Genomic DNA, 57671 nt, shown 5'->3' with positions numbered 1-57671 from the left:
TAAAGTACCATTAACCTCTCCCACTGGAAAGAAGTGTTTAACATTGCTTTCCCACCATATATTTCCTACCAAACCTCCATTTTGATGTTGAGCACAGACATCAATTTCTAAAGGTTCACTTTCTAAATCAATATTATGGTCTTTATATAGCTTAATAGCTAATGGATTCATTTTCTTTAATCTTTCAATAGGAGTACCAAATAGAGCATTGGAGTTTGACAAATACTCATAAGCCTCTTCTCCCAGTAAATTAAATTGGAATTCTCCACCTACACAATTTGGATTCTTCATAAAGTTCATAAAAACTCTTCTTCCTTTTACTTGAGTTTCTATATACACGAGAAGGTCTATTATAGAAGATCCATTATTGTAAAGTTTTCGTGAATCAAAAGGCCATTGATATCCTTTTAAAAATACTGCATTTAATAAATCAGATGGATTTTCAAAGTAATCTTCTAAAAACTCTCTCTCATCCTCCATATTCTCATCAGTTGATATATAACTAGGTATTACCTGCTGATATGTTCCTGATAAATTCCATCTAAACTTAGTAGATGCAATTCCATATTGCCATTCAGTCAAGTTATGTCCCTTTACACCTGCTTCTAACGCTATTCCTGTAGCACCAGACTGACTCTTAGGATATACAGATCTATGATAAATGGAAGCTGGTCCACCAGTACCATAAATAATGTTTGTACAATTAAAAAGAGTTAATCCATAATCTGAGTTATCAATATTCTTTGTATCTATTGTAAGTACTCCTACAGATTCGTTTTTATCTATATCCTTTAAAATTCCAATAACTAAAAACCTATCAAATATATCAGTACCATTTTTTCTAACTTGTTCTTCAAGTTTCTCAGTCATATACTTAGATGTTAATGGCCCTACAGAACTAGCACGACTATTTTCATCATGATCTGTTTTATATCCCACATATTGCCCATATTTATCATGAGGGAATGGTACCCCTATATTAATCAAATTATAAAAACTCTTTAATGATAATGCTCCTTCTACAAGAGCTATATCACCATGCATTGCTCCACCATCATAAAGAGTCTTTGCTATTTTAAGGGGACTATCCTCATCTATAATAGTTGTAGACTGCTTATAATAGGTTTGCTTATCAGAACCAGTATTTCTAGATGTTCCTTTATTCATCCCCTCAGTTATTATAGCAATATCTGTTTGTCCTAGTTTATATAGTGAATCAGCAGCATTTAAACTAGCTGCACCAGATCCTATGACTAAAGTGTTGTATTTATATACATTTATTTTTATATCTCTTATTTGAATTTGTGTACTCATTTGCTTCGCTATAACCTCCTTATATGGTAACCGCCATCAACATTAATCACTTCTCCTGTTGAATATCTCATTTTGGGAGAACTTAATAGGCTAACCACATTAGCAATATCTTCTGGATACCCCCACCTCTTGATTGGAAGTATGCCTTCTTCAATCTGTTTATCATACTTAGCAGTAACCTTTGATGTCATATCTGTTTTGATAATACCCGGACGAATTTCATACACAAGTATTCCATATTCTGCTAATCTATCAGCAAATAAAGTTGTTACCATACTAATTCCTGCTTTTGATATACAATATTCACCCCTATTTGTAGATGATGCATATGCAGATAGAGAAGAAATATTAATTATTTTTGGTATAAAATCATTATTATCTTGGTTAATCATTACATTCGCAACACTTTGTGTCATGAAATAAGTTCCTTTAAGATTAATATCCATTACAAAATTAAAACTTTCAGGTGTAGAATTTAATATATCATTTCTCTCTTTAGGTGCAACACCAGCACAGTTCACTAATAAATCAATTCTTCCGAATTCGTCTTCTACCTTTTTTATACCTCTTTTTATCTGTTCAACAGAACTTATATCAACTGCAATGAATTTAACTCTATCATTTGATTCTTCTATAAACTTAGATAAGTTGTCATTTAATTTTCTTCCTAAACAGGCTATTAAAAAACCTTCAGAATATAACTCCTTAACAACTCCAAAACCTATACCTCTTGTTCCTCCACTTACTACAGCAATTTTACTCATTTGTTGACACCTCACTACTTTTCATCTCTTTATACATTGGTAAATAAATCTTTGAATCTCTTACTACACATCCGCAAGTACCAATTTTCGCCTTCATTTCACTACATTTACTACAAGCAATACAAACTTTATTTAATTTCATTTCTCCATTTTGTAAAATATCCCTTGCAAAGTCAGAATAAGCAATACTTTCTCTTCCAAAACCAACTATACTACATAAGCCTTCTTTTAAACTACCTGCACCTACATAATGAGCAAATTGTCTAAACCAACTATATCCTACTCCAACTATACTAACTTCAGGAATGCTTTTTTGAATCTCTCCTACTTCTTTAATCAATCTATTGCAACTAAAAATTACTTTTTCATCTGGAATATAATTTCCCATATCATATGGCTTATTTATATGGGGAATAAAGTAAGGATTTCCCATTGTGATACTAATTAATTTAACTCCATCATTAGCAAGCAATCTGATTAACTTTTTAGGTTCTTCCAAATCTATTTCTATATCTTCAGTTTTGGAAACTCCCCAACCATCAGGATAAGGTACTGCATCATATATATTTAATCTTGATGATAATAAAAGTCCCTTACATTCTTTATCAGTTTTTATCTTATGAACAATATCTCTAATTAACTTAGTTCTATTTTCAAAACTTCCACCATATTTGCCTTTTCTATCATAAGCAGATAATATCTCTGATAATAAATAACCATGACAAGCTTTTATATCTACACCATCAAAACCTGCTTTCTTACTCAATCTTGCAGCTTCAATATACTTTGCAATAAGATTGTCTAGGTATTCATCTGTTACAAGAGGATAGTCTTCTGAAATCCCTATTGCCTCATCCAACACTCTTTTATGAGTAGCAATAATAGGATTTCTTTTTCCATTAACCTTACAGTATCTACCAGAGTGATTAAGTTGAATTATTGTTTTAGGTTCAAAACCTTCTCCAAACTCTTCTTTGGCAGATTTCTTAATAAGATCATTTAATTTTTTAAAATCTCTCCAATTATCCTCTGTTATCCATAATTGCTTATCATTTGATCTACCTTCTTTACAAATACTAACTGCCTCCAACCATATAAGTCCTGATCCACCTCTAGCTATTTTTTTATACTTTCTATAAGTTAATTCTGTAGGACTTCCCTTTTCATCAGAATCTCCCCCCTCCATTGGATGCGTAGCTAAACTATTAGGGATTATATGACCATCTATTGTAATCGTTTTCTTGAACACATCTAAATCATCAGATAACTTTATACCTAAATCTAATTTATTAATCTCTTGTTTTAATTTTTGAATATTTTTATAATTAAAGTTCCCATTACTTCTAAATGTATCTTTTGACAATATAATGCCTCCTTGACTTTAACAATAATGGCCATTATGCTTTATTTATTAGTTTGTTTATTCATTATCATTATAATATAATAATGATAGCAGAGATATAAATTACTTGCTGAAAAATTGATAAAAGTTGCTATTATAAAGGAGGAGGGTTATGGATTATCAAAATATTGATATGAACTATCTAACACTTAGTTCTATTAAAGATGGTTTAAAAGAACATTATCATAATGGTTATGAATTAATATTTATTACTGAAGGAAGTTCCAAATTTATCATCAATAATTCTAATTATGATTTTCCCAAAAACCATCTACTATTTATAAACAATGTGGAAAAACATAAAATGTTTCCAAAGTCGATTCCCTACTCAAGATACATGGTGATTATTGACTCTGATTATTTAGATGATATTATCAAAGAAAATGAACTTCTTTCTATATTTAAAATTAGACCTAGTAATTTTAAGCATGGATTTAGAATTATAGATGAAGATGTTCCATTTGTAAAATCCATATTAAATAATTTAAATAATATTTATTCTAAAAAAGAATCATTATGGTATATTGAATTCACCTCAACTCTAGCATCTTTTTTAGTTTATATATATAGAAATTATAATAACCAATTTCCAATAATGAACGTTAAAAAATCAGAGCAAAAAGTCTTTGAAATTCAACAATATATAGATAAAAATTTCAAAAAAAATATTACATTAAATTTTTTATCATCAAAATTCTTTATTAGTAAATATTATCTATCTCATACATTTAAACATGTCACTGGGTTTACTATAAAACAATATATATTATTAAAAAGAATTGCCCATGCAAAAGACCGACTTTATCATACTGATGATGATATTACTACTATTGCATTAAGCTCTGGATTTAATAGTCAGAGTAATTTCATCCGTCTTTTTAAAAAGAAAGAATCAATAACTCCATTAAAATTTAGAAAATATCACAAAGAGAATACTGTTTAAATTAAATCTTAAAGACGTATATAATAAAATAAAGACTACTTAATAAATTAAAATTAATTTATTAAGTAGTCTTTATTTTATTTAAATTTTATCCCCTCTAAAGTATCTGTTAAAATTTCATTTTTATCTTTATAATCTAAATTTAAGAAATGAGCATATAATACATCCGTAATTACTAACATTGGAAATTGAGGAGAAATTGTATTTCCTATCTCTAAATTTTTCTTGACTGCTATTAACATTACTTCATCACAAAACTCATAAAGTTTATAATCATTACTAGAAGTTATAATTATAGTTTTTGCTCCCTTTTCCTTTGCAACTTTAAGAGATTCTTTTATTATGTTATTTCCACTTATAGAAAATCCTATTACAAGTGTTTTTTCATCAATTAATGCTCTATTCATTTTCATTATATGTTCATCAATAATATGCTCTACATGAAGACCTAGCCTCATAAATCTTATTCTAAATTCTTGAGCTACTGTACCAGAACTTCCAATACCATAGGTATATACCTTATCATATTTTAACAGTAACTTCGCTACTTTTATCATTTGTTTATCATCAATCAAAGAATATGATTTATTTAGTAATTCACCATATGTTTCAAGTACACCTTTAGTTAGATTGTCTATATTAATATCATCTTGTTTCATTGTATTTTTATATTGATATATAAATTCTCTATATCCTTTGAAACTCATTTTTTTAGAAAATCTTGATAATGAAGCTTCAGAAACATATAATTTTGAAGATATGTTTTTAGCAGAAAAATCAATAATCTCTTTGTTAGATATAAAAAAATCAGCTATTTTCTTTTCTGTATTTGTAAAATTTTCATAAGTAGCCTCAATTCTTGATATAACATTACTTTTAAATTTATTCAATAAACTCAGCTCCTATTTTAAAATAGTCTATATGTAATTATAATTACATATAGACTATTTATCAAGATTTACTCAATATTAAATTTTAAACCAACCTCAAACATTCGCCTCCATGGTAAATATGCTTTAAAATTATTTAACTTATATTCATTTGATAAATTATATTTATTGTATTCATTTAATAATAACTTTCCTACCTCTTCCTCTACATATTCTTCTTTACCTTTTAGGTCAGTATAAGACAGATTATGTTTTGGAAGAAAATTATTAGTGATATTCTGTCTTACATTAGCTTGATAAATAACATCTTCAACTAATCTATATATTAAATGTTTTAATATTTTACTTTTATCTTTTGAGTCAAAAGCATATATACCAGAGGATAAAACTGTGCCTAAAGTATTACAATTAGTATTCCATCCACCATATGCAATTAACTTATCAAATATATCTAATCTATCAAGATATTTAATTAATGTTAGATCTCCACCATTTGAAAATGCAGAATCGCTTATTATAACCTTTTTTCCTTTTTCAATGAATTCCTCTATTTTAAATACAAAATCTTGTAAATTTCTAAAAGATTTATAAGTTAAGTCAAGCTTATCTTTTTGATCAAAAGATTCTTGCATATGTTTCCCTGGAGAATTAATGGCTAAAATAATATCTGCTTTCTCTGGATTCTCAACTAAAACTCCATTACATACTCTTACATGATATTTTAAACTTTCATTCATAGGTCTATCTTCATATAGCGGAATTATAGTAGGTCCAAATGTTGATGAATAGAAAGGATATATTTTAATTTGTCTGTCTAAAAAATCATTTAAAGCTCTAGCAATTAGAGAAGACCCTACTTCATCAGCTCCAGGATATATATTTATCTTTAATTCTAATTCATGTTTTTTAATATAATCTAAAACTCTTTGTTGTGCTATAGCTGTATAACCATATGGACTAGAATCATCTTGAGGTATAGTAAGAAAGTCTATTACCTTTTCTTTTACTAAATTTACAGCCTCAATATTTATATCAACATTAAAATTTCTTCTTTCTTCATAATCTCTCAATATTTCCTCAGGGATATCTATACCAAAAAGTTCTTCGGATTCCTTTGATGTTAAATCAACTCTATTTTTTTTATCATTTAAATATGCTTTTCTAAATAAATTGTATCCATGCTCAGCATAGTATTCAGGTTCTTCTTCTGAAGAATTATATTGAGGTGATCTCATTATACAATTAAAAGCATAAACTTTAATTTCTTTATTATATTTTTTTAATTCTTTTATATTATTTATTCTTCTTTTAGCTTCCTCTTTTTTCAAATAATGAAGTCTAGATGGTATTAAACCTCCATATACTAGCATATCTATAGATAATACTGCATAATCGCAATACTTAATATTAGAAAATATATATTCCCATAGTTTATTTACATCTGCTGGTTTTTTCTTATTTCCTAATAATTCTATAGGAGGAGATACTAATTCTATATCTTCTCTTGTTTCTGTAATAAATTGAGGAAATAACCTATTACAGGGTCTTTCATCTAAAGGGATATATAAAATTTTCATTTTTTTATCATTCCCATAGCTTTTTCAAGAGCCAATTTACCATCTATAGTTCCATAAATTTTCATATCTATTACATCTACAGGCGTATTTTCAAACATATTCTTAATATCATTTAATGCAAATTTTAACTGAGGAGCTACTAAAACTGCATTTACATCTTCTTCTAAGCTTCTTGCTTCACTACTAGAAAGAGCCCATATTTTTGATTCTATATCTTTTGATTCTGCTTCTTTTTTCATTTTTTCAACTAATATTGAAGTAGACATTCCCGCATTACATACTAATAGTATTTTTATCATTTTAATTCCTCCTTATAAATATGAACAAATTTCTTAGAAATTATTTTAATAGTTTCTGCATTCATCAATTGATCTTCTGCATGTATTAATAACAATGTTAAATTTACATCTTCTCCCTTTGCTTCTTTTTGAATTAAATTAAAATGTGCCTTATGAGCTATTTTTAAATACTCTTCTGCTTCTTCATACATTTTTTCTATATCATGAAATTCTCTTTTTTCACATTTATCGATAATTTCAATATACAAAGATTTCGCTGTACCTACATTAGCAATGATATTAAATGCGATTTCTTGATTAGTCATTATTCTTTTCCTCCTCATATATATGAACTAATGCTTCATGTATATCTAATACATTATATTTAGCTTTCATTGCACCTTTAGGATCAGGTCCAACATAATAAGAAGCTACAGACTTTTCAAACATAGAATAATCATTGTCAGAATCTCCAATAGATATTATTTTAGAATCTGGAAAAAGCTTTCTCAAAGTATTTCCTTTAGATATACCTGTTTTTAATATTTCTAATGAAGTTTCTGATGTTTTAATTGCATCAAATTTTTCATAATTCTCATTTATATATTTTTGAACGCTATCTATTCTACAATTATCGCCTATTAATAAAAACAACACAATTGGTTGAAATTTTATAATAGAAGAAAAATCTTTTTTTATAGCTGATGAGTCATAATATTCCTTTGGAAAGTCAGGATCACGTTCGCTATGCCAATACCTATTACTTACAGTATTTAATTCTATTCTAATATCATTAAATTTTTCTATAAGATTTTTGTACAGCCTTATAGCTTCCTTCTTATCTAATAACATTGCTTTAGAACTTGTTTTATCTTGAATAACTGCTCCATTTTGCGAAATTCTATATTTAATATCTAATCCATATTTTTCATTTATATAATATATATCGTGATCTAATCTTCCTGTAGTAATTACAAGTTCAAAGCCTAACTTCTTTATTTTATCAAGTAATTTAAGAGTTTTCTCACCTCCAATAACTTCATTTTTATTATTTATTAATGTTCCATCTAAATCAAATGCCAAAACTTTAGTCATTATATTCAATCCTTTGTTTATTTGTTATAGCCACAAATGGCATGTATATTAAAACTGACACTACTAGAACAACAAGTGCCACTATAGCAGCAAAGAAGTCTCCTCCTGTAGCTAAAAAAGCACTAATGATAGGTGGTGTAGTCCACGGTATTAATATATAAGTATTTGATATAATACCGATAGTAGTAGCAATCATACCTATTCCAAGTCCTGCTAATGTAGAAACTATCATTGGAATTATAAGTATAGGATTCATTACTACTGGTAATCCAAACATTATTGGTTCTGAAATATTAAAAAGTGCAGGAGCTAGTCCTATTTTTCCTATTTTACGATACTCTTCTTTTCTTGATACAATAAATATAGCTATTATTAAAGCAAGCATATTACCTGCACCCCCCATAAACATAAAAGAATCTATAAAAGGCTTAGTAATTATTTCAGTCATTGCACTTCCAGCTTCTACATTAGCTACATTTTCACTTAAAGAAGTTAAAAATATAGGTTCTAAAATAGGGTTAAATATAAAAGCACTATGAACTCCCATACCCCATAACAACATGTATAAGAAATAAATAATTATTACTCCTGCAGTTGAACTTACAATGTTAGTAAAAGGAGTTTGTATTAACTCAAATATTAAATTATTTAAAGGTGAACCTATTAGATTTGTTATAATTCTAATCACACCAAATATTAACATGGTAATTAATACAGGGACTAATTTATTAAAGGATCTTGCTATGGATGGTGGTACACTTTCAGGCATCTTTATTATTAACTTTTTTACTTTAGAAAGTCTATGCAATATTTCTACAGTAAAAATAGATGATATAAATGCCATAAATAATGCTGCTGAACCTGTATAAAATGTATTGATATATTCTATACCAAGGTCTCCATCAAAAGTTATTGGCATTAATATAAATAATGAAACTACTGAAATTGTAGGTAGTATAGTTGTATCATCCTTATAATACTCAGTTAATGCCTTAGCGGTTGTAAAGGTTAATAATATTGACATGACTGACAATGTTGCAGGTGCTATACTTGCTCCTAATTGTTTCAAGTTTTCAAAAGGCATACCAAATAACTTATCTGTAAATCCATCCTCTCCTATGAAAACGTTATTAATCAGTATGAAAAAAGATCCCGCTATCATTATTGGTAATATTGCCACAAAACCATCTCTTATAGCTGCTAAATATCTATTTGTAGATAATTTGTTAGCTAAAGGTAAAAATATTTTTTCGATTCTTTCCATCATTATTATCACTCCTGATTTTTAATTGTTTTTACAAATTTTTCAGTTATAACTTGTGGTCTTGTTATCATAGATCCTACTACAACACTATGACAACCTAATTCAATAACACGCTTTGCTTTTTCAGGTGTATCTATGTTTCCTTCTGCAATTAATGGTACATCAATATATTTAAGTATTTTTCTTATTAGTTCAAAATCATTATATTCAATTCTTTTGTTTTTAGTATAATCAGTATAGCCTACTAAAGTAGTTCCTATATAATCAAAACCAAGTTTATTTGCATATATTGCTTCTTCATAATTAGAACAATCAGCCATCAATTTAACATTAGGATATTTATTTCTTATATTATTAAAAAAGTCTTCTAAATTTAAATTATTAGGTCGCATTCTATTTGTAGCATCTATTGCTATAATATCAACTTCACATCTTACTAGCATATCCACTTCTTTAATAGTTGGCGTTATATAAACATTACTGTCATCATATTCTTTTTTTATTATTCCAATTATAGGTAAGTCCACTTTCTCTTTTATTTCTAAAATATCTTCTACAGAATTTGCTCTTATTCCTTTAGCACCTCCCTGCTTAGCTGCAATAGCCATTCTTCCCATTATAAATGAAGAATGAAGTGGTTCATCTTCTAATGCCTGACATGACACTATCAAATTATTCTTTATATCCATTAATTCACCCCCTTCTCTCATATCTTATGTATTATTATATAACTTCCGAAACTATTTTCAATATATATAGACTATTTTGGTTTTACTTTCATTTTTCTTGTTATTTCTTCTGTTTTATTCATTTAATAAAGTAATTTTGAAAGTTCTTTCATTATTTATATATAAAAAAACGATTACTAATAAATTTATTAGTAATCGTTTTTTTATATATAATATTTATTAAAATTTAAATTTTCTAGAATATTTCATAATAAAACTATATATAGGCTCTATATATCCTCTAATGGGAAATATATGTGTACATAGTAGATAGGTGTTTCATCTACAGATTGTGACAAATAATAGACCTCATAATAATCCCCTTTGAGCTTATATCTGTTTTTATTACAATATGAATTTACCTTTTCCATTACTTCATCTAGATATGTATTATCTGAAAATACATCACCTATATAATTAAATCTAAGTGTATTACCAAAATCTATTCTTTTTATTATATCACAATCACTGGAAACTATATTTGCACAATATACTTTTCCTTTATCTTGTAACTGATTCATATAACCTAAAAAAGAAGTTCTAGTCCAAAACTCGTCTAACACACCACTTATATCAATAGGTTTATCCATATGAATATTTTCATTATCAGTGGTAAAGTTTAAGTCATTACATATATAAATAAAATCATCTTTTTTGTATTCAATAGTATTTGGGTTTAACTTAAAACTTTCCATTCTTTTATTAAACTCTTTAATATATGCTATCTTCTTATCAATTAGTAATTTTTGCAATTCTAGGTTTTCAACATGTTTTATGTTAAAAGATGTGAGATCATTTAAATTATCATATTCTAACCAGTCTTTAATGCTATCAATAGAGACATCCATCTCCCTTAACCTTGTCACACAGCTGAATTTTAATGTATCGTTTATATCATAATACCTATATTTATTATTTTTTACAACTGTGGGGGTTACTAACCCTTCTTTGTCATAATATCTTACTGTATCAGAAGAAACATTATGAAATCTTGCCATATCTCCTGTCTTAAAATATTTGCCAAACATCTCATTACACCTTTCTAATCATATATTTCTTTTAATTATATCATAGAAACATGTGCTATTAGGTTAAAAAGTTCTATTTTCTATTATCATATGCATCATTGCTCATAGTTAATAATATCTCACTATAACTAGGATAAGGATGAATTACTTCTTGTAATTTATAAAATGGTATATTGAAAGACTTTACAATTTGAAGCTCCCCTAGCATCTCACATGCCCTTTCACCTAAAATACTCGCTCCTAAAATATATCCTTGTTCATCACATATCACTTTAGCCATTCCTTGAGTTTTTTGGTCTACAACTGCCCTATCTACATCCCTATATTTATGTGTAAATACTTGTATATTATTTCCGAATTGAGCTCTTGCTTCTTCTTCTGTCATACCTGTTCTTGCAAGTTCAGGATGGGTAAAAGTACACCAAGAAGTATTACTATAGTCTACTGTTTCTTTAGTCTGTGTAAATGCATTTTTTACTGCTTGTTTCGCTTGAACAGCACCCATATGTGAAAATAAATAAGGTCCTACAACATCTCCAACAGCATATATATTAGGGATATTTGTTTCAAAATAATCATCTACTTGGATTCCTTTTTTATTATATTTCACACCTACTTTTTCTAAATTAAAACCTTCCAAATTAGGTTTTCTACCTAATGCAAGCAGGATCTTTTCTGCCTTTATCACACTCGTATTTCCATCTTTATCTATTATTAAGTTAACACCACTTTCTTCCTCTTTTACTTCAACACCCTTAGCAGATGTAAATACTTCTATACCTTCTTTGTCTAAAGTTTTTTGTATATTTAATGCCATTTCTTTTTCTTCTCTAACCAATAAAGTTTCAGCCATTTCAACTATCTTAACACTTACTCCCAACCTATTAAAAGCTTGTGCTAACTCAACCCCAATAGGCCCACCACCTAATACAATCATACTCTTTGGAAGATCCTTTAAAAGGAAAATATTTTCATTGGTTAAATAATTAACTCGGTCCAATCCCTTAATTGGAGGAACTAAAGCAGATGTTCCTGTACTGATAAATATTTTATCTCCTTTGACCTCTTTTCCTTCTACATCCAGCGTATTAGTATCTTTAAATTTAGCATATCCTTTTATATAGTCAATACCTACTTCTTGTAATACTTCAACAGCTTCAGCTTGATGGGCAGTATGAACTAATTCTCTAACTTTATTTAATATCTCTTTACCATCTATATTTACTGTGCCATATTTTTGAGCAGTGTGGATTTCGTCTGCAATATTAATCAATGCCTTACTAGGTATACATCCTGACCAAGTACATTCTCCACCAGGTGCATTTTTTTCAATAAGCGCTACCTTTTTTCCTAGTCCAATTGCCTCAAATGCAGTATTTAACCCTCCAGCACCAGCTCCTATAACAACAACATCATATTTATTCATCTAAATCCTCCTCATCACTTCATTGTTTATACTCTATTTTAAATTATAAACTATGAAGTAACTCAAGGGTCAACACAATATCTAATAAAAACTATAAGGTACATCTTTTCATTTTATCCACACACAAGGAAATATTACAAAGCACTTTTCCACACTATTCATACTAATCTGTGTATATAAACTAATTACACTATAACATGATATCGTAAATTAGCATCCACATATATTTCTCTTTTACTATTTCTATACTCTAAAAAGGAAATTCTGATTGCTATTTATGTATTCTTATTTGTAACCTTATTATAATTAATTATAAAATAAATTTATTAATTTTTACTAATTTCGTTCATTCTTTCCATTATATCTTCAAAGTATTCTTGAAATTTTTTATTGAACCTATTTCTTGGATAAGGTAGATTAATATCATATTCTTTGTCGATTTGTCCAGGTCTTGGACTCATTAATATTATTTTTGTACCAAGAAATATTGACTCTTCAATACTATGAGTTACAAATACAACAGTTCTTTTTTCTTCAAGCCAGAAATCTATAAGATCCTTTTGCATTTGAAGTCTAGTATATGCATCTAAAGCACCAAATGGTTCATCCATAAATAATATATCAGGAGAAGCTGCTATTGCCCTTGCTATTGCTGCTCTCTGTTGCATACCACCAGATAATTCGTAAGGGTAACTTTGTAAGAACTCTGACAAACCAAATTTCTCTAAAAGTTCTTCTGCTCTAGCATATCTTCTTATTTTAGGTATGTTTCTTATTTCTAAACCAAAAGATACATTGTCAATTATATTTCTCCAAGGCATAAGAGAGTATTCCTGAAATACCATACCAGCTTCAGGTAAGGGACCTGTGACAATCTTATTCTTAACTTTTACAATTCCTTCTGTTGGGAAAATAAGACCCTCCATAAGTCTAAGTAAAGTTGATTTACCTGAACCACTAGGTCCAATCAAACACACAAATTCTTGTTCACCTATATCTAAATTTATTTCTTTTAAAGCCTCTATTCTATTCTGTTTTTCTGTAATAAAAGTTTTCTTCAAGTTATTTACTTCAATAATTTTATTCTTAATTTCCACTTATCTTTCCATCCTTTGCCATTTGAAAAATTTATTTTCTATTTTTTGAAAAGTAAACTCCAAAAATCCACCTACTAAACTTATAGATATCATTCCAGCTATTACAACATCAGTCCTTGCTACTGTATATGCATGGGTGATTAAATAACCTATCCCTGAAAGACTCCCAGGAAGCATCTCAGCAGACACCAAACACATCCAAGCAACTCCTAGTCCTATTCTAAGACCTGTTACAATAGAAGGTAGAGAAGCTGGAAGTAATACTTTAGTAAAAATTTGTTTTCTATTAGCACCTAAAGTTAAAGCAGAATCTATTAATGTTTTCTTTACACTTTTTACTCCATAAATAGTATTTGTAAGAATAGGGAAAAAAGCTCCAATAAATATTATAAATAGCATAGATAGTTTAATATTATTAAGTTGTATATATAAGGAACCTTGTTCTACTCCTGTAATTGTAGCTAAACTAGATACACCAAACCAAGCTAATACCAAGGGTACCCAGGCTAATGGAGCTATGGGCCTAAATATACTTAGAAAAGGTAATAAAAATTCATCTAATTTATGTGAATATCCTATAATCATTCCAAGTGTTATAGCTACAATAGAAGCTATAATATAACCTATTATTACTCTTATTACTGATATTATTGTATTATCTATGAGAGAACCTATACTTAATAAGTCTTGTGTTGGACGTATCAATAATTCCGTGATTGAATCAACTCTAGGAAGTATTATAGCGTTATCAATGCTTATAGAGAGCATTTGCCAAATAATTATAAATAATACAGGTAATATCATAGATTTTATATATCTTTTAGGTATCATTAATTTTTCACCTCAATTATTTCTAGACATAATTAATAGCAGAACAAATATCCTGCTATTAATTATTTTAATGTGATTCTTATAAAATTAAAATCAATTATTTTAATGTATTTCTTATAAAGCTAAAATCAAATATTTCATCTGAAGCTTCTTCAAATGACTTTTCAACTAGTTTATCAGTTAAACTATTAGTATTTTTTAATGTTTGATATGTTAAATCCATATTATCTATCCATACATCTGATGGATTAGTAGTATATTTTATTGTTGATAACTTAGCAGCCTCATATGATACTCCAGTAAAGTCTGAAGTTATCTTTGCAGCTTCATCTCTATTATTTTGAGCATATTCTGCTCCTGCTGTTATAAGCTCTAATAGTTTTTCTATCTCTTGAGGATTACTTTCTACTAAATCTTCTGTAGTACCCATTACACAACATGGAAAATCATGCCAATTACCTTCTGGAGGAAGATGTTTCATGTCTAATATTATCTTTCCTACATCTTCAACAGTTGCTAGTTCTGGGTAAGGTGCAGGCCCAACCCAAGCATCTACTTGATTAGATGTGGTTGCAGGTATAAAATTACTAGTACCCTTTAAATCAACTAATAAAATATCGGCATCTACATCTGATGGATCTTTAGTATAATTTACATCTTCATTTTTTAAAGCTGCTTCAAGTAGTATTAATGGTGCACTTGTAGGAGAATGATATCCTATTGACATAGGTTTTTCATTTTCTTTTGACTTAGCTAAAAACTCTTCCCAGTCATTAATTTCAGAATCTTTATTTACTACAAGACCTATTCCTTCTGTATGTACAGGAGCTAAAATTTTAACTGGATTACCTTGATCTCTTGCAGTTATAAATGCAGTATTTGATGCAAGACCAATATCTATATGATTTTGAGCTAATAATGTCATAGTTTCAGACCCACTCTTAGAAACTACTAAATCAACATTAGCTATATGTTCTTCACCTTCCATCAATTTATACTTTTCCTTTTCTATTACCTCTTCTAAATGAATTCCATTATCTGTTAATTTTTCTTGCTTACTTGCAGCTACCATTATCGGTGTTTGATGATTAGTAAATATATATCCTAATTTTAACGTAGGTACCTCACTTGAAATTTCTTTAGAATTTGTGTCTGTATTAGAATTTACCTCATCATTTTCTTCATCACTACATCCTGATACTATTATTGTTAAAAATAAAATTAACAATAATAGAACTAGCACTTTTTTCTTTTTCATAACTATCATCCTTTCAATGCTATTAATATAAGCTTTGTACAAATCTTATACTACAGTATTAATTTAGGAGTGTCTAATTATAAATCTCTATATCTTATATATGAATTATAGATAACCCTTTAATTTATATAATAATTCTAAAAATAAATATTTAAATTTAATACCCTACTATAGTAAATATATAGGATTATAAGTAATTTACAATATAAAGGTATCTTGAATCTAATCCAGATGAAAAAATAGGAGTGAGATTTTTATTTATTGATTCAGAGTATGCATAAGAAGAATTTAGTGATGTGAGAAATGAAGTTATTGCTCATTGGGATAAATTTATTTTAAAAGTTTTTATTGGTGGGGATTTAGAGTATATAAAATCAAATCCAAGATAGCATTATAAATACATGTCTTTAAATACATTATGGTATTTTTTATATTTGTATTTTTACTTATATTTTTAATTTTATTAATTGCATGTTCTATTACAAATTGATTTATTTTTTTCTATATCTAAATTAAATATAGTATTTGGTATTAAATTACCTGCTATATTTATTTATACCATCAAGTATAAGTAATCTTATAGCGTGTTTCACTGGTTCTCTATATGGTTCATCTATATAATCAATATATGAATTATCTAATATTCTCTTATACTTTAAACTAAAATCATTATAATTAAATCTATTTTTAGTTTGTCTTTCTTCTTTATTACTATTAACTATATTATTAGACTGACTGATAGACTTATTATTTATATTTTTGTTAATCTCTGTAGAAATCTCTGGTATTGGTTGAGTCTTTTTGCTATTTTCCATTATTTTTTCTAATTCAGAATAATTTATTGTATACCAAAGTGTTCTACCTATTTTTAGTTTGTTAAAATTACCTATTAATAATAGATTTTTATCTCTTACTTTTTTTAAAGTTCTCTTTACTGTTTCTATACTCCAAAAAGGAAATTCTTCTTGCCACTGAATCATTGTATTATATGTCCAGTACTTGTCCTCATAAAAATTAATATTCTTAGATTTATTTATCTCTATCCAATAATGTATTTGTTGAATTACTATAGACTCATTAAGTCCTATAATTTTTGCTAAATCTTCATCTAATACAAGTGGTTTTCGTCCAAATAATTTACTCATAAAAATACCTCCAATTTTCTTTTGATACTTATATAGAAAATTGGAGGTAAAATTACTATTAAGTTTTAATATCTCTAATACAACTTTTGCTTTAAATTCTGGTTTATATCTTTTACTATTTTTCATGTTAAAAATTGTAACATAATAATTATTCTATTGTCTAGTTTAGTTTTTAAATTTATTTTAATATATCAAAATTTATTATTAGATAATAATCTAGTTAAAAACTCTAAACTTTTCTGATATTTAGTGGTTTTAAAGGAACAAATTTAAATGATTTTGGAATAGAAATTAATACTAAATTAATTATAAAACTGTCTAATTTTCGGGGAAGACTATCACGCGATAGAAACTTATATACGAACTTATACTAAAAGTGACAATGCCCAGCACACCTGACAGCCAGAATAAATTCATTTGATCATTAGTGTAATGTAGAACTGCAGATATAATGTAAGCTGCTATACTTATTTTGGCTAACATATCATCACCTACTTTGTTCGAATCTCTAATATTCACGCTCTCCTGTAGCCACTTCTCTCTTCATGCCCATTCCTCTCCATCACCCTAATCAACTAATGTCACCTCTAAGTCCTATTCCCCTATGTGATGAATGGTATCTTGGTGACTTTGGGGCTCACTGGATAGGTGGGAAGGGGAGTGACTACTAATCTCTGCTGAATAAATCTCTTGTATAGACCTTGTCTACTACATCTTTAATCTCATCAGATAATCTATTTGCTACGATAACATCCGAGATTTTCTTAAACTCATCAAAGTCCTTAATTACTCTTGAGTTGTAGAATTCATCTTCATGAAGTGCCGGCTCAAATACTACGACCTGAATACCTTTAGCTTTAATACGTTTCATGACACCTTGAATCGCAGATTGTCTGAAATTATCAGAATTCATTTTCATTGTAAGCCTGTATATACCAACAATCTTCGGCTGTCTCTTAATGATCATGTCGGCGATATGACCTTTTCTTGTGCGGTTCGCATCAACTATTGCAGACATCAAGTTCTGAGGGACGTCCTGATAGTTAGCCAATAATTGCTTTGTATCCTTTGGTAAGCAGTAACCACCATAACCAAATGAAGGATTATTGTAGTGAGTACCTATACGTGGATCTAGCCCTACACCTCCGATGATTTGCTTAGTATCTAAACCTCTCACTTCAGCATAAAAATCAAGCTCATTGAAATATGCTACTCTAAGTGCAAGGTAAGTATTGGCGAACAAGTTAATTGCTTCTGCTTCTGTTGCATCTGTATAAAGAATTGGAATGTCTTTCTTGATAGATCCTTGGGCAAGCAGTTCAGCAAATACTTTTGCTCTTTCAGATTGCTCGCCAACTACAATTCTAGATGGATAGAGGTTATCATATAAAGCCTTTCCTTCTCTCAAAAACTCTGGTGAGAAGATAACATTCTCTGTGTCAAATGTTTCTTTAATTGACTCTGTGTATCCAACAGGTACTGTAGACTTAATAATCATTACAGCATCTGGATTTATCGATAATACATTTGCTATGACTGCCTCAACCGTTCTTGTGTTGAAGTAGTTCTTCTCTGGATCATAATTTGTTGGTGTTGAAATAATAACATAGTCAGCATCTTTATATGCCTCAAAATTATGTGTAGTCGCAGTTAAGTTGAGATCTTTTGTTGCTAGATACTCCTCAATCTACGGATCGATTATTGGAGACTTCTTGTTGTTAATCATATCAACTTTCTCTTTAATTATATCCAGCGCTGTGACCTCATTGTGCTGCGCTAAATGTATTGCATTAGACAGACCAACGTAGCCTGTTCCAGCGATAGTAATTTTCATTGATTTTTACCCCTTATATTATAATAATCTTGAAAAACAAACCATTAATTCAACAATGTTTACAATCCTAATTTAAAATTTTCTCTTTTGGTAAAGTTATCATTTCACCCAACATCTCTAAAATATCATCTTTATAATATGTTGCAAGCCCTCCTGTAGGAGTAAATGTCATTTCACCAAACAAAGTTTTTCCATTCAAGTCATAAAAATCAACTCTTACAAAAGGAAATGGTTTTGATAGTATCTTAGCATATTTAATCATATCATTTAGTGAATCTGGTTTTTTATGATGATAAGACTTGTATCCAGCTTTTAAGAAGTCTTGCTTTTCCCAATTCAAATTATAAAAAGTTTTATGCGTATATCCAGTTTCATCAATAACGCCTACATATAAGTATTTAGGTTCTCCATTAAAACAGAACAATTTATAGTCATTAGGAAGTAACCCTTCATCAGTCTCAATGTATTTTTCACAAATGATTCTTGGTTTCATTTTCGAATAATGAATTTCGCCATATAAAAGTCCAAAATCAATTTTTAACCACTTGTCTAATAATTTCAACGACTTTTCTTTGCTAAGTTTACTTTTATCGTTTGTAACAATGTAAGTGTCACAGCCATTAGTGGTTTTCATAGCGAATTTGTTTGGCAAAGAGTCCCATTTTATCTCTGATGTGTCATTGTAGACACCATAAAGATCATTAAGTATTTCCTTGCATCCACTCTCTTCAATATATTTCCTCACTTCATACTTATCTGCACACTTTGCCACTAAAGGATGTTGCCAGTATAATTTTAGCCATTGAATTTTTTCGTTAAAATTTCTTGGATTTTTTAAGTTAAGTTTTCTTCCAGTGCTTCGTTTGTATAAAAACTTACTTGCTAATACGGGAGAAAATTTGATGAAGAATTCAATTTTTTTCTTAGCAAAACTTTTATAAGTCTTGAAAATGAAATCATTTTTCTTTAATATGTTTTTAACTGTATTCATTTTGATCTCCTTTTATATTTAACATAAGTTCACTAAATTTATTATCCACAATTCATTTAGCTGATGTTATCTATAGACCTATTTATTTAATTAGGCCCTTCAATTTAAAAGCCCTTAAGATCATCAAAGAGGAAGTCCTTGTCTTTTTAAATAATGCCGGTGCTATAATCGCGACTAATATTTGAGAAATCAAAGTTGCAATCGCAGCACCATAAAAACCTATTTGCGGTATTAATATTAAGTTCATAAAAATGTTAGCGATTGCTCCTAAACTTATATAGATAACCGAGTATTTTTGTAAACCTTCACAAATTAGCCATACTCCTCTTGCTGATCCAAGTACAGCAAATGTTCCTGCCCATACACTAATGGATAATATTTTTGAAGCCTCTATAAATTCTTGACCGTAGAGTATCCCTACAATCATATCAGAAAAGAGGAAGATAATTATACCAAAGGCCAAACTAATTAAAACAATTATAGAATATAACATCTGAACTGATTTTTCATAGGTGATATTTGATAATCCTTTATTTTTCATTATTACAGGTTTAAAAGATGTAATTATAGCCATTGGGACAAAGTACCACAACTGAGCTATTTGAGTAGCAGCAGAATATACGCCGACCTCTGTTTTTGTATTCATTAATGTCCCTAACATAATTTTATCTATTTGCATGTACAAAGTTACCATTAATCCTGATAAAATAAGATACCAACTCTGTGATAAAATATATTTTGCGAAAGCAAAATCAAAATTCCAATTCAATTCAGAACTCTTATTTTTTACGTATGCAATTATTAAAGCCACTCCTACAATTATTGTATTTAAAGTATATACTAGAGAGTAATGGATTAAATCCCCACCCAATATAACTATTAAAATTTTTAAAGCCGCAATTAAAATGTAACTAGTCATTCTTATTATTGAAGATATTTTTGCTTTCTGATATGCCTGGATCCAAAATTCGATAACTTCAAATGCTTTGAAAACCATTGTTGTGGACATTACTAGAACTAATATATGTAATGTTTTATCGTTCGGTTCAATGATTCTAATTATTACCGCAGACAAAAATGTTAGTAATACTCCACCTACCACCCGCATAAGAAAACTAGTAAATAGAACAGTCCCTTCATCATAATCTTTATCAACTATTGATTTTACTGCTAATGTCTCTAATCCCAATGTTGAAAATGCAGTAAATAAAGTTACAAATGAAAGAGCATAATTATATACTCCATATTTTTCAGGGCCAAAGTATCTTGCAACCATAGCTGTTACAAATACTCCAAGCATCATTGTAAATACTTTATCTCCAATGAGCCAGCTAGAATTACCAATAATCTTTACTGCAAGCTCATTATTTAATATTTTTCTAAATTTTTTAAGAAACTCATCTTTCATTATATAAGACCTTCTTTATTAGCAACATTATTACCTCATTTTATTAGATTTTTCTTTAAATTTAAGCTGGTGATGAGATGAACTACAATCTTCATCTACATTTATTTCCTTTAATGAGATTGCAAGTAAGCTCAAGAATAATGCGAGAAGTTTCTGTTCATCAATTAAAGTATTAATAGAGAATGCGAAAAAAGCTGGCAAAACAAATATGAAGTTCTTGTTTAATAAATGTCTAAAAAAATAATATAAAGTACTTAAATAAGCAACTAGACCATAACTGTAGATCATACGAAAATGATCGCTGTGTGGCTTAAAAATAGCATTTTCAATTTTCAAAGTATATCCTTGCCCCCATAAAAAAGGAATTAAATTGTCTATTGCTTTTAGATAGATACCTATTCTTGGATTTTCCGTTGCTAGTGAAACTTCATATCTATATTTATATCTATTTAATATCTCTGTCATTTCTAACCATATGTTAGGATAAATATTCTTAATAATGATAAGTACCAATATGATTAACAGGATAAATACAAAAATATTTTTAACAGTTTTTGCTCTGAGCAATTTCTTATTAAGTATTACATGTAATATTAAACCACTTAAAAAAGCTAAGATAGCCCCATTACTTTGGAATGCTAAGAGTAAGATAATTGTGGAACAAATTACAAAAAATTTTGCAAATGGTTTTAGGTCATATTTATGGTACAAAAAAAATGTTATTATTAAGTAGAAATATGCAGCAGTATTTGGATCAACGAACATATAACTATATCTGATATAGATTAAAACATTATCCGCTGCATGAGCACTTGCAGTATAGAAATTTTTCTTTAATGAAATTATCATAGATGGATCAGCAAAAAAAATAATTGCTAAAATCAACTGATATACTATAAATGCCATTAAAATTTTTTTAATGTTTAGATCCTTTCTTTTAGTAAAATAACTAAAATAAAAGAAATAAAAGAAAGATGTTATAAGTTGGAATGCTCTCTTAAAATTTTCGAGAATTATATCAGTAGATCTTCCAATAATTATTGATGTAAAAACGCTTATCAATATAAATATTGATATAGCAATAAATATGTTGAAGTAACTATTTTTTTCAAATTTACCATGAAAAAAAAGCATTAAAATAACAACAGGTAGACTTAAAGGCATGATGAAATAAGGGAAATAAGGGAAAAAAATCAAATCTATAAGTATAAAATAAGAAATACACTTAATAATATCAATTTTAAATTTTTGTTTTTTTTCATTGACTCTGTTATCCGTAGTCGATATATACATTTTAGTCCACCCTTACGATAATTAATTTAATTAGCTACTAGTTTTTCAAATTAAATATTTTATTAATAATGGTATTTATAAAGTGTTTCACAATTCTTCTTTTTCCTGGATTGACTTTTAGAAAATAATATATAAAATTTCTATATTCGATATTCCATTTTTTATCTTCTGAGAATTTTTGCTTGTCTTTAGTATAATACAAGAATAAATCGTCACCTTTTATATCGTTTAGCACATTTAATTCGTGTGGCACCATTCTAAGTCCATACTTTCTAAGAATTTTAAAGTTAAGTGCTTTAGATGTTAATACATATTCTGCACCTTCAATATTTTTTGTTCCATACAAATCCGCCTGAATATTTTTCAAATTCTCTATAGAAATAATTTGACTTAAATTAATATTTTCATGAAATGCATCATACTTTATAACTGAAGATTCAAAATCTGCAAAGCTGAATTTCTTATCAATAGCGAAGTACATGGGTACTTGTAATAAATTATCAGATATTTTAGCATGAACACCTTTAGCTCTCATGTTTGTAGTTAATGATATATACGGATATACAAAAAACTTTTCTTTCTCAATAAGATATTTAATAAAATATTTTTTCCATGATGTACTCGGCCATTTTTTTATATTTGATGGTATCCAATTTTCTTCTAATATATTTGATTCATTATCTTTATACCACTCAAAAAAATCTCCCCATTGTTCTTTAGTCCATGCTTGACCCCAAGATGATGCTAATTGCATAAAGTATGTATCGCTTTCAGAATAAAGAGGATAAAATGGTTTTCCGCTGGTCTCATTATATTGTTGAGCATATAATGATATCCCAGCAATTGAATTCTCATCTCTATAATAATCTAAAGCTTGCTTAGAATATGAATAATAAAGTTTTGATACATACAGATCATCTTCTAGCATGATGATATCTCCGTACTTTTGAGTTAAGTTTCCAGCCTTCAAAATATGATTTCTTAACCCTAAATTCTCCTCATGCATTATGATAATTTTTTCGCCATTTGGCCACTGATAGTTTCTCGCAATATTCTTTACAGTATCATTTAATTCTCCACCTCCACCATCAATGCTAATTATTAATCTAACTTGATTCTCATAATGTGCACTTTCCAAAGATTCTAGTAATGAAATTAAGGAACTTGGTCTATTAAATGCTACTACTAAAATAGATGGTTCATTATTTTTGTTCAATTTATCCATTATTATTCTCCAATTCAATTAAATTGATATTTATGACGCATGAAAATTTATGCTCAAATAATAGAATTTACTTTGTACTGAGAAGTAATTCTAAATTTCTTAAAAACTCTTTATCCAAGTTGTTAATTATATCTTGACTGCTCATACTTTTACTTGTATCAATACTAAGAATAGCTTTAGCTATTGACTCAGGTTTATCATCTACTGAAAATGTAATGTACTTACTAATTTTGGATTTTTTTATACTAGTTATGCTTGTACTAACAACCATCAAACCGTGGCTTAAGTATGAAAGAATTTTAGAAGGAAATGCAGTGTTCATATATTCTCCTTCAAACTGAGGATTTAAACCAATATCACAACTTAACAAAAACTCCTCATAATTCTTTCCAACTAAAGTGCCGTGAAACTCACAAGACTTATATCCTTTAATAGTATTCATTCGATTGATGCTATCAATTAAATTTTGAACCTCTGATTCTTCTCCAAACCCTAAAATATGTAGTCGATAATTTTGAGGAAGATATTCCATACATGTTACAGCGTTTTTCGCTCCACCTTTTGTCGTATCAATTGATCCCGCATAAACAATATTTATTTCATTATTGGTTTTCTTCTTCGTTATTTCTGTATCGATACTTTGATATGAACCATAAACTACAACGTTATTAATATCGCTTATTTTTTCTTTTAAATAGTCTGAAGCGAAAATGAATTTGTCAAAACTTTTGATGTATTTTAATTCAGACCCATTGTCCGTATTTCCTACCCAAACATCTGAGTAAATCTCTTCAACTTCAAGTACAATATTTAGATTTTTTATTAATTTTGCAATCTTTATTGGTAGATTTAAAGCTAACGAATGGTACACGATTAGCTTCTCATTTTTTTTTGTTTTGAACAGTAAATGAACTAATAACTGAAGCGCCGAAAAATAATGCTTCATTTTTTTTGTGAATTTATTATTAGTTCCAAATGTACTAAAATTTCTAAAATTTATTTTCTCGGATACTTTATAAAGATGGCCTTTATAATAGCCACTTTTATTATTAGACCAACAAGGAGACACTATTTCAACATTGTATCCAATTCTATTGAGAGCATTACAGATATAGTTGATCTTGTTTGTAATAGCTAAGGAAGTATTTCTATTATCCTTCGCACCAAACTTATTATCATTATAAAACGCAATATATTTAATGGTTCTTTCTTCTAATGGCATGAAATCACTCCTAGACTCTATGGAAGAAATAATAAATTCGTATTTAGTAAATCTTCTTTTGAATTTGAACTATTCAATCCAAACTTAAACGATGCTCTTGAAAAGCTATCATACTCTGCTTGATTTAGGTTAACACATTCTTGAATAACTTTAATAAATTTTTCTTCATCATCCAAATCTATATCCCATCCTATGGCTTCATGTTCTAGGTTTCTCCATGGAGTTTGATCACTAGTAATTACTGGACAACCTCCAATTAATGCTTCGGAAATAACATGGCCAAAATTCTCTCCCAATGTTGGGAATAAAAAAATATGATGATTTTTGAATACGTCAATAATATCTTCGTGATTCACAATCCCCTGATAATTCACTTTAATATTTGCTGGAAGTAATGATATTTCTCGCTTACATTCATACCAATATTGATTATCTTCAATTGGACCGAATACGTTAAAAACTATATTCCCATTTACTTTACTTAACAACTGAATTGCTTGTTTTAGGTTCTTTTTAGGATGTATTCTAGATACAAAAACTACTCTCAATTCCCCAGCAGTCTTTTTTATTTTCTTTTCATATACTAAACTACTATAATTACCAGTTAAATTATTTGCCACTCTTATATTAATTTTATCTCCAAATATTTTCTGAATATGTTCTTTTTCAGATTCAGCTGTTGCATGCCACCATAACTTATCATATAACCTAAGTATTTTTGAAATCCATATAAATATTGTCTTTTTTATCCCCTTTAATCCAAGTGCACCTGGAGAAAATTGTCCTCTTGGAGCAACAATAATTTTATTAACCTGAATCTTCTTTAGCTTATTCAAAATAAGGGGTACTATAGTAAATTTATAATCAAAAAAACTATTTAAATACATTATTTGACAATCAGAACTGTTAATAATTAATTTTGTTTTTTCCCAGCTTAAGGTTGAAATATCTGTATAATAAACATTTGCTTTCTCCACTTGTACCCATTGATCGGCGTGAATTTTTCCAAACTGTTTGCTATCACCCAGATCCCTATCAGCTGCTACAATATAAAAATCAAATCTATCAGATAAATTATCTACAATATTTTTAATGGATTGTATCGGACCTCCACCTTTTACGCTGGGTAGATAGTACCTCGTCATTATTAGGACTTTTTTTTTCATCCTATTCCCCCCAAACAACCCTGTTTACATAATCAGTATAAGATAATATGATTCTCAGCACCTTATCAGACACATTTGGCATGCTATAATCAGCTACTAATCTTAATGTACCTTTTTCTTGTGTCTCCAATACTTCTAACCCTTGAAGAATTCTTTCTTTCTTAAGTCCAACCATCATAACGGATGCTTCTTCCATTGCCTCAGGTCTTTCGTGTGCCTGTCTAATGTTAAGTGCTCTAAATCCAAGAATTGATGACTCTTCACTGATAGTTCCACTATCACTTAAAACAGCTTTGGCATACTTTTGAAGCTTGACATAATCATTGAATCCAAGGGGCTTCATTGTCTTAACTAACGGATTGAACTCAATTCCTTTAGATTCAATCATTTTTCTAGTTCTAGGATGTGTACTTACAATCAATGGCATTTGATATTTTTCAGCTATCGTATTTAAGCTTTCTACTAAATCCATAAAGTTCTGCTCATAACTGATATTCTCTTCTCGGTGAGCAGATATAACAAAATACTTATCAACTTCGAGTCCTAATCTTTCAAGTACATCAGAGTTTTCAATATCGTCTTTTCTAGAATTAAGAACTTCAAACATCGGGCTACCCATTTTAACGACTCTATCTGCAGGAAGTCCTTCTTTTAAAAGGTACTCTCTTGCTATATCACTATATGTTAGGTTGACATCAGCCGTATGATCCACAATTTTTCTGTTTGTCTCCTCAGGAACTCTCTGATCAAAGCACCTATTCCCTGCTTCCATATGGAAGATAGGGATATGTCTTCTCTTTGCTGCTATTGCACATAAACAGCTATTTGTATCTCCAAGTACTAAAAATGCTTCAGGCTTTACTTCTTCAAGAATCGGATCAATCTTTACTAGAATATTCCCTATAGTTTCTACTGCTGTTCCAGTAGCAGCATTTAAAAAATAATCCGGCTTCTTTAAATTGAAGTCATTAAAAAACACTTCATTAAGTTCATAGTCATAATTTTGTCCAGTGTGAACAAGAACATGGTCAATCGCTTCAGATTTATCTAATTTATTAATAACGGCTGACAGTCTGATTATTTCTGGTCTAGTCCCAACGACCGTCATAACTTTTAATTTTTTCATCAGTTATACCTCCAAATAATAAGTATCAGGCATTTCAGGGTCAAATAGCTCATTGGCCCACATTATCGTAACCATATCTGTATCACCAAGATTTTCTATATTATGTGTGTAGCCTGTTGGTATATCAACAACTTCCATTTTTTCACCACTTACGAAATACTCTATCACTTCATCTGAATCTATTTTTCTAAACCTGATAACACCCGTACCACTTACAACTAAGAACTTCTCATTCTTCGTGTGATGCCAGTGATTACCTTTCGTAATTCCAGGTTTTGAGACATTAACTGAAACCTGGCCGCGATCAGGCGTTTTTATAAATTCAGTAAATGAGCCTCTCTGATCCACATTCATCTTTAAGTCATAACTAAACTGGTCTTCTGGCAAGTAGCTTAGATATGTACTGTAGAGCTTCTTTGTAAATGCATCCCACATATTCGGCACTGACCTATCTTCTCGACTCTTCTTGAATGTATCAATCAAATCTACTATTTCACCAAGTGTTATAGTATGTACTACAGGAACTTCACAAAATGAACCTATTTTGTTTTCTTTTCCCTCTAGCGAATTAATCAGCTCATTAACGACATCATCTATATAAACAAGATTCATTACTACGCTTGGATCATTCACTTGAATAGGCAAATCATGAGCAACATTATGACAGAAAGTAGCTACTGCACTGTTATAATTAGGCCTACACCATTTACCAAACACATTTGGAAATCTGTAAACAAGAACGTTGGCTCCTATTTCTTCTCCATAAGAAAACAGAAGATCTTCTCCTGCCTTCTTACTTTCACCATAAGGATTGTCTAGCTCAGCTTGAATGGAAGATGAAATCATCACCGGGCAGGTGTTATTATGTTTCTTGAGCGAATTTAATAGATCTGAGGTAAACCCAAAGTTACCCTCCATAAATTCAGATTGTTCTTTTGGTCGATTTACTCCTGCAAGATGAAATACAAAGTCAGATTCTTTACAGAACCCATCAAGTAAAGAAGAATCTGTATCTCTGTCATACTCTAAAATATCATCGTACTTTCTATTTCTCAGTTCCGCTATTAAGTTTTTTCCTATGAAGCCCTTTGCCCCAGTGACTAAAATCTTCATTATCTATCCCAACTTTCCAATTGTTCTCTTACATAATCAAGCTGAAGTAGCTTTTCTTTAATCTGTTCTATGTTAAGCCTTTCTGTATTATGAGAGTTATACTCATCTTCTGATGAAAGCTTTTGATCTCCTTCAACAAAGTACTTATCGTAGTTTAAATCTCTCTTATCAGCAGGCACTCTATAGAATCCACCCATATCTTTTGCTACAACATGCTCTTCTTTTGTTAGGAGTGTCTCATAGAGTTTTTCTCCATGACGAGTACCTATTACTTTGATTTCGTTATCTGCTTTAAAAAGTTCTTTAACTGCTTGAGCTAAGTCTCCAATGGTTGATGCAGGAGATTTCTGAACCATAATATCGCCAGCTTCAGCATTCTGAAATGCAAACACAACAAGCTCAACTGCTTCTTCAAGACTCATTAGAAATCTTGTCATATTGGGATCAGTTACTGTCAGTGGTTGTCCATTCTTAATCTGATCTATAAACAATGGAATTACTGAGCCTCTTGAAGCCATAACATTACCATATCTTGTACCACAAATAAGTGTTCTATCAGAATCAACAATCTTTGCTTTAGCTACAAACACCTTCTCCATCATTGCTTTTGAAATTCCCATTGCGTTAATCGGATAGGCTGCCTTATCTGTAGAAAGACATATAACCTTTTTAACTCCCATTTCAATAGCACCAGATAGTACATTGTCAGTTCCTATCACATTAGTTTTTACCGCCTCAAGTGGAAAGAACTCACAAGAAGGCACCTGCTTAAGAGCAGCTGCATGGAAAATATAATCTACTCCATGCATAGCATTTTTAATGCTTGAAAGATCTCTAACATCTCCTATATAAAATTTCAATTTGTCATTTTTATAAAGTTTTCTCATGTCATCTTGCTTTTTTTCATCACGTGAAAAAATTCGGACTTCTTTGATATCTGTATCAAGGAATCTTTTCATTACAGCATTCCCAAAAGATCCTGTTCCACCTGTTATTAGTAAAGTCTTTCCTTTAAACATTTGATTACCTCTCTTCTAATTTTTAAAATGTTTTATGATTATTTCATATGAGTGCTTTGCTGAGTAATGTTTTTCCAAATATTCTCTTGCATTTCTACCTAAACCGACTCTTAAATCTTTATCACATAGTTTATTAACTAGTTGATTAAATTTATCAACATCAACACTTTCACACCAATATCCAAAACTGCCACTCTCTATCAATTTTCCAATATCCGTATTTGTATCAGTCGCTGCTAAAACGGGCATGGATGCCTGCATATATGAAAGAAGCCTAGACGGAAAGTTTGGTATTGTAAATCTTCTATCTAGAAATATCAGACCTACGTCACATGAATTAACTAATACTCCATAATCTATTTTGGGCAATTGACTGAGTAGCTTAGCATTCTTAGGTTTCTCTCTTTCAAAGAAGTTCTCTAACTTTACAAACTCGGTTCCCCAACCAACAATGAAAAAGTATGAATTCTCATTATCTTCATTAGCTCTTATACAATCAATCAAGAAATCTATCCCTTGTGGCTTCCCTAAGTTTCCACCATAAATAAAAATAGTCTTATTAACAGGTATATTGTACTTCTCTCTAATTTGCTTTTTTTCTTGTTCTGAAATATCCACTTTTATTGGTTCAATACTATTTGGGCATACTTCTACAGTTTCATTAGATATAGATGGATTATGTTTTAATAGGAACTCAACATTTGCATTCGACATACATCCTATATAATCAGAAATTTTGTATAATCTCTCTTCTTTATTCCTAAAAGACTTATATATTAAGCTCTCAATACCTGAAGTCTTAAGCATACCCAAATCCACTGCATTCTGTGGAAATATATCTTTCAGAAGTAAATACGTCTTAGCTTGGTCTCTATATTTTATAAATTCAACTGCCTTTTGTAGTGTAATAGGTGGTGTTGAGTATAAAACTAAATCAAACTTCACATCATCAAAGTACTTTTTAATTCCATTCTTAAACTTTGATTCAATCGTTAAAGTCGAGATTCCCTTTTCAATTAAATTTGTTTTTTGTGTATTTCCAATTTGAAGTTTTAAAATTTTCACTTTGCCATTATCAATTAATCTCGTTGGCTCATTCCTTCTTTTTTCTGTTGGAGAAATAATATATAAATCGTGACCATCTTTGACAAATTCACGCATTAAATCTGTATAAATACCATTTTCGTCAACTGAAGAAAAATCCAATAATGTTAGAAATAATACCTTCATCTATCAACTCTCCTCACCGGAACCCCTACATATGTCCCAGGTTCAGTAATATCCTTAACTACCACAGCCCCTGCACCTACTTTGCAACCACTACAGATCTTTACGTTATTGCTTAAAATACTTCCTATCCCTAACCATGTACCTTTGCCTATGCTTAAACTTCCCGCAGTCCTAACTCCAGGGGATATGTGCACATAATCTTCAATTGCATTGTCATGGTCCAAACTGGCACTTGTATTGACGATACAACCCTTACCAATTTTAGTAGAATTATTGATCACAGTTCCCCCCATAATAGCAGTTCCAATATCAATTTCTACATCAGTACCGATGACAGCTTCAGGATGAATTAAACTAACTACATTTAATCCTCTCTCAATAAATTTCTCTTGAATATTCTCTCTTATCTCATTATTACCTATAGCAACAAAAAAATCAGCTTCATACTTATAGGTAAAAGCATCCTCAGTCTTGCCAATGATTTCCAATCCCAAAGATGTTTTAATAGACTCGTCATCATCGAGGAATACGATACTTTGCCATTTATTCATTTTTATTGCGATGTCAGCGACAACCTTACCATGTCCACTGGCACCAATAATAATCAATTTGTCTTTCATGAACAGTACATTCCTCTCTGAAGTAATAAATTTATAATTGCAGTAAGTCTAATATCTCAATATTTTAACTGTCTACCTTACTTCCTCTAAACGGCTCCATCGTAACCGATGTATCTGAACTGATACCTTCCTTAACAAATACTTTTTTTATAGTAAGAAATATAATTTTCCAATCGCCTTTAAAACTCACGCTGTCAACATACTCAACATCAAGATTAAACTTATCTTCCCAGCTAATGGCATTACGTCCATTGACTTGAGCATGTCCTGAAAGACCAGGTCTCACTTCATGTCTTATCTTCTGATAATCATTGTAGAGTTCCAAGTATTGAATGAGTAAAGGCCTTGGTCCTACTATACTCATATCCCCTTTAAGAATATTGAACAACTCCGGAAGTTCATCTAAAGAAGTAGACCTTAACATCCTACCAAACTTTGTTAATCTAACACTATCTGGAAGCAGCTCACCATTCTCATCCTTCTCATCCGTCATTGTTCTAAACTTATACATAGTAAAGATCTTCTCATTAAGTCCAGGTCTTTTCTGCTTAAACAGCACAGGACTACCGAGCTTAAGCCTAACAAGAATTGCAACAATTATAAGAACAGGACTTAAAAAGATAATTGCCATCAAAGACAATATCAAGTCCATTGGTCTTTTGACTAGTCTTCTGTATATACCTTTATTCACTTTCGCTTCTTCCTTCACTTCACTCTGCATTTATCAGCACCTACTTCTTATTTAGACCACAGTCCCTTTATAATTGAACATATTCTCTCAAGATCATCATCCATCATCTTCGTATCAGATGGCAAGCACACACCATTTTCAAATAACTTCTCACTCACATCCCCACCAACATAATCATACTCAGCGAAGAATGGCTGCATATGCATTGGCTTCCATACGGGTCTTGATTCAATGTTCTCTTTCTCCAATGCTTCCATAACATCAAGAGGTCTTACTGAACCTTTTAATGTGATCACACTCAACCAGTAGTTCGGTTCATTCCAGTCGTTGATCGGCATAAATTCTATACCATCTAATGAACTTAACTCCCTCTTATAAAACTCAAATATATATTTTTTCTTAGCTACTCTTCTGTCTAATACCTTAAGCTGCCCTCTTCCAATCCCAGCAACCACATTACTCATACGGTAATTGAACCCTAACTCGCTATGCTGGTAATGCCTTGCTGCATCTCTAGACTGAGTAGACCAGAATCTAACTTTCTTAATTTTCTGTTCATCATTGGAAACAAGCATGCCTCCACCTGATGTGGTGATAATCTTATTTCCATTAAAAGAGAACACTCCAAACTCACCAAATGTTCCAGTATGTCTTCCTTTATAATATGTACCTAAAGATTCTGCTGCATCTTCTATTACTACTACATTATGTTTATTGCAGATTTCCATTATCTTATCCATATCAGATGATAACCCATATAGATGAACTATTATAACTGATTTAACTTCTGGATATTTTTCAAATGCTTGTTCCAAAGCTTTTGGATCCATATTCCAAGTTTCATAATTACTATCTATAAATACCGGTTTTGCATTTTGATATATTATAGGATTAGCTGTTGCTGAAAATGTAAGGGTAGGACAAAATACAATATCACCTTCTTCTACTCCAGCTGATTTAAGTGCTAAATGTATAGCAGATGTGCCAGATACTAATGCTGCTGCATGTTTTGCTCCAACTTTACCTGCTAATTCCTTTTCAAATTCATTTACATTTGTTCCAAGTGGTGCTATCCAATTTGTATCAAATGCTTCTTTTATGTATTCTTTTTCATATCCTTCATCACTCATATGTGGTGATGAAAGCCAAATTTTTTCTTTCATATGTAAGTCGCCCTTTCATAATGAAGTTGACTTTGTATATTTTTTGTTTATCCCAATACCTCAAAAGGTATATCTATAATTTAACTAACTTTTTCCATTTCTAAAGTCAAAAAAAATAATGCTAATCATTTCTCTTAACATTATTTTTAAAGCTATTTTATCTAAACAAGTCTAAATAGCTCGAATCTCTAATGCTTAGTTTATAGTATAAACTACATAAGGTCAAGTCTAACATAGGGCTATATGCCTATTTTCGTACTACAATTTATTTTGTTTTTCGACATTATGTGACAAAATAAAAAACTACTTAGTTTTATTTTACTAAGTAGCCCAATAATTTTTATTAAATCGCTTTTCTATTATCTTTTACTTTCTTTATTAATCCTGTACTATATCCCATAGGACATACTTGACACCAACTACGAGGTTTGAATATTATTCCCATCATAATTCCTACTATAAATGATACTCCCATAAATCTAAATAAGCTAAATGCTATTTTGTTGAAATCTCCTCCTGAATGTATTAGTGATATAGAAAGTAATGTAATCATTATTCCAAGTAATATATTTTTAGCTTTTTTTGTTTTCATCCATTTAGGCATATTGTTACCTAAGTTTATTTTTTGTAGGAATTTACCTAAAAATGATCCTCTAGGACAATAATGTGAACAATGTACTTTTCCCCTACCTCTTAGTGCATGATATATTGGTGCAGTCATGCATATAAATCCAAATATACCAAATCTAAAATCTATTATGGACAACACAAAAAAGCTCACTATTATTATCCATGACCATTTCATATGAGATTTTCTTTTCATTTTTATTCCTCCATATCTTAATATCGTTATATTCGTATATTACAATATATGAATATGGAAGTCAAGTGTTACTTATTCTTTAACAATATTTATAAGTTCTTTTACCTTTTCATAGCTTACTACATTATATTCATTTTCATGAGGACTATTAGCATATGCATATGATACATCATTACCTATGGTTGTAGGGTCTATCTCCCATGTTTTGCAAGAACTATGATATTGACTTATTCCTGTTCCATCCATTATATACTTTGCATTTGATTCATTTACTCCACTACCTGCAAGTATTTCTATTTTTTGTCCATATTTTTTTTGCAAATCTTTTAATAGTTCTACTCCTTCTACTGCTTTAGATGCAAGTCCAGATGTAAGTATTCTATCTACTCCTAAATCTATTAATATTTCTATTGATTTATATGGATCAACTACACAATCAAATGCTCTATGAAATACTACTTGTTTATCATTCTTCTTTAATATTTCTATTATTTTTTTGTTTTTTTCTATATCTATTTCTTTATTTTTTGTTAAGCAGCCAAATGCTACTCCTGCTATATTATATTTCATCATTTCTTCTATATCTGCTACCATAGTGTCATATTGATAATCATTATAGCAGAAACCTGCTCCTCTTGGTCTTGCCATGACTATAGTAGAGATTACACATCTTTCTGATACTAATTTTATTGTACCCATTGAAGGTGTAAGCCCTCCTAGATGCATACTATTGTTAAGTTCTACTCTATCTGCTCCTGCTTTTTCAGCTATTATTACATCCTCTAAGCTATCACAACATACTTCAATTTTCTTTTTCATTATCTTCTCCTAACATATATTATTTTGAATATTTTTTATGAGTTAGTAACATTTCTTGTGTTACATCTCTTAATAGTTCTGTTGTCATCATTTGATCTTCTGCATGCATTAATAATAGGGTGATTTTAAAATCGTCCCCTTGTGTTTCTTTTTGTAATATGTCCATATGGATTTCATGTGCTTTTCCTAAACTATCTTCTGCATTTTTTATTAATTCTTCTGCTTCACTAAATTTTTCTTCCCTTGATGCTTTTAGTGCTTGATGTAAATATGATTTTGCATCTCCCACATTGCTTATTATTTGAAAATTTAATAATTCCATTCCTTCCACAATATTCACCGTCTTTCTATATATTTTATCCTATTTTACTTTAATTTTAAAGGTGCTGTTCTTTTGTTCATATAATTTTCTAACCATTCTTCTGTTGCAACTCTATAAGTTGTTTTACCATTTTTATTTTTACATACATATACTATTGGTTCTATTTTGTCTGTTGCTATTACAAAGGAAAAGTTTTCTATATTTGTAGCTACTCCAAATTCTCCCTTGTTATTTATACATACTACAGATATATCTCCTGCTTTTTTTCTTCTCTTTATTAATAAATCATTTAATTCCGATACTGCTTTATCTGCTGCTTGTTGTGGAGTATATCCTTCTTTCATTAATCTTACTATTTCATAAGATGAGCAGCCTTTCATTATATCTTCTCCAAGGCCTGTAGCTGTTGCTCCTCCTATTTCACTATCTACATAAAATCCTGAACCTGATACAGCTGAATCTCCTGTTCTACCTCTTTTTTTCATAAACAATCCTGATGTAGATGTTCCACTAGCCATTGAATCACTATTATCAAGTGCTACCATTCCTACAGTATCATGCCCATCATATGGACTTAGTCCCTTTTCCACTGTTTCTTTTAATCTGTTTTTATAGTGAATTATTGCTCTATCTGTAAGCATATTTTTTCTTTCGAATCCATTTTTATGTGCATATTCTTCTGCTCCAGCTCCTACTAGAAAACAATTAAATTTTTGTTCACTTAATTTTCTTGCTATGGATATAGGGTTTTTAAAGTCTTTTATCCCTGCAACTGCTCCTATAGATAGACTATCTCCGTCCATAAATGCTGCATCTAATTCTACTTCTCCATTTTCATTTGGAAGTCCACCATATCCTACTGATTTATAGTATGGAAAATCTTCCACCATCTTCACTGCCTTCTCTATGGCATCTGCTGAAGAGCCATTATCTTTTAATAATTTTACTCCTTCTTCTATTCCTTCTAATGCCATTCTCCATGTAGCTATAATCGCATAACTCATATATCTTTACCTCTTTTCTATCTTTATTTTGCTAAATTATATATTGCATTTGCAAATATCTTTGCATTTAATACTATATCTTCTATATCCATATATTCATTTGGATTATGTGCTATACCTTTTTGTCCTGGAAATGATGGGCCAAAGGGTACTATATTTGGCATTACTTTGGCATATGTTCCTCCTGTTGTAGTTACAGGTGTACCATCTAGTCCTGTAATATCTTCATATGCTTTTTGTAAGCTCTTTACTAAGAATGATTCTTTTTTAAATTTTACTGGATTATAATTTAATAATAATATTAATTTTATATTCTCAGTTAATTTTAATTTTATTTTTTCTAATATTCTATCTATATTAACAGTAGCTGGATAGCTTAAACTCATATGAAATGTCAAATGGGAGCCTTTTATTCCAGCTTTGAAATTTTTCATCTCCATTGTACCAAATTCTTCATCACTATAATCTATACCAAGTCTTTCTCCATTACCTTTACTTGAAAGTATATATTCATTTATAAAGTTAAAAAATTCTTTTGTTTTTTCTTCATAATTTTCATCACTATACTTAATAGTAAATAATATATTTGCTCTACCTCTTTCCCCATATACTACTGGATATTTACAATCAGGTGTAAAACCCATTATAGGAGGTTTTTCATATTTTAAATAATATGGAATATCACTAAAACCACTTTCTTCATCTGTTCCAAATATTATTCTTATTTTTTTATTTATATTTAAATTTGATTGTTTTATTGCATATAGTGCAAAAAGGGCTGACATTATTGGTCCTTTGTTATCCAGTACTCCTCTACCATATATCTTTTCATTTCTTATTTCAGCATTAAATGGTGGTGATTTCCAACCTTCTCCTACATCTACTACATCTAAATGACCTAATACTCCTATATAGTCTTCACCTTCACCATATTCTGCATATCCTATATAATTATCTATATTTTTAGTTTTAAATCCTAAATCCTTTGCTATATCAAGTGTTTTTGAGAGTGCTTTTTTAGGATTTTCTCCAAATGGTGCGTCTTCTTTTGCCTCACCTTTCACACTTGGTATATTTACTACTTCTATTATTGATTGTAATAATCCTTGTTTATATTTATCAATATTATGGTTTAAAATCTTCTCCATTAAATCACCTCCATTATAGCTAAAGTAAGTATATAAGGTAGTCTTATAAGACTACCTTATATACTTAATAGCATATGTCTTTTTTTAGTTGTTCTATATTTTCTTTTTTGAACATTTTTTCTGCCAATATAGATATATTACTTAATGATTTATTAAGTCCAGTTCCACCTTTTTTAGGCATTTTCACTATGTTTACTATATCTTTATATTTAGCTATTACATCTTGATTTTCTTTAGACATGGCAGCAAGTCCTGGTATGTCAGTGTTTTCATTTATTTTATGTGCTAAAACTGCACTCATATATGCATAGCCTTCATAATTATATGCTGGACCACAAATGACTACATCTGGATTTAACTTTTTAACCATGCCTATCATTTTTCTTTCTAATTCCTCTTGATTGTCTTTAAAATATTTATCTCCACAATACAAGCATGCACTTACCTTTCCATCTACTTCTGCTAAATGAGGTTTAATCATGGGAACTGAACCTATTTCTCCTTTTTTTCCACCAGGAGCTATATCTGCTTTTTCTTTTCCACCCATACCTGCTTGTATTTGATCAAATATCATTAATACATTCATTTTATTACCTCCTACAGATCCTCCATAGATAAATCATCAAATGATATATCTTCTAATTCATCTTCACTAGGTTTAGCTTGTTCATCTTTTAGGTAGTTTTTATCTAATACTTTTATAAATGGATAATATACTACACAACCAAGTATTACTAATATAACTTGGAATATTGCTGCTCTTAAGCTTCCTGTTGATAGATAGCCAGAGAAACCAAGTGGTGTAGTCCAAGGTAATGCAACTCCATTAGTATATGGTAAAAATCCTGTTTCAAATGCTATTGCTGACAATATTGTATTCATAAGTGGTACCCCTATAAAAGGTATTATCATTACTGGATTAAGTACTATTGGTAAACCAAATATGATAGGTTCATTTATTCCAAATATCCCTGGTACTATTGACAATTTACCAAGCTTTTTAATTCTTTGAGATTTACCTACTGCTACCATTAAAATAACTAGAGAAAGAGTACTTCCTCCACCACCAAATGTTTGAAATAAATCTACAAATTGTCCTGTATAAATATGTGGTAATGGTAATCCTGCTTCAAATGCTGCTAAGTTTTCTATTGATAATGTTCTAAATATTGGTGAGAACACTGAGTTTGTAACTGCAGGTCCATTTATACCAAAGAACCAGAATATTGAGCTAGATACTACATATACTATTTGTGCACCTAAGCTATTTCCTACTCCCATAAGTGGTGCTTGTAATACTGTATATATGAAATTATGTGCTGATTCATAAGGTGTAAGTCCAAATCCAATTCTTACTAAAAAGAATAATAACATTACTATCCCACTTGGAATAAGTGCTGCAAATGAATCTGTTACTGCTGGAGGTACACCTTCAGGCATTTTTATTGTCCAACCTTTTTTATATACCCAGTGGAATATTTGTACAGATAATAAACCTACTACCATTGCTAAGAATATTCCGTTTGTTCCTGTAAATGAAAAGCTAATTGCACTTAATGTTGCTGGGCCTTCTACCCCTTCATATGCTATATCAGTTGGCATTAATATTATAAAAGATACTATAGCTACAATTGACCCTTGTATTCTATCTGCTTCTATTTCTCTAGCATAAGAATACCCTATACCAATTACTGTTAGCAATGATATTATATTAAATGTTGCTCTAGATACAGTAGATAAATAAGATTCCCATCCTTCTCCAAAAAATCTTGCCCAAAATTCTGACCACCCAGGTATTGGGAAGTTTGCTATAAGTAAAAATAATGAACCTACTATAATTAATGGCATTGATATCAAAAATCCATCACGTATAGCCACTAGTATTTTATTTTTACCTAGCTTGTCTGCTATAGGCATTAAAACATCTTCAAGTTTGTTGAACATTAATACCCCTCCTATTTTTTATATTTTTTCATTAATAATATTGTTTTCTTTAATACTTTTTCTCCATCCATCATTCCATAATCAACTGAATCTATAACTCCTACTGGTATGTCATAGTCTTTTACTCTATTCTTTGTATCCTCTAGTAAATGTCTAACTTGAGGTCCTAATAATACGCAATGTGGATTTTTTTCTTCTAATATTTTTTCTAAATTTCTTACTGGATAAGCTTTTACTTCTATGTCTAAATTATGTTTATCTCCAACATCTTGCATCTTTTTTGCAATCATACTTGTACTCATTGCATTATCACAGAATAAATATATCTTTTTCATATTATTCACCTCCTCTCAATACTTTTGTATTTCCAATATAATCATGTAATGCTCTTTGTTTTTTTGAAAATAGTATAAATATAATAGATAATATTGTTGTTGCAAATGATGTATATAATAGTCCTGTGTAAAGTAGTTGGGATCCAGTTAATATTAGTATTAATTGTCTTAAATAATTAGCACTACTTACAAATCCACCTTCTACAATCATAGAACCTAATATTTCTCTTTTTAGCATAGTTTTTAAATCTAATTTTGTACCATCTGTCTTTATAATTTTAAATCCTAACAATCTTTTCATTAAAGTTTGACCATCAAATTTATATAGGGGAATTACTATATAGTAAACAGAAACTATTAATATCCCTAGAACACTAGCTAATATTCCAGATAGAGTTGAAAGTGAAGATAAATCTCTAGTCATCTGTGTCTCTCCAGTTTCTATGCTATATATAATTAAAATTGGTATATTTGCTAGAACAGATGAAATATATATATCAAATAAGGCAGCTATTGCTCTTCTAAATATATTTACTTTTTCAGATTGAAATGCTAAAGCTCCAGATTGTGCTCCCATGATATCCTCCTTACAAATTAATATAATCTTTCAAGATATATATTAATTTTTCTTTTGTATGTGCATTTAATAAATCTTTTATCAAATCTTCATCACCTAATGCTGCTGCTATTTTCTTTAAAACCTCAGATTCTTCTTCCATTTCATCATCTTCTGGTATTGCAAATAATATTGTGAGTTTTACCTTATTATCATTTTCATCCCATAGAAATGGATTATCTACTCTTGCAATGGCAATTGAAGGTTTTTTTACCTGATTTGAAAACCCATGAGGTATTGCTAAATTTTCACCTACAAATGTAGAACCTCTATTTTCTCTTTCAAATATATCTTCTATAAATTTTTGTTTATCTATGACTATTTGTGATTCTACTAGTAGTTCTGATAATTTTAATATTGCTTCTTGTTTAGAACTAAACTTATTTGTAAATATAATATTATTTATATCTATTACATTAGTGTTTTTCATTTATATTCTCCTCAGTTACAAATTCCCTTATTATCTTTCTTAAAGCCTTAGAAAGATATTTATAATCAGAATAATTTATAACAAAAATACGTTTTCCTGTTTCATCTTTTTCTGTTATATATTGTATGTTTAAATTTTCTAAGGAGTTTATTAAGCATATATATAAATTATTTTTTATATAGACTAATTCTTTTTCATCTATATCACTTATATCATCAATAGATTCTATTTCAATATTTTTTATATGATAATTAGAAAATGATTTTCTTTTACTTTCTAAGATATTATCAATAAAATTTTTAATATTTTTCTTATCAATTTCATTTAAAAATGCAGATACCAATAAAAATGACTTTTCAATATTTAAATCTGCTGTTGTAACAATTAAATCTATATCTATTAAATCCATATTTGATATGGAATTTGATGCTATTACATCTACTACTTCAATATTATTAAATGCTTTTTCTAATCTAGTTGAAAGTAATTGACTTGTTCCATATCCACTATGACAAACTACTAATGTTCTTATCTTTATAGTTTCTGATATTTTTTCATCTTCAGATATAAAATAAGTTAGTATATATGAAACTTCATCGTCACTAATCATATTAATTCCTAACTTATTGCAAACTAACATACAAGCAATTTTTATTACGAGAAATTCCTCTTTAAATTCTTTTAGAAAATCTTTTAATAATGGATTTTTTATTTGAATATTGTATTTCACTCTATTTAACATAGGCTTTATATGTAATAACAATCTTTCATATAGAGTGACCCTTATATTGTAGTTTCTATGAGACATCTGAGATACAATATCTATTAAATTATTTGTAAAATGAACATGAGGCATATCGTGTTTTTTATCCTCTTTATTCTTCATATCATCGTAACTTAACCCTATAGATGTCAAGTATTTATAAATATAACCTACTTCTTCTTTACTTACTTTGATTTTAAATTTATCTTCTATTTTTTCTATCATATAAATAGCAATATTATATAAGTCATTATTCCTAACGATTACAACATCACTTACCTCTGAATTACTAGATATATAATTTCCTCTCATTATTCTGTTGGTCATTATTAATAAATGAGTTAATAAATTAGTATAATATGGTTCATATATAACCAGCTTAAGTTTTGACTCTATATGATTTAATAGATTTTCAAAAAATGAAGTTGTTTCATGATTTAAAATTGTATTTATTTGATTTATATTTAATTCTTCATGACGTATATTTTGGTATTCTGTAATATAGTTTGGATTTATTTTGGCATATTCTTGAATAGTAAATACTAAAGCCTTCCTTATATTTATCTCACTGCCAATTATTTTAGTTCCTTTTAATGTTTTAGAAAGTTTTAGATTATATTTTGATAGCTTATCTTCCATTTCATTTAAATCATTATTAATTGAAGTTCTGCTTACTATATATTTATCTGATAGTTTTTGAATAGTAGTATATTTGTCTGTATTTATTAAGAGGTTTAATAAGATTTGTATTCTTCTATGGATTAAATCATCATCACCAATAGAAACTTTCATTTTGTTTAATTTAGAATTTAGAACATCAAGTTGAGAAGATGTATAATATAGTTTTATACCAAGACCTCTTCTTTTATCTATTTTTGCACCTGTGGAGTTAATAATAGTTTGTATTTCTTTTAAATCTTTTGATGTAGTTTTATCTGATATACCTAATTTGTTTGAAAAATACTTTATAGGTAGATATTCATCTTCTATTATTAAACTTTTCAATAAATTTACTTGCCTTTTATTCATATTATACAAATCCTTTCTACTTAATTATATGTTACGCTTATTTATAAAACTATAACATATAAGTTCTGTAATTATACAGAACTTATGTACATAAAAAAGAGGCAGGAAATTAATCCCTGCCAAATAAGTCTCTTGTATATACTTTTTCTCTCACATTTTCTAATTCATCAAACATTCTATTTGTTACTATTATATCTGATTTCTTTTTAAATTCATCTAAATCCCTCACTACCTTTGAACCATAAAACTCATTTTCTTTTAATACTGGCTCATATACTATCACTTCTATTCCTTTACCTTTTACTCTTTTCATTATCCCTTGAATAGCAGATTGTCTAAAGTTATCTGAATTAGTTTTCATAGTTAATCTATATACACCAATTATGTTTGGTTTTTTCTTTATAAGCATTTCTGCTATATGATCTTTTCTAGTTCTATTTGCATCTACTATTGCTCTCATTATATTATTTGGTACATCTTTGTAATTTGCAAGTAACTGCTTTGTATCCTTAGGTAAACAATATCCACCATATCCAAATGAAGGATTATTGTAATGACTTCCTATTCTAGGATCTAAACTTACTCCCTTTACTATTTGCTTTGTATTAAGCCCTCTAACTTCTGCATAAGTATCTAACTCATTAAAAAATGCTACCCTCATTGCAAGATAAGTGTTAGAAAACAATTTTATAGCTTCTGCTTCTGTTGAGTCTGTAAATAATATATCTATCTCCTCTTTTATTGCTCCTTCTGCTAAAAGATTTGCAAACTTTTTAGCCCTTTCAGATCTTTCTCCAACTATTATTCTTGACGGATATAGATTATCATATAATGCTTTTCCTTCTCTTAAAAATTCTGGAGAAAAGATAATATTTTCTGTATTAAATTTTTCTTTTATTTCTTTAGTATACCCTACAGGTACTGTTGACTTTATTACCATTACTGCATTTGGGTTTATTTCTAATACATCCTTTATTACTGATTCCACTGAAGATGTATCAAAGTAATTTTTTTCAGGATCATAATTTGTTGGTGTTGCTATTATTACATATTCAGCATCTTTATATGCTTCTTTCACATCTAGTGTAGCTAATAAGTTCAAATCTTTATTAACTAAATAATCTTCGATTTCTTTATCAACTATTGGTGATTTTTTATCATTAACTAGATCTACTTTCCATTGATTTCTATCTAATGCTTTTACCTCATTATTTTGAGCAAGTAATATTGCATTTGATAATCCTACATATCCAGTTCCTGCTATTGTTATTTTCATTTAAATGTTCCTCCCTTTATTTTATACTATCACATTTTTATCTATTAATTTCTAAATAAAATCTATTAATATATAATATAATTTACTATTAAATGCATGATATAAACTATTTAATAATTATCACTATATAAATTTTAGCATTAATTAGTATTAAATAGTTAAATAAATGACATTATAAATATTTTATAGTAACATATGTATAATTTCAATAATTATTATTTGTATATAATATTTAAATAAAAATGTACCAAATCAATATATTGATCTGGCACATTTTGAATAACTCCTATTATCTAAAGATTAGTATAGTTTATTTCTAAGAACAATTAATATGAATACTAATTATTAATATTAAAGTACATATCTTCATAATAATTCATGTAATCACCAGATACTATATTTTCAATCCATTCTGTATTATTTAAATACCATTGAATGGTTTCTTTCATTCCCTGATCAAATGTATATTCTGGTTCCCATCCTAATTCAGATGTTATTTTTTTATTATCTATTGCATATCTTCTATCGTGACCTGGTCTATCTTTTACATATTTAATTAAATCTTCTGATTTACCTAATTCTTGAATTATCAACTTAACTATTTCAATATTTGCTTTTTCATTATTACCACCAATATTGTATACTTCTCCCTCTTTGCCATTATGAAGCACAGTATTAATTGCAGAACAATGGTCTGAGACATGTAACCAATCTCTTATCTGCATACCATCACCATAAACTGGTAGGTACTTTTCTTTTAAGCAATTATTAATCATAAGTGGTATTAATTTTTCTGGGAACTGATATGGCCCATAATTATTACTACAACGAGTAATATTAATAGGCATTCCATATGTTTTGTGATAAGATCTCACTATCATATCTGCACTTGCTTTAGAGGCAGAATATGGGCTATTTGGTTTTAAAGGCATATTTTCTACAAACATCCCTGTTTTACCCAAAGCTCCATATACTTCATCAGTTGATACTTGTAAAAATTTTACACCCTCTTTATACTTTTTACTATATTTATCCTTTGGCTTGACTTTCCAATATTCTTTAGCTACATCTAATAATACTTGTGTTCCTATTACATTAGTTGTTAGAAAAATTTCAGGTTCTTCGATACTTCTATCTACATGAGATTCTGCAGCAAAATTTACAACAGAGTTAATGTCATAAGAACTAAATATTTCATCAATTTTTTTTCTATCTCTTATATCAGCTTTTATAAAAATATAATTATCATTTTTATCTACATTTTTTAAATTTTCTAAATTTCCTGCATAAGTCAATGAATCTACATTTATAATTTTATAATTAGGATACTTTGTCAATATCATTTTTATAAAGTTACTACCAATGAAACCAGCTCCACCTGTAACTAATATTGTTTTCATTTTTCTACTACCTCCAACTTAAGTTGATTTATTCTTCTAATAAAGTGAGAATATATTGACCATAATCAGTCATTTTCAATCCTTCTCCCACTTCTCTAAACTGCTCATCATTAATAAATCCTCTACGCCATGCAATTTCCTCTAAACAAGCTATATAAAACCCTTGCCTTGATTGAACAGCTTCAACGTATTCAGCAGCTTTAAGCATACCGTCCGGTGTTCCTGTATCTAGCCATGCCATTCCTCTACCAAGAAGTATTACATTTAAATCCCCTTCTTCTAGGTATACATTATTTACTGCAGTTATTTCTATTTCTCCACGAGCTGATGGTTTTATGTTTTTAGCAATATCAACTACTCTATTATCATAAAAATAAAGACCTGGAACTGCATAGTTAGACTTTGGTTTTTCTGGCTTTTCTTCTATAGAAACAACCTTTCTATTTTCATCAAACTCAACTACACCAAATGACCTTGCATCTTTTACAGGATACCCAAAAATAACAGCTCCTTCTTCATGTTCTTGAGCTCTATTCAATACTTTTGTTAAGTCTTGTCCATAGAATACATTGTCTCCTAAAATTAAACAAACATTATCATCACCTATGAAGTCTTCACCTAATATAAAAGCATCAGCCAATCCTCTTGGCCTATCTTGAACAGTGTATGATAATTTAATTCCAAATGTAGACCCATCTCCAAGTAATTTCTCATAAACTCCTATATCCTCAGGGGTTGAAATAATTAGTATTTCTTTAATACCTGCTAGCATTAATACTGAAATTGGATAATAAATTAATGGCTTATCATAAATCGGTAACAATTGTTTTGATACTGCTTTTGTCATAGGGTATAATCTTGTCCCTTTACCACCTGCTAATATTATACCTTTCATTCTTTCCACCTCTATTTCTTAATTATTTTACAAATCCTATCAACATCATCTAAGTTTAAATCTGCATAAAGTGGTAATGTTAATACCCTCTCTGCTATATATTTAGCAATAGGAGTATTATTTGAATTAAATATATCTTTATAACATTTAATATTATTTGTTAAAGGATAAAAATATTTTCGAGCAATTATATCATGTTCTTTGAGTTCTTCAAATATCATATCCCTTGTCTTTTTATATCCATCAAAAACTACTGGAAAATATGAATAGTTACTCTTAACACCTTTCTGAGGTTTAATAAGCTTTATTCCTTCTATTCCATTAAGATTAGATATATATCTTTTTACTACGGTCCGACGCCTCTCTATCTCATTACTAACATGTCTAAGATTACAAATTCCCATAGCTGCCTGAAACTCATTCATTTTTCCATTACCACCAATATATTGAATAGATGCTGGACCTGTTATACCAAAATTTTTCAATTCATTTAATTTCTTATCTAATTTTTTATCATTGAAAGTCACAGCTCCACCTTCAATAGTATTAAATACTTTAGTTGCATGGAAACTAAACATAGAAGCATCTCCAAAGTTTCCAATACCTGTATCATCAACTTTAACTCCAAAAGTATGAGCTGCATCATAAATTACTTTTAAGTTGTATTTATTAGCAATTCTTTGAATTTCATTTATATTACACACGTTACCATATACATGTACTGGGATTATTGCACTAGTTCTTTCTGTTATGAGACTCTCTATCTTCTCTACATCAATTGTATAATCCTCAGAATTAATATCACAAAATACTGGTTCTAATCCATTTCTTACTATAGCATGTGTTGTAGAAACAAAAGTAAAGGGAGTAGTAATAACTTCTCCTTCTAGATCCAAAGCTGCAATCACAGTTTCCAACGCAATATGACCATTTGTAAATAGGGCTATATTAGATACGTCTAAATAATTAATCAAATCTGATTCTAATTTTTTATGTTTTACTCCCATATTAGTCAACCAACGACTATTCCACAGTTCTCTAATTTCATCTATATATTCATCAAGTTGTGGCATTGATGAACGGGTTACTTGTATTTTATTAGTCATGATTATTCCTCCAACTGTATTTTAGAGAAATAATCAACTCTAAGCTTTTTCAACATTTCTTTGTTTGAACTATATTCCTTTGTAAAGTATAGTTCTTTTTGTTTTCTAACAATTACATCAAAATCTTCTTCAATAGCTTTAAGTGCATCATCCAAATCTATTTTAATATAATCCATTTCATTAAAATCTAATCCGGAAAATGTATATTCTAATAATCCATAATTTTTATTAAAATAGTATCTATGATCATCACAGACCTTTTTTATTAAATTGATTACTGGTGTTCCCAAAGCAATTGATAAAACAAATGCATGGTATCTATTACAAATAACCAACTCTGCATTTTTAACTAAATTATGAATGTCCTGAATAGGCAAATAACCACTATCACTCAAATCATACATATAAAAATTATCAAGCTGTTCAGCAAGATATTCTCCTTGCCAAGTACCCCCTCTTTCAAAATCAAATGGTACAAATATTATGGATAACCCATATCTTTTGTGAATATTGTCGCTAAATCTTTTTAAGATATCTCTATATTTTTTTATTTCCTCAAGTGGATAATAAAGTTCCATTAGTATATATCTCTTATTTTTTAGAAGATTATCAACATTAGAAGATGGAATATCTAGAATCCTATCATTTATAAAAAATAAATCATCTGGAATGAAATGTATTTTGTCAGATTCAATTCCAATCTTTTCAAGATATTTTTTTGAATACATACGATCCCTAACTCCATATGTGGTATTACGTAAATAATTAAATGTATAATTAAAGAATTCTTCACTTTGGTCAAAAGGACCATATCCATTTCCTGTAAAATATATTTTCTTTCTCATTTGGCTAGCTAAAAGTATTGGAGCAATTATTTTTTTTAACATATCAGAACGCCATAAACTATTATTCCAAAGATGATTAAAATATCCTCCACCATTAACAATAAGTATATCCATATCTCTAATAGCCTTTTGCATTTCACTTAAATTATCAATTCTATTCAGAATATCTAAAGGTGTCTCGGTAGGATAATTAAATGGCAAAAATCCAACTTTTGGTTTATTTTCCTCTTCATTATATAAAATGTTATTTTTATTATCTTTAAGTTTCACTTCTATAGTATCTATATTCATATTTTTACAATAATCATCTCTAATTTTTTCAGAGAAGCCTTTATTATATGAAAAAATATAAATTTTATCAGCATTAAGTTCATAGAAATTATTAACAAACATCGCGTAGTCTCCAAAGTTAACTTCAGATATTGGACCTGTAACACCTATTTTTAACTGTTTCTTCAAACTAACCCCTCCACTCTAATAAACTTTCAATTTCACTAGTATCAAATACCGGAATGTTCTTTTCTTCAAACATTCTTAATCTTTCAGAAAACGAATCATCAATAAAAATTGATTTTTCAGATTCAATATGAATATTTTTTTCATCTTCTTTCCTCAAATGAATGACCTTATCAAATAAACCTATAGATATTTTGTGATTTGAAAGAGTCTCCTTTACATTATTAATATGCTTTGTTATCAGTATTATTTCCTTTTCTAGATTAACTGCTTGATATAAGAACATCATTAAATAATTGTTTACTTTTCCATCAATAATTAATGTATCGTCTAAATCTACATAGACGTAATCATATTGAATATTGATTTTGTACCTACTGAAAAATGCTCTATCAACCTCAATATCATAATTATTTTTGATTATTTTTACCTCATCTACCATCTTATTAAATATTGTTAATAATGGGTAGTTAACACCTGTATTTCTACTTAGTCCCATTGTTCCTGAGACTCTTGGAGCTATTTCCATAAGTCTATATTGATTATTTACATCTTTTTTTAATTGGAAAAACCAAGCTCCATCAAATCTAAGTTTTTCATTAATTATATTAGCAATATTTGTTATACTATCATCTGTCTCAAGAATCTTTGAGTTTACACTTATTCCTAATTTAATTCTATTTCTATTTCTTGCATTACATACTCTCAGTTTTCCATTAGAATCTGTAAAACAATCAATCGTGTATTCTTCTCCTGGTAAATATTCACAAATAACAATCTCAGGATCTTTATTGATTTCATCTAATAATTCACTTAAAGAATTTACTTTTCGTGCTCCTTTTGAACCTTGACCTATATCAGGTTTTATAAACAAAGGAAATTCTAGATTTATTTCATTTATATTATCCTTTTCATAATATTGAGGTATAAAATCAAATTCGGCAAAATACTTATAAGTTTTAATTTTAGATCTACAGATTTTCACTGTTTCTAAGTCTGGTGTTAAAATATCTGCATTTATTTTTTCCTTATTCTCTGTCAAATATAATTGTACATCATCATGTGCAGGAAATATAAAATCTATTTGGTTTTCTTCTATATGATAATTAATCACTTCAATGAAGTTTTCATCATTATAAAATGGTATGTCTCCTATATAATTTTTATATACAAATTTAGCATGATCATTCACACTAGAAAACCCAAAAAGTTCAATATACATTGAATATTTTAATGCTCTATTAATTTCTAATCCAATTTCTGAGCCTGCAGGAAATACTGCAACCTTTTTTTTCATTTCATAACCTCCATTTTTGATTCCTAGGATTTTGTCCTAAATTTAATTAGTTGTCTAATTGATTCAAGTAAGTATCTAAAACTCTCTAACCTAAACACCTTTGCTAGGACTATATATGTTATAACTCCAACTATAACTTGATAAGTCAAAATTTTCCACGCAGCAATATTAATAAAGTTAAATAAATAAACTATAGTACCCATAACAAGAGTTATCAGAAATGATGGCATAATATCAACCCATTGCTCTTTATAACTATAATTAAGTAGTTGCTTGTTCGGGTATGCATTAATAAATGATGCAATAATATTATTTATAACCATACCCAAAGCTATAGCATATATTCCAAAAGGAATACTGATAATCAGTATAATAACACCTAATATTTTCTTAACTATTTCAAGCTTAAGAAATATATCGCTTCTACCCATAGCATTAATTGCTTGCAAATTAGCAGTATGTATGGGCATTAAAGCATAAGAAATACAAAATATTTGTAAAAATGGAACTGATGGTATCCATTTATCAGTTAACACTATTTTTACTAAGGGTTCTGCTACTACTGCTAAACCAATCATAATAGGGAAAATCATAAAAGAACTGGTTACAATTGAACGTCTAACTATATCTTTTACCTTTTTTCTATTATCCTGATAAGATGAGAGTGTTGGTAACATTACAGATTGTATAGAACCGTTGATATTAAGTACTATAACTTTTGGAAACTGTTCACCTCTATTGTAGAATCCAAGCATTGATGAACTATATGTTCGCCCTATTATTAATGTTCTTAGTTCTATATATAGAACATTTAACAATGCAGATATTAATAACTTCCATCCATATGAAAATAAAATTTTTACTCGTTTATAAGAAAAGATTAACTTAGGTCTCCATTTTACTATAAATAGTAGCAGAACGGTTATTGATATTTGATTCACTAATTGTTGAATTACAAGCGCCCATACTCCCAATCCTTGGTATGCTGCAATAATTCCCAAAACACCTGATATAATAATAGCTCCTAAACTACTTGTAAACAACTTTTTAAACATCATATTTTTTGCTATGTAAGCATTTTGAATAGAGTTAAATACCCCAAAAAATAATGTTAAAGATAAAACTCTTAGAACCGGAACTAATATTGGCTCTCTATAAAAATCAGATATAAATGGTGCCGAAATATAAATGAGTATATAAAGAGCTCCTGCAATCAATAGACTAATATAGAATACAGAAGAAAAATCTACTTCATCAGAGTCTTTTTTTTGTATTAATGCTGTATTGAATCCACTTTCAACAAATACTCTAGCTACTGAAACAAAAACCATAACTATTGCAATAGTTCCAAACTGCTCTGGTGCTAATAATCTCGCTAAGACTATTTGTACAATAAATTGTATCCCTTGAGTTCCACTCCTCTCCATCAGTTTCCAGAAAAGTGAAGAGAGAACTGTAGATTTTAAACTTTTCATTTACTAGAACCTCTTCTTTGAGTTTTTACTTTCATTAAATTATTCCTTAGCAATACAATACCATGACATAGTTCAGGAAAATAACAATATAATATTAATTCTGCTTTTTTGCTCATTCTACTATTCTTAAAATAATCTGTTTTCTTTATTTTATCAAAATTTCCTTCTAATTTATTAATTAAGAATCGTCTCAAGTTTATAACTTCATTTACTTGAATATCATATTTATAATCTGTATATTCGTTGAATTCTGCATATGTTTCTATTATTTTATTATTAGTACTGATACGCTTTTTCTTATCATTAAATAACCTTTCTGATGCGCCATTAACTACCCCTCTTCTAGTACTAGACATAGCTTTATCAAAATAGTAGAAGTCACCTTTTGAAGCTAAAATCAACATCATAGGAAGATCTCCAACTACAGCAGTATGGAAAAACAGTGGTAAATTATTAACATCAAAATACTTGGATCTAAACATTAAGGATGATACATGAATTCTCTTCCCATCAAATCTAATGATATCTTCAATGTCATATATATTATTTATCTTTTCATATTGAACTTCCACATAAGTATTTTTTCTCTCCTTACTAGGAGTTACTTCTTCTACTCTATGGAATGTAGCAACTAAATTGCTATTAGATTCTAATATATCTACTTGTTTTTGTAGTTTGTGAGTATCTGTCCAATAGTCATCCCCTTCACACATAGCAATATATTTTCCTGTATCCCTTTTAAGATTAAGATAAGTAGCTTTTTTACCTTTTGAGTATTGATTCTCAGATTGATAAATGGGTTTTATAATATGTGGATACTTTTTTTCATATTCTTTTATTATTTCTGTAGTTTTATCTGTAGAAGCATCATCATGTATTAATATTTCATACTTAAAATTAGTTTCTTGCATTAAAAAACTTTCTATAGCCTCTGCAATGTATTGTTCATGATTATAAGTTATGCAATTTATACTTACTAAAACTTTACTATTTTTCATTTTTTATCACCTGCTAAATTATTTCTTTCTCTAAAAGATCAGTAATCATTTTACTTGCAAAACCATAAATATATAGATTTTTTCACACTTTTCCTATTCTTATAATAGTTATTTAAAATATATATTCTTCTTATTTTCATATATTATGTGTTAATATTAAAATTAACCCAGTATTTCTATAAGCTACCTGTTACATAAGGTTTGATATCAATATCTCTAAAATGCTACTCTTATTATTACAAACATCACTATTTCAAGTAACTATTTACCGATATTTTGTTTAACAAAATATTAGTTAGGTATTATATTTTAAAACATTTTTTCATTAAAAAAGTTATTATTTATTAAAACAATTTCTATAATTTAAAGTTATTTACTAGTTAAACTAATTATTGATTAATCTGATATATGTGATAATATTAAATCTAATTCTTTTTTTTCAACCTGTTCCCTTCCTAATCGTTTTGATAATTTAACTGTATTTCTTGATTTCGTTAAAAATACTTCTGGGTTATAATAAATTTCTTCTATTGCATCAATATAATCTTCAATAGTATCACAAATATAACCATAACTACTATCTATAAATTCTGGAATTGCAGTATTGTTGCTAGATATTGGAACTAAGCCAGAACAAATTGCTTCACACATTGATACGCCTTGTGCATCTTGTCTAGTTGGAATCAAAATAACACCATTTTCATCATGTAATTTTTTAATTTCTTTCTGTTTATAAAAACCTTTATGAATATTTACATTATCATACTTCTTTACCTTTTTAGTTAATTTATTAAATAAACGTCCCTTTCCATATAGGTTAAATTCCAGATTTCTAAAATATTCTTTATTTGATAGCTGTTTTATCACTTCAATTGTAATATCATTAGCATACTTTTTAGTTGAATATGGTCTTAAATTAAATATCTTTAATCTCTTTTCTTTTGTTTTTCTATCATACTTAAATACTGATGTGTTAATTGGATTTGGAATTATTGAATAATTCTTTATTTCACCTATACAGTTTGTATCTTGTTCTGTAACATTTTTCATCCAATTAGATACAAATACAAAATGAACCTTATTTTTAAGATGATTCCTTATTAAATTCCTATAAAATAACATCTGATTTGTATTCTTTATAATATAATTAGAAAATGATAAAATAGAATATAAATCAAATGTCAAATTAAAAAGTCTTCGATGCCAACTTAATGCTTCAACACCATGAACCCATATTATTACATTCATATTTTTATTTTTATTTTCCAAAATTATATTTGTCACCTTTTTCCAAGCAAAATGTACTAAAATAATATCATAATCATTTTTTATTATCTTATTTTTTAGTTCTATAGCATTTACACAAGTTACATCTACACCTTCAAAATTATAACTAGAACTCATATTAAAACTATTATTGTATACATATACCTCAACTTCTAAACCTACCTCAAGATATTTCTTTACTCTACTGTGTACAAATCCACTCCTATACAAATCATCTTTTGACGGATATTGTGTAACAACTACTAATAACTTCATACATAGTCCCCTTTTACATACTTTAAGTTTAATTTTTTCTTAATGGTATCTCATGATTTAAATTTAAAATTAAATTACACATAAAAACTCCACAATAAACATATCATAGAGCTTTCATTTAAATTTCAAAAATATAATATTAAATTCATAAGTATTTATTCATAAATAATGTTTTCTAAAATAGACTTTTCTATACTTAATCTAATTATCCTTATTTAGTATAGTAGAAATCATTTCATGAATTTTTGAATATATAGGATCATTATTTGGTTGAAAAGACATTGCTTTGTTATAACAATTTACAATATCACTTTTAATTAATGAATTACAAGAAATAATATAACCTAACTCAGATAACTTATGAACAATTTCAGTTTGATGATCGTCAACATGTTCATGAAATTTTTCTAATCTAGGGACTGCTATTACAGGCTTTCTATTCCTTATACCAGTCATAATACTACCAGTACCCCCATGAGTAAGAATTATATCAGCTTTTTCATAATAATTTTCAAGTTTTTCAGAAGAAATGAAGTCAAGTAATCTAACTTTATTACTCTCATATTTAGTATGGCCATTTTGTACTATAATTTCATTATCAAATTTATATAATAACTCTGCCATTTCAATTATTCTAGAAAACTGTTGTTTTTGAGTACCACACAAAACTAATATCAATAGATGCTCCCTCCATATATTGCCTTTGGATAAACTGCTAACAATTCTTTCCACTGTACAAAAAAATAGTCATATAGCTTATATTTATAAATAAATTTCCCTGTTCTAGTTCCAGTATAAACTTTAGCATATGATTCAATATATATTATTTTACTACCAAAAATTTTACCAATTATTATTATTGGTATTGTAGAATGAACTCCAGTAGATATTATATACCGTGGTCTATACTTAATAAATATAATTAATGATTTTATGAAATTGTAAATAAGCTTTAAAATATAATGAAATTCATCAGTGGAACCATATAGTAGAAATTTTATCTTATTACTAGATTTTTGTTTTATTTTAGTCCTCTCTGTAAGTACTAAATAATCATCTACATTAATTTTATTTATTAAAGATTTTAATTGTGCATAATGTCCTCCTGCACTAGAGGTAAACAAATATTTTGTTTTATACATATATATCACCTTTTAATTCTAATTTAAATGCTATAAATAATATACTCAGATAAAAGCTAACAGATGGAGCCACTACTACATGACCAACTAAAAAAGATAAACTTGTACCTATTATAATAGGTACAAAATACTTTGTTTTTTTATAATCTGTTATACTTCCTATAAGATATTGTTTCAATTCAGACTTAATTGAAAACAATAAATTTAACATTGGATAGAATACAATGATGAATCCTATAAATCCATATCGGATTATTATATCAAAGAAATCCATTTCACTGATTCCTACTTTATTACCAATTCCAAAAAATATAGCTCTTGGTAAATAATTTTGAAACACTTCAAAATTATTTATAAGCATTATATCTCTTCCACTTAAAATTTTGGTTATTAAGCTATCTCTATCATATACGATATTCATTCTACTAATAAATATTTCTAATGTACTAGAATTATATATCAAAATCAAAGATAAAAGAATAATTATAAACCCAAATAACATATTAAACTTTCTATTCTTTAAACTTTTATAATTCTTAATAGAACGATATACACTAATTATAAATACTATAAACATAGTAATTATAATTGAAACTATTGTGGTTTTTATCCCTATCATAAAACAAGGTATTAAAACCATTCCAACCAATAAAAACCTATAAAAATTTCTCTCCTCTAAATAATAAAAAACAGAGAATGGAAAAAGCAAAGCTAAAATTGAGCCTATTTCATTTCCTGAAAAAAACCATGCTTTATTTCCCACTTTCATAGTTTCATATGAATATTCATATGTATTAGTTAATTTAGCCATTATAAAAATAATAAAAATAATAACTATAGAAAATTCTAATGCTCTATTTATATCTGTTTTTTCCACCTTATCTATTATTAAATCTAAAACTAATATCATTATAGGAAATATAAGTGTTTTTACTAATGAATATATATTTTTATCTAGATTAAATAATACCATTTCATTAGATTTAACATGAAAAACATAAAAAAATATCAAAATTATAAAATATAATACATTTTTTTTGTTTTTTATAATATCAATGTTAAATAAAATGGTTACTGATATAAAAATTAACATTAAAGGACCTTTAATTATTGAACCCATTTGAAATCCACTATGTTTATATATAAATAAATTTATAATATCAAGAATTGGTTGAACAATAATAAACCATTTAATTATTTTACTTATATTTATCATTGAATTCCTCCGCCTACTATTTTAATGTCTAAAACCTTATATTATCACAGAAAGTTCATTATATAAAAATCTATTTCTTTATAAAATTTAATAACATAAAATAACTCATTCGTAAATATTTAATAAAGATATAAAATACAAATAAATCTTTTTAAGTATTTGATTTCTGAATTAAACTATAAAATTAAACATTAAATTTTAGATATATGTCATTTAATAATATATCATATTAAGATTTAAATGTATATATTTTATATAGATAAATATAAAAAGTATCAAAATGATATTAAAGCTTAATAACAGGCAATCTAGATTGCCTGTTATTATTACATTTTATTATTATAATAATTTTGAATTGTTATTTAAAATACTCTTTTGTTGCCTCTACAACCTTTTGAGCTATTTTATCTTGAACATTAGGATTAATTACTCTCAGAGCTTCATTATTATTTGAAATATATCCTGCTTCTATTAATGCTGAAGGTACATTTGTCCATCTAGTTACATGAAGATTATGATCTTTTATATAATTATAACCATTCTTATAATCTGCTTCTAATAATGATTTAAAAAGATAATTTGCAAACTTTTCACTTTTAACAGCTACATTTGTAGGAGATTTATCATCATATACCATCGTGTCTTTTATATTTACTATTTTTTCTTGTCCATTATATAGTATTACTATTCCAGGATCTGTAGTTTTCCTTACTGGGTCGGACCATTCTTTTATTTCTCGTATAAAAGGATATACCCTACCATTATACTCAACATATGTTCCAACTGTATCTAACCCTGGTCTATAAGTACTATAATGAACACTCATACCTGTAGTTGATTTATTTGTACTAGAATCATGATGTATACTTAAAAATAAATCTGGGTTTCTTTTATTAACTATAACAGTTCTATCATGTAAACCTATATATTTATCTTCCCCAGGCTCTCTAGTAAAGATAACATTCGCGCCTAATTCTCTTAATTTGTTAGCTATTCTAATCGTCAAACCATTATTAAAGTTCTTTTCATATAACCCTAGATAATTATTAACTGCTCCTGGATCTATGCCTCCATGACCAGGATCAAGCATTATAGTCTTACCTAATAAAGATTTATATGGCTTATTATCTTTAGCAAAATTTAATAAAGTAAATGCTTCATTTTTAATATGATTCGATATTCCTGGCATAGTTAGTATATCATTATAGTAATTTATTGCACTATTAAAGTTTCCTTTTAAATGATGATTCTTTCCTAAATTTAATAATCCCTTTGCTGTATATTCTAATCTTTCTTTTATTTCTTGACTTTCTGGGTATAAATCATAACCAACTATATATATCTTTCTTTTTCCACTTGCTGTATATTCATTTTTTCCTAACTCCAATATTTCTTTTTCAGTATTAAATAAACTGTTTTCTTGTGCTAAGTCTAAATATGTTTTTACTAAAAATGTTATATTGTTCGATATTTCTGGCATAGTTAGTATATCATTATAGTAATTTATTGCACTATTAAAGTTTCCTTTTGAATGATGATTCTTTCCTAAATTTAATAATCCATTTGCTGTATTCTCTAATCTTTCTTTTATCTCTTCACTTTCTGGATATAATTCATATCCTTCCATATATATCTTTCTTTTTCCACTT

The 57671-nt window shown here is 28.5% G+C and carries 54 protein-coding genes and 1 pseudogene (1 of these 55 running past the window's edge); 1 reads left to right on the top strand and 54 read right to left on the bottom strand.

All coding sequences use genetic code 11. The features are described from left to right. The 3 genes in view from D3Z33_RS09645 to D3Z33_RS09635 are tightly spaced (at most 8 nt apart) and all read right to left on the bottom strand, a layout consistent with a single transcriptional unit that may run on beyond the window. Window positions 1–1314, bottom strand: the 5' portion of a protein-coding gene (locus tag D3Z33_RS09645) for an FAD-dependent oxidoreductase (protein ID WP_160197557.1). The gene continues 696 nt to the left of window position 1, outside the view; 1314 of the gene's 2010 nt are visible here — the first part of the coding sequence; it begins with the start codon at window positions 1312–1314; its stop codon lies off the left edge, out of view. 8 nt (window positions 1315–1322) lie between these two features. Next, entirely contained in the window at window positions 1323–2078 is a 756-nt protein-coding gene (locus D3Z33_RS09640; protein ID WP_160197556.1) for a 3-ketoacyl-ACP reductase, read from the bottom strand. Then, the gene (locus tag D3Z33_RS09635) at window positions 2071–3441 is read right to left on the bottom strand and encodes a flavin oxidoreductase/NADH oxidase (protein WP_160197555.1); all 1371 of its coding nucleotides are present in this window, start codon (window positions 3439–3441) and stop codon (window positions 2071–2073) included. Before D3Z33_RS09635 ends, D3Z33_RS09640 begins: the two co-directional genes overlap by 8 nt. Before the next feature lie 151 nt (window positions 3442–3592). Here D3Z33_RS09635 and D3Z33_RS09630 point away from each other — a divergent pair, with 151 nt between their 5' ends. Then, on the top strand, window positions 3593–4423 hold the full coding sequence (locus D3Z33_RS09630; protein ID WP_160197554.1) for an AraC family transcriptional regulator: 831 nt from the start codon (window positions 3593–3595) through the stop codon (window positions 4421–4423). 77 nt (window positions 4424–4500) lie between these two features. Here D3Z33_RS09630 and D3Z33_RS09625 read toward each other — a convergent pair whose 3' ends face one another. The 51 genes and pseudogenes from D3Z33_RS09625 to D3Z33_RS09375 form a co-directional block, all read right to left on the bottom strand. Further along, on the bottom strand, window positions 4501–5313 hold the full coding sequence (locus D3Z33_RS09625) for a MurR/RpiR family transcriptional regulator (RefSeq protein WP_160197553.1): 813 nt from the start codon (window positions 5311–5313) through the stop codon (window positions 4501–4503). A gap of 68 nt (window positions 5314–5381) precedes the next feature. Next, a complete protein-coding gene (locus D3Z33_RS09620) occupies window positions 5382–6890 on the bottom strand; it encodes a DUF4127 family protein (protein WP_160197552.1) in 1509 nt (502 codons plus the stop codon). Then, window positions 6887–7189: a PTS sugar transporter subunit IIB gene (locus tag D3Z33_RS09615; protein ID WP_160197551.1), complete on the bottom strand. Its 303-nt coding sequence runs from the start codon at window positions 7187–7189 to the stop codon at window positions 6887–6889. The genes D3Z33_RS09620 and D3Z33_RS09615 overlap by 4 nt, the downstream gene beginning before the upstream one ends. Further along, the gene (locus D3Z33_RS09610; protein WP_130805821.1) at window positions 7186–7494 is read right to left on the bottom strand and encodes a PTS lactose/cellobiose transporter subunit IIA; all 309 of its coding nucleotides are present in this window, start codon (window positions 7492–7494) and stop codon (window positions 7186–7188) included. Before D3Z33_RS09610 ends, D3Z33_RS09615 begins: the two co-directional genes overlap by 4 nt. Continuing rightward, complete coding sequence (locus tag D3Z33_RS09605) at window positions 7487–8263, bottom strand: HAD-IIB family hydrolase (RefSeq protein WP_160197550.1); 777 nt, start codon at window positions 8261–8263, stop codon at window positions 7487–7489. The genes D3Z33_RS09610 and D3Z33_RS09605 overlap by 8 nt, the downstream gene beginning before the upstream one ends. After that, window positions 8256–9530, bottom strand: a complete 1275-nt coding sequence (locus D3Z33_RS09600; protein WP_130805819.1) for a PTS sugar transporter subunit IIC — start codon at window positions 9528–9530, stop codon at window positions 8256–8258. Before D3Z33_RS09600 ends, D3Z33_RS09605 begins: the two co-directional genes overlap by 8 nt. Before the next feature lie 5 nt (window positions 9531–9535). Then, entirely contained in the window at window positions 9536–10216 is a 681-nt protein-coding gene (locus D3Z33_RS09595; RefSeq protein WP_160197549.1) for an N-acetylmannosamine-6-phosphate 2-epimerase, read from the bottom strand. Window positions 10217–10485: 269 nt separating this feature from the next. Then, window positions 10486–11283: a MerR family transcriptional regulator gene (locus D3Z33_RS09590; RefSeq protein ID WP_160197548.1), complete on the bottom strand. Its 798-nt coding sequence runs from the start codon at window positions 11281–11283 to the stop codon at window positions 10486–10488. A gap of 73 nt (window positions 11284–11356) precedes the next feature. Then, window positions 11357–12709 (bottom strand): dihydrolipoyl dehydrogenase family protein, encoded by a 1353-nt coding sequence (locus D3Z33_RS09585; RefSeq protein ID WP_160197547.1) that lies wholly within the window; start codon window positions 12707–12709, stop codon window positions 11357–11359. 326 nt (window positions 12710–13035) lie between these two features. Continuing rightward, complete coding sequence (locus D3Z33_RS09580; protein ID WP_160197546.1) at window positions 13036–13806, bottom strand: ATP-binding cassette domain-containing protein; 771 nt, start codon at window positions 13804–13806, stop codon at window positions 13036–13038. Next, window positions 13807–14637, bottom strand: a complete 831-nt coding sequence (locus D3Z33_RS09575; protein WP_160197545.1) for an ABC transporter permease — start codon at window positions 14635–14637, stop codon at window positions 13807–13809. It abuts the gene before it with no gap. Window positions 14638–14734: 97 nt separating this feature from the next. Next, window positions 14735–15895, bottom strand: coding sequence for an ABC transporter substrate-binding protein (locus D3Z33_RS09570; protein ID WP_160197544.1), 1161 nt, complete (start codon window positions 15893–15895; stop codon window positions 14735–14737). Between the two features lie 536 nt (window positions 15896–16431). Then, window positions 16432–17040 carry a hypothetical protein gene (locus D3Z33_RS09565; protein WP_160197543.1) on the bottom strand — a complete coding sequence of 203 codons (609 nt, stop codon included), beginning with the start codon at window positions 17038–17040 and terminating at the stop codon, window positions 16432–16434. 667 nt (window positions 17041–17707) lie between these two features. Beyond that, window positions 17708–18874: pseudogene (locus tag D3Z33_RS09560) on the bottom strand (nucleotide sugar dehydrogenase). A 67-nt stretch (window positions 18875–18941) separates the two neighbouring features. Beyond that, window positions 18942–19865 (bottom strand): ATP-grasp fold amidoligase family protein, encoded by a 924-nt coding sequence (locus D3Z33_RS09555; RefSeq protein ID WP_160197542.1) that lies wholly within the window; start codon window positions 19863–19865, stop codon window positions 18942–18944. Window positions 19866–19947: 82 nt separating this feature from the next. Continuing rightward, entirely contained in the window at window positions 19948–21273 is a 1326-nt protein-coding gene (locus D3Z33_RS09550) for a flippase (RefSeq protein ID WP_160197541.1), read from the bottom strand. Window positions 21274–21303: 30 nt separating this feature from the next. Next, window positions 21304–22566 (bottom strand): hypothetical protein, encoded by a 1263-nt coding sequence (locus D3Z33_RS09545; RefSeq protein ID WP_160197540.1) that lies wholly within the window; start codon window positions 22564–22566, stop codon window positions 21304–21306. Between the two features lie 37 nt (window positions 22567–22603). Beyond that, window positions 22604–23791 carry a glycosyltransferase family 2 protein gene (locus tag D3Z33_RS09540; RefSeq protein WP_160197539.1) on the bottom strand — a complete coding sequence of 396 codons (1188 nt, stop codon included), beginning with the start codon at window positions 23789–23791 and terminating at the stop codon, window positions 22604–22606. A gap of 67 nt (window positions 23792–23858) precedes the next feature. Beyond that, window positions 23859–25013 (bottom strand): glycosyltransferase, encoded by a 1155-nt coding sequence (locus D3Z33_RS09535; RefSeq protein WP_160197538.1) that lies wholly within the window; start codon window positions 25011–25013, stop codon window positions 23859–23861. 17 nt (window positions 25014–25030) lie between these two features. Next, complete coding sequence (locus D3Z33_RS09530; protein ID WP_207708352.1) at window positions 25031–26179, bottom strand: glycosyltransferase family 4 protein; 1149 nt, start codon at window positions 26177–26179, stop codon at window positions 25031–25033. 1 nt (window position 26180) lies between these two features. Continuing rightward, entirely contained in the window at window positions 26181–27305 is a 1125-nt protein-coding gene (gene wecB / locus D3Z33_RS09525) for a non-hydrolyzing UDP-N-acetylglucosamine 2-epimerase (protein WP_160197536.1), read from the bottom strand. A 3-nt stretch (window positions 27306–27308) separates the two neighbouring features. Then, window positions 27309–28418 (bottom strand): capsular polysaccharide biosynthesis protein CapF, encoded by a 1110-nt coding sequence (locus D3Z33_RS09520; RefSeq protein ID WP_160197535.1) that lies wholly within the window; start codon window positions 28416–28418, stop codon window positions 27309–27311. Further along, window positions 28418–29437, bottom strand: coding sequence for a polysaccharide biosynthesis protein (locus tag D3Z33_RS09515; RefSeq protein WP_160197534.1), 1020 nt, complete (start codon window positions 29435–29437; stop codon window positions 28418–28420). The genes D3Z33_RS09520 and D3Z33_RS09515 overlap by 1 nt, the downstream gene beginning before the upstream one ends. A 15-nt stretch (window positions 29438–29452) precedes the next feature. Continuing rightward, window positions 29453–30667 carry a glycosyltransferase family 4 protein gene (locus tag D3Z33_RS09510; protein ID WP_160197533.1) on the bottom strand — a complete coding sequence of 405 codons (1215 nt, stop codon included), beginning with the start codon at window positions 30665–30667 and terminating at the stop codon, window positions 29453–29455. Next, a complete protein-coding gene (locus D3Z33_RS09505) occupies window positions 30664–31287 on the bottom strand; it encodes an acetyltransferase (RefSeq protein ID WP_160197532.1) in 624 nt (207 codons plus the stop codon). The genes D3Z33_RS09510 and D3Z33_RS09505 overlap by 4 nt, the downstream gene beginning before the upstream one ends. A gap of 64 nt (window positions 31288–31351) precedes the next feature. Continuing rightward, complete coding sequence (locus D3Z33_RS09500; protein WP_201750488.1) at window positions 31352–32008, bottom strand: sugar transferase; 657 nt, start codon at window positions 32006–32008, stop codon at window positions 31352–31354. 17 nt (window positions 32009–32025) lie between these two features. After that, on the bottom strand, window positions 32026–33141 hold the full coding sequence (locus D3Z33_RS09495) for a DegT/DnrJ/EryC1/StrS family aminotransferase (protein ID WP_160197531.1): 1116 nt from the start codon (window positions 33139–33141) through the stop codon (window positions 32026–32028). Window positions 33142–33484: 343 nt separating this feature from the next. Next, the gene (locus tag D3Z33_RS09490; protein ID WP_160197530.1) at window positions 33485–33964 is read right to left on the bottom strand and encodes a 4Fe-4S binding protein; all 480 of its coding nucleotides are present in this window, start codon (window positions 33962–33964) and stop codon (window positions 33485–33487) included. Between the two features lie 72 nt (window positions 33965–34036). Beyond that, entirely contained in the window at window positions 34037–34783 is a 747-nt protein-coding gene (locus D3Z33_RS09485) for a copper homeostasis protein CutC (protein ID WP_160197529.1), read from the bottom strand. 19 nt (window positions 34784–34802) lie between these two features. Then, on the bottom strand, window positions 34803–35123 hold the full coding sequence (locus D3Z33_RS09480; RefSeq protein ID WP_347561247.1) for a PTS lactose/cellobiose transporter subunit IIA: 321 nt from the start codon (window positions 35121–35123) through the stop codon (window positions 34803–34805). 26 nt (window positions 35124–35149) lie between these two features. Continuing rightward, window positions 35150–36109: a N(4)-(beta-N-acetylglucosaminyl)-L-asparaginase gene (locus D3Z33_RS09475; protein ID WP_160197528.1), complete on the bottom strand. Its 960-nt coding sequence runs from the start codon at window positions 36107–36109 to the stop codon at window positions 35150–35152. A 23-nt stretch (window positions 36110–36132) separates the two neighbouring features. After that, window positions 36133–37257: a Sapep family Mn(2+)-dependent dipeptidase gene (locus tag D3Z33_RS09470; protein WP_160197527.1), complete on the bottom strand. Its 1125-nt coding sequence runs from the start codon at window positions 37255–37257 to the stop codon at window positions 36133–36135. 64 nt (window positions 37258–37321) lie between these two features. After that, on the bottom strand, window positions 37322–37843 hold the full coding sequence (locus D3Z33_RS09465) for a GrdB-related putative oxidoreductase (RefSeq protein WP_160197526.1): 522 nt from the start codon (window positions 37841–37843) through the stop codon (window positions 37322–37324). An 11-nt stretch (window positions 37844–37854) separates the two neighbouring features. Then, window positions 37855–39201 carry a PTS sugar transporter subunit IIC gene (locus D3Z33_RS09460; protein ID WP_160197525.1) on the bottom strand — a complete coding sequence of 449 codons (1347 nt, stop codon included), beginning with the start codon at window positions 39199–39201 and terminating at the stop codon, window positions 37855–37857. Between the two features lie 11 nt (window positions 39202–39212). After that, window positions 39213–39536: a PTS sugar transporter subunit IIB gene (locus tag D3Z33_RS09455; RefSeq protein ID WP_160197524.1), complete on the bottom strand. Its 324-nt coding sequence runs from the start codon at window positions 39534–39536 to the stop codon at window positions 39213–39215. A 1-nt stretch (window position 39537) separates the two neighbouring features. Beyond that, complete coding sequence (locus D3Z33_RS09450; protein ID WP_160197523.1) at window positions 39538–40113, bottom strand: RDD family protein; 576 nt, start codon at window positions 40111–40113, stop codon at window positions 39538–39540. A 10-nt stretch (window positions 40114–40123) separates the two neighbouring features. Further along, entirely contained in the window at window positions 40124–40582 is a 459-nt protein-coding gene (locus D3Z33_RS09445) for a PTS sugar transporter subunit IIA (protein ID WP_160197522.1), read from the bottom strand. Then, window positions 40569–42374 carry a BglG family transcription antiterminator gene (locus D3Z33_RS09440; RefSeq protein ID WP_160197521.1) on the bottom strand — a complete coding sequence of 602 codons (1806 nt, stop codon included), beginning with the start codon at window positions 42372–42374 and terminating at the stop codon, window positions 40569–40571. Before D3Z33_RS09440 ends, D3Z33_RS09445 begins: the two co-directional genes overlap by 14 nt. A gap of 109 nt (window positions 42375–42483) precedes the next feature. Beyond that, on the bottom strand, window positions 42484–43650 hold the full coding sequence (locus D3Z33_RS09435; RefSeq protein WP_160197520.1) for a nucleotide sugar dehydrogenase: 1167 nt from the start codon (window positions 43648–43650) through the stop codon (window positions 42484–42486). 338 nt (window positions 43651–43988) lie between these two features. Next, window positions 43989–45050 carry a dTDP-glucose 4,6-dehydratase gene (rfbB, locus tag D3Z33_RS09430; RefSeq protein WP_160197519.1) on the bottom strand — a complete coding sequence of 354 codons (1062 nt, stop codon included), beginning with the start codon at window positions 45048–45050 and terminating at the stop codon, window positions 43989–43991. 28 nt (window positions 45051–45078) lie between these two features. Next, entirely contained in the window at window positions 45079–45945 is an 867-nt protein-coding gene (gene rfbA / locus D3Z33_RS09425; RefSeq protein WP_160197518.1) for a glucose-1-phosphate thymidylyltransferase RfbA, read from the bottom strand. Window positions 45946–45956: 11 nt separating this feature from the next. Further along, a complete protein-coding gene (locus tag D3Z33_RS09420; protein WP_160197517.1) occupies window positions 45957–47051 on the bottom strand; it encodes a DegT/DnrJ/EryC1/StrS family aminotransferase in 1095 nt (364 codons plus the stop codon). 2 nt (window positions 47052–47053) lie between these two features. After that, window positions 47054–48355 carry a polysaccharide pyruvyl transferase family protein gene (locus D3Z33_RS09415; RefSeq protein WP_160197516.1) on the bottom strand — a complete coding sequence of 434 codons (1302 nt, stop codon included), beginning with the start codon at window positions 48353–48355 and terminating at the stop codon, window positions 47054–47056. A gap of 1 nt (window position 48356) precedes the next feature. Continuing rightward, window positions 48357–49649, bottom strand: coding sequence for an ATP-grasp domain-containing protein (locus D3Z33_RS09410; protein ID WP_160197515.1), 1293 nt, complete (start codon window positions 49647–49649; stop codon window positions 48357–48359). A gap of 23 nt (window positions 49650–49672) precedes the next feature. Beyond that, the gene (locus tag D3Z33_RS09405; RefSeq protein WP_160197514.1) at window positions 49673–51124 is read right to left on the bottom strand and encodes a lipopolysaccharide biosynthesis protein; all 1452 of its coding nucleotides are present in this window, start codon (window positions 51122–51124) and stop codon (window positions 49673–49675) included. Then, a complete protein-coding gene (locus D3Z33_RS09400) occupies window positions 51121–52122 on the bottom strand; it encodes a glycosyltransferase (RefSeq protein ID WP_160197513.1) in 1002 nt (333 codons plus the stop codon). Before D3Z33_RS09400 ends, D3Z33_RS09405 begins: the two co-directional genes overlap by 4 nt. A 396-nt stretch (window positions 52123–52518) precedes the next feature. Further along, window positions 52519–53664, bottom strand: coding sequence for a glycosyltransferase family 4 protein (locus D3Z33_RS09395; protein WP_160197512.1), 1146 nt, complete (start codon window positions 53662–53664; stop codon window positions 52519–52521). A gap of 201 nt (window positions 53665–53865) precedes the next feature. Further along, entirely contained in the window at window positions 53866–54342 is a 477-nt protein-coding gene (locus tag D3Z33_RS09390; RefSeq protein WP_160197511.1) for a glycosyltransferase, read from the bottom strand. Further along, window positions 54339–54806 carry a PssD/Cps14F family polysaccharide biosynthesis glycosyltransferase gene (pssD, locus tag D3Z33_RS09385; protein WP_160197510.1) on the bottom strand — a complete coding sequence of 156 codons (468 nt, stop codon included), beginning with the start codon at window positions 54804–54806 and terminating at the stop codon, window positions 54339–54341. The genes D3Z33_RS09390 and pssD overlap by 4 nt, the downstream gene beginning before the upstream one ends. Continuing rightward, window positions 54799–56022, bottom strand: coding sequence for an O-antigen ligase family protein (locus D3Z33_RS09380; RefSeq protein ID WP_160197509.1), 1224 nt, complete (start codon window positions 56020–56022; stop codon window positions 54799–54801). The genes pssD and D3Z33_RS09380 overlap by 8 nt, the downstream gene beginning before the upstream one ends. A gap of 358 nt (window positions 56023–56380) precedes the next feature. Continuing rightward, a partial coding sequence (locus D3Z33_RS09375) for an N-acetylmuramoyl-L-alanine amidase (protein WP_207708351.1) occupies window positions 56381–57671 on the bottom strand: 1291 nt, incomplete at its 5' end.

It is taken from the genome of Senegalia massiliensis (genome assembly GCF_009911265.1).
Classification (GTDB): domain Bacteria; phylum Bacillota; class Clostridia; order Tissierellales; family SIT17; genus Anaeromonas; species Anaeromonas massiliensis_A.
The sequence above is the reverse complement of the archived record's forward strand: the minus strand, read 5'-3'. Positions and strand labels throughout refer to the sequence as shown.

Excerpts from the sequence above, each read along its gene's own strand:
- D3Z33_RS09440 (WP_160197521.1), bottom strand. The coding sequence starts at position 42,374 with ATGAATAAAAGGCAAGTAAATTTATTGAAAAGTTTAATAATAGAAGAT.
- D3Z33_RS09435 (WP_160197520.1), bottom strand. The coding sequence starts at position 43,650 with ATGAAAATAACAATAGCAGGAACTGGATATGTAGGATTATCAAATGCA.
- D3Z33_RS09620 (WP_160197552.1), bottom strand. The coding sequence starts at position 6,890 with ATGAAAATTTTATATATCCCTTTAGATGAAAGACCCTGTAATAGGTTA.
- D3Z33_RS09585 (WP_160197547.1), bottom strand. The coding sequence starts at position 12,709 with ATGAATAAATATGATGTTGTTGTTATAGGAGCTGGTGCTGGAGGGTTA.
- D3Z33_RS09600 (WP_130805819.1), bottom strand. The coding sequence starts at position 9,530 with ATGATGGAAAGAATCGAAAAAATATTTTTACCTTTAGCTAACAAATTA.
- D3Z33_RS09575 (WP_160197545.1), bottom strand. The coding sequence starts at position 14,637 with ATGATACCTAAAAGATATATAAAATCTATGATATTACCTGTATTATTT.
- D3Z33_RS09570 (WP_160197544.1), bottom strand. The coding sequence starts at position 15,895 with ATGAAAAAGAAAAAAGTGCTAGTTCTATTATTGTTAATTTTATTTTTA.
- D3Z33_RS09545 (WP_160197540.1), bottom strand. The coding sequence starts at position 22,566 with ATGTATATATCGACTACGGATAACAGAGTCAATGAAAAAAAACAAAAA.
- D3Z33_RS09610 (WP_130805821.1), bottom strand. The coding sequence starts at position 7,494 with ATGACTAATCAAGAAATCGCATTTAATATCATTGCTAATGTAGGTACA.
- D3Z33_RS09485 (WP_160197529.1), bottom strand. The coding sequence starts at position 34,783 with ATGAAAAAGAAAATTGAAGTATGTTGTGATAGCTTAGAGGATGTAATA.
- D3Z33_RS09590 (WP_160197548.1), bottom strand. The coding sequence starts at position 11,283 with ATGTTTGGCAAATATTTTAAGACAGGAGATATGGCAAGATTTCATAAT.
- D3Z33_RS09450 (WP_160197523.1), bottom strand. The coding sequence starts at position 40,113 with ATGGGAGCACAATCTGGAGCTTTAGCATTTCAATCTGAAAAAGTAAAT.
- D3Z33_RS09515 (WP_160197534.1), bottom strand. The coding sequence starts at position 29,437 with ATGTTTAAAGGAAAGACTTTACTAATAACAGGTGGAACAGGATCTTTT.
- D3Z33_RS09420 (WP_160197517.1), bottom strand. The coding sequence starts at position 47,051 with ATGACTAATAAAATACAAGTAACCCGTTCATCAATGCCACAACTTGAT.
- D3Z33_RS09475 (WP_160197528.1), bottom strand. The coding sequence starts at position 36,109 with ATGAGTTATGCGATTATAGCTACATGGAGAATGGCATTAGAAGGAATA.
- D3Z33_RS09410 (WP_160197515.1), bottom strand. The coding sequence starts at position 49,649 with ATGAAAAAAAAGGTTGCAGTATTTCCTGCAGGCTCAGAAATTGGATTA.
- D3Z33_RS09470 (WP_160197527.1), bottom strand. The coding sequence starts at position 37,257 with ATGGAGAAGATTTTAAACCATAATATTGATAAATATAAACAAGGATTA.
- D3Z33_RS09445 (WP_160197522.1), bottom strand. The coding sequence starts at position 40,582 with ATGAAAAACACTAATGTAATAGATATAAATAATATTATATTTACAAAT.
- D3Z33_RS09615 (WP_160197551.1), bottom strand. The coding sequence starts at position 7,189 with ATGATAAAAATACTATTAGTATGTAATGCGGGAATGTCTACTTCAATA.
- D3Z33_RS09400 (WP_160197513.1), bottom strand. The coding sequence starts at position 52,122 with ATGAAAAATAGTAAAGTTTTAGTAAGTATAAATTGCATAACTTATAAT.
- rfbB (WP_160197519.1), bottom strand. The coding sequence starts at position 45,050 with ATGAAAACAATATTAGTTACAGGTGGAGCTGGTTTCATTGGTAGTAAC.
- D3Z33_RS09500 (WP_201750488.1), bottom strand. The coding sequence starts at position 32,008 with ATGCAGAGTGAAGTGAAGGAAGAAGCGAAAGTGAATAAAGGTATATAC.
- D3Z33_RS09510 (WP_160197533.1), bottom strand. The coding sequence starts at position 30,667 with ATGAAGGTATTATTTCTAACATTATTGGATTTTTCTTCAGTTGACGAA.
- D3Z33_RS09395 (WP_160197512.1), bottom strand. The coding sequence starts at position 53,664 with ATGAAGTTATTAGTAGTTGTTACACAATATCCGTCAAAAGATGATTTG.
- D3Z33_RS09490 (WP_160197530.1), bottom strand. The coding sequence starts at position 33,964 with ATGAAAAGAAAATCTCATATGAAATGGTCATGGATAATAATAGTGAGC.
- D3Z33_RS09640 (WP_160197556.1), bottom strand. The coding sequence starts at position 2,078 with ATGAGTAAAATTGCTGTAGTAAGTGGAGGAACAAGAGGTATAGGTTTT.
- D3Z33_RS09555 (WP_160197542.1), bottom strand. The coding sequence starts at position 19,865 with ATGAATACAGTTAAAAACATATTAAAGAAAAATGATTTCATTTTCAAG.
- D3Z33_RS09565 (WP_160197543.1), bottom strand. The coding sequence starts at position 17,040 with ATGAGTAAATTATTTGGACGAAAACCACTTGTATTAGATGAAGATTTA.
- D3Z33_RS09520 (WP_160197535.1), bottom strand. The coding sequence starts at position 28,418 with ATGAAGATTTTAGTCACTGGGGCAAAGGGCTTCATAGGAAAAAACTTA.
- D3Z33_RS09505 (WP_160197532.1), bottom strand. The coding sequence starts at position 31,287 with ATGAAAGACAAATTGATTATTATTGGTGCCAGTGGACATGGTAAGGTT.
- D3Z33_RS09530 (WP_207708352.1), bottom strand. The coding sequence starts at position 26,179 with ATGAAAAAAAAAGTCCTAATAATGACGAGGTACTATCTACCCAGCGTA.
- D3Z33_RS09630 (WP_160197554.1), top strand. The coding sequence starts at position 3,593 with ATGGATTATCAAAATATTGATATGAACTATCTAACACTTAGTTCTATT.
- D3Z33_RS09550 (WP_160197541.1), bottom strand. The coding sequence starts at position 21,273 with ATGAAAGATGAGTTTCTTAAAAAATTTAGAAAAATATTAAATAATGAG.
- D3Z33_RS09535 (WP_160197538.1), bottom strand. The coding sequence starts at position 25,013 with ATGCCATTAGAAGAAAGAACCATTAAATATATTGCGTTTTATAATGAT.
- D3Z33_RS09540 (WP_160197539.1), bottom strand. The coding sequence starts at position 23,791 with ATGGATAAATTGAACAAAAATAATGAACCATCTATTTTAGTAGTAGCA.
- D3Z33_RS09460 (WP_160197525.1), bottom strand. The coding sequence starts at position 39,201 with ATGTTCAACAAACTTGAAGATGTTTTAATGCCTATAGCAGACAAGCTA.
- D3Z33_RS09495 (WP_160197531.1), bottom strand. The coding sequence starts at position 33,141 with ATGAAAGAAAAAATTTGGCTTTCATCACCACATATGAGTGATGAAGGA.
- pssD (WP_160197510.1), bottom strand. The coding sequence starts at position 54,806 with ATGTATAAAACAAAATATTTGTTTACCTCTAGTGCAGGAGGACATTAT.
- wecB (WP_160197536.1), bottom strand. The coding sequence starts at position 27,305 with ATGAAAAAATTAAAAGTTATGACGGTCGTTGGGACTAGACCAGAAATA.
- D3Z33_RS09455 (WP_160197524.1), bottom strand. The coding sequence starts at position 39,536 with ATGAAAAAGATATATTTATTCTGTGATAATGCAATGAGTACAAGTATG.
- rfbA (WP_160197518.1), bottom strand. The coding sequence starts at position 45,945 with ATGAAAGGTATAATATTAGCAGGTGGTAAAGGGACAAGATTATACCCT.
- D3Z33_RS09465 (WP_160197526.1), bottom strand. The coding sequence starts at position 37,843 with ATGAATGTATTAATGATATTTGATCAAATACAAGCAGGTATGGGTGGA.
- D3Z33_RS09405 (WP_160197514.1), bottom strand. The coding sequence starts at position 51,124 with ATGAAAAGTTTAAAATCTACAGTTCTCTCTTCACTTTTCTGGAAACTG.
- D3Z33_RS09380 (WP_160197509.1), bottom strand. The coding sequence starts at position 56,022 with ATGATAAATATAAGTAAAATAATTAAATGGTTTATTATTGTTCAACCA.
- D3Z33_RS09605 (WP_160197550.1), bottom strand. The coding sequence starts at position 8,263 with ATGACTAAAGTTTTGGCATTTGATTTAGATGGAACATTAATAAATAAT.
- D3Z33_RS09595 (WP_160197549.1), bottom strand. The coding sequence starts at position 10,216 with ATGGATATAAAGAATAATTTGATAGTGTCATGTCAGGCATTAGAAGAT.